This is a genomic window from Enterobacter cloacae complex sp. P12RS (genome assembly GCF_014895875.1).
GTDB classification, from domain to species: domain Bacteria; phylum Pseudomonadota; class Gammaproteobacteria; order Enterobacterales; family Enterobacteriaceae; genus Enterobacter; species Enterobacter bugandensis.
Genome location: NZ_JADBQO010000028.1, coordinates 1 through 55195, shown reverse-complemented (window position 1 = coordinate 55195; position 55195 = coordinate 1). Strand labels below are relative to the sequence as shown.

Genomic DNA, 55195 nt, shown 5'->3' with positions numbered 1-55195 from the left:
AGTCAGCATCGTGGCCATCAACACCACGCACAACGTGCCAGCCGTAGGCTTCGAAACGTGCGGCGGTGTCGTCGGTGAACCAGCCTTCAACGTGACCGTCGATGGAGATACCGTTGTCGTCGTAGAACGCCACCAGTTTACCCAGTTTCAGGGTACCTGCCAGGGAGCACACTTCGTGAGAAATGCCTTCCATCATGCAGCCGTCGCCCAGGAAAGCGTAGGTGAAGTGGTCAACGATGTCATGGCCAGGACGGTTGAACTGCGCCGCCAGGGTCTTCTCGGCAATCGCCATACCCACAGCGTTAGCAATGCCCTGACCCAGCGGGCCGGTGGTGGTTTCTACGCCAGCGGTGTAGCCCACTTCCGGGTGACCTGGAGTTTTGGAGTGCAGTTGACGGAAGTTTTTCAGCTCTTCGATTGGCAGATCGTAGCCGGTGAGGTGCAGCAGGCTGTAGATCAGCATAGAGCCGTGGCCGTTAGACAGCACGAAACGGTCGCGGTCAGCCCATGCCGGGTTCTGCGGGTTGTGGTTAAGGAAATCACGCCACAGGACTTCGGCGATATCAGCCATACCCATAGGGGCACCCGGGTGGCCGGATTTGGCTTTCTGTACTGCGTCCATGCTCAGCGCACGAATAGCATTAGCAAGCTCTTTACGTGAGGACATTTTAACTCCAGATCGGACTGTTAAAGGCCATGCCCTTGACGACAGCGCGTTTTGGGCTACGCCGGAAAAAAGTGCCAACAATGTAACCCAAGCCGCAGGGCATGTACATGGACCATTCTTTTGCAGCTTAAGAAATCTCTGGATCATGCTCGCATGTTGCGCAATCTGCTCGCCCGCGCCTGTAGATATTCCTTATACTTATCCCGCCCCGGCTTCGTTGCGGGGGCACTTTTCGGATTTTATTCAGTTTAACGAGTACGGAAGCAACCTCATGAAAATGCGTGCAATAGTGCTGGCCCTGGGTACAACGCTCGTGCTGAGCGGCTGTCAGAATATGGACTCTAACGGTCTGATGACCTCAGGTGCAGAAGCCTTTCAGGCCTACTCCCTGAGCGACGCGCAGGTTAAAGCGCTGAGCGATCAGGCCTGTAAAGATATGGACGGAAAAGCCACGCTTGCGCCGGCTGACAGTACCTACACACAGCGTCTGAATAAGATTGCTTCCGCGCTCGGCGATAACATCAACGGCCAGCCGGTGAACTACAAGGTTTACATGGCGAAAGACGTCAACGCCTTCGCGATGGCTAACGGCTGTATCCGCGTCTACAGCGGGCTGATGGATATGATGACCGACAACGAAGTGGAAGCGGTTATCGGCCATGAAATGGGTCACGTTGCGCTCGGCCACGTGAAGAAAGGGATGCAGGTTGCCTTAGGCACCAACGCCATTCGCGCGGCGGCGGCCTCTGCAGGCGGCATCGTTGGCAGCCTGTCCCAGTCGCAGCTTGGAGACGTAGGTGAAAAACTGGTTAACTCCCAGTTCTCGCAGCGTCAGGAGTCCGAAGCGGACGACTACTCCTACGATCTGTTGCGCAAACGCGGTATTAATCCATCCGGTTTAGCCACCAGCTTCGAAAAGCTGGCAAAACTGGAAGCGGGTCGCCAGAGCTCCATGTTTGACGATCACCCGGCCTCAGAAGCGCGCGCACAGCATATTCGCGACCGAATGGCCGCTGACGGAATTAAATAATTTTGGAAGGAGGCAATTTTGCCTCCTTTTTATTTCGCATGAATTGCTAACTAAATCGCACGTATCGGTAACACCTCTGAAAGCCCCGTCAAATCTACCCTTTCCGGCTGAAACGTCTGGTCACATATTTATTGCAATCGTTAATCTTTCCGGTAATTATCAAACGCGCAGTAATTCAATTTAATATATTAAGACAGAGACGTTCCCTCCGTGAAAAAAGAATTATCGTTAATTGCTTTAAGTTTATTCGCCGCATTACCCGCCGCTGCAAGCCAGCAATCTGACAGCAAGGGTTTTATCAACGACAGCCATTTAGACCTGTTTTTACGCAATGCGTATATCAGCCGTGACTACCATCAGGGCCAGCAGGATAAAGCCGAATGGGGTCAGGGGATCATCGCCACCTTTGAATCCGGCTATACCGAAGGGCTGGTGGGCTTTGGCGTGGACGGCATCGCGCAGTACGGCGTGCGCCTGGACGGCGGTCGCGGCAAGAGCGGTGCGGGAGGTATCGACTTCTTTAAACAGGAAGACGATGGCCGGGCCAAATCCGATTTAGCGAAATTTGGCGCTACCGCCAAAATGCGGATCTCGAATACCGTGCTGAGCTACGGTAACCAGCGTCCTGAACTGCCTATCGTTAACGCCGACAGCTCCCGCCTGCTGTTTGAAAGCTACACCGGTGCCATGCTGACCTCGAAAGAGATCGACGGGCTGGAAGTGAACGCCGGTTATTTCACCGACGAGCAGCGTAAAAGCGACGACCGCCACGACAGCGGCCTGAAAAGCCTGACTTTCGGTGGCGCAAGCTACCAGTTCAACGACCAGTTCAGCGGCGCGGTATACGCCTCTCATAACGAAGAGGTGATGAACAAACAGTACCTGGGGCTGAATTACAAACAGCCGTTCAGCACCGGGCAGCAGCTGGTGCTCGACTTTAACGGCTATAACTCGCGTCTGGATCAGGGCTACGCTGACAGCCTCGACACGGGCCGCAGCAACACCATCTGGAGCCTGGCGGCGAGCTACATCTGGGATATTCACACGTTCAAAGTGGCGTACCAGCAGAGCAGCGGCAGCACCGGCTATAACTACGGCGGCTATCGCGACAAGGGCGGCGTGGGTGACGGCGGCAACACCATCTGGCTGGCGAACTCCTACTGGTCTGACTTTAACGGCGAAGATGAACGTTCCTGGCAGGCATCCTACGGTCTGGACTTCGCGGGTCTCGGCCTGCCGGGCCTGAGCTGGACCACCGCCTACGTGCGCGGCGACAACATTAAGACCTCTGAAACCAGCAACGGCAAAGAGCACGAGTGGTTTAACCAGATCCAGTACCAGGTGCAGGACGGCCCGGCGAAAGATCTGAAGCTGAAACTGCGCTACTCCGTGCTGCGCGTCTCCAGCAACGCAAGCGACTATAACGTGGGCGGGGACGAGATCCGCGCTTACGTGGAATACCCGTTTAACGTGTTCTGATAAAACAAGCCGGGTGGCGGCTTCGCCTTACCCGGACTACTGTTTTCTCCCTCTCCCCGTGGGAGAGGGAAAACAGCTAGTAAAGCGTTTTCTGCGGCGGCCCGGCAAACTTCAGCGCGCCAATCTGACCCATCCGCACTTCCACTACCGACGGTCCCGGCATCGCCAGCGCCTCCGTCATCACGGCTTCAAAATCCTCTGCCCGCTCAACGCTCCACGCCTGCAGGCCAATTGCCTGTGCCAGCAGGGTAAAGTCCGGCGTATGCAGTTCGTTATAATACTGTCGCCCGCCGAAGTACTTATCCTGAATGCCGCGCATCACGCCGTAGCCCCCGTCGTTCATGATCAGCAGCGTCACGTTAGCTTTCTCCTGCGCAAGCGTCGCCAGCTCGCCTAAATTCAGGCTCAGGCCACCGTCGCCCACCAGCCCCACCACCTTACGCTGTGGGTTGGCAATCGCGGTACCAATCGCCATTGGCAGCCCCATGCCAATCGCCCCGGCAAGAGAGTGAATGTTCATCAGCGGGCCGTTAGCCCTGAACAGACGACTGCCCCACAGGCTGCCGGAAACGGTGATATCGCGCACCAGCAGGCCGTCCTGCGGCAGGGCTTTTTCAATGGCGTCGTTGAGCTTCGCATAGGCGCCGCACTGCTCGCGCAGGCCCTGTTCAGCCTGCAATACCGCCTGCTGCACCTGCGCGTCCCACTGGGCGTTGCCCCACTCGCGGCCCTGCGCTTTATCGGCCAGGGCGCCAAGCAGCGCTGAACAATCGGCTATCAGCGTGTTATCCATCAGGTAGTTACGGCTCGCCGCCGCCGGGTCGATATCTATCTGCACCCGCGGAGACGGCAACTCCAGCGTCCATGAGCGGGTTTCGTTGCTGCGCAGGCGAGAACCGGCCACCAGCGTAAAATCACACTGCGCAATCAGCGCCTCAACCGAAGGCGAGTTGTGGAACGCCCGCAGGCTGGCACGATGGCCGTCCGGCAGCACGCCGCGCGCGTGGGTGCTGGAGATCACCGTCATGCCCGCATCCGCCAGCTTTTTCACCGCGTCAGCGCTTCCCAGCGCCCCGCCGCCCAGCCACAGCAGCGGCTGTTTAGCCTGCCTGAGCTGCGCCCACAAAGCATCCAGCATCGCGGGATCCACGGCTGCAACCGAAGCCGGTTTCACCGGTGCGGTCACCAGAGACAGCGGAATTTTAGCCCCCTGAATATCAATCGGGATCTCCACAGAGACCGGCCCGCACGGCGGCGTCTGCGCCTCCTGAATCGCTTTATGCAGAATCGCTATCGCCTGGCTGGCATTGCTGATGCGGTACGCCCGTTTTGAACTGGCCTTCAGGAAGGTCAGCTGGTCGCGGGTTTCATGGATAAACCCGGTGTCGGCGTCCAGCCAGGCCTTCTCAACCTGTCCGGTTAAATGCAGCAGCGGCGTGGAGGCGTTCATCGCCTCCACCAGCGCGCCTACCGCGTTCCCCGCCCCCGCGCCGGTGCTGGTCAGCGCCACGCCGAGGCCGGAAAACCGCCCGTGGGCGTCGGCCATGGTGACGGAACCCGCCTCGCCGCGCGCGGGCACGAAGCGGATTTTGCCCCGCTGCCCTATCGCGTCCGCGATCGGCAGGTTGTGAATGGAGATGACGCCGTAGATGGCCTCAACCTGATACTGCTCCAGCGTTCTGGCGATGGCGTCGCCGACGGTTATCATTTCGCTCATTGCTCACCCTTTCTCAGTCGCACCAGTGGTTGACGCTGTTACCCGTCGCCAGATAAATGCTCTTTTGCTGCATCCAGGCTTTCAGCCCCTGAATGCCCTTTTCGCGGCCCAGACCGCTCTCTTTAAAGCCCCCGAACGGGGTCGAAATCGCAAAAACTTTGTAGGTGTTGATCCACACCGTACCGGCTTCCAGCTGCTCGCTCAGGCGCAGCGCCCGCCCGGTGTCGCGGGTCCAGATCCCTGCCGCCAGGCCGTAAACCGAGTCGTTCGCCTCACGGATCAACGCCGCTTCATCGCGAAACGGCATCGCTACCAGCACCGGGCCGAAGATCTCCTCCTGGCAGGCGCGGGCGCCGTTCGTCAGCCCTTCGATAATGGTCGGCTGGAAGAAGCTGCCGTTTGCGAGGTCAGGATCCGCCGGGATCTCCCCGCCGCACAGCACCCGGCCCCCCTCGCGCTTCGCCAGCTCGACGTATTCCTGCACGCTCTGGCGATGTTTCTCATTGATCAGCGGCCCAACGTGAACGCCGTCGGTGAAGGGGTGCCCTACGCGCAGCCCGCGAGTTAATTCCAGCAGCCGCGCCATCAGCGGCGCGTACAGGCTTTCGTGGATAAACAGCCGGGACCCGGCGATGCACGCCTGCCCTGCTGAGCTGAAAATGCCGTAGCAGATCCCGCGCGCGGCCTGCTCAACGTCGGCATCCTCCAGCACGATGGTCGGGGATTTACCGCCCAGCTCCAGCGACGCTGGGATCAGCTTTTCCGCGGCCACGTGCGCCAGATGGCGGCCCGTGGCGGTGCCGCCGGTAAAGGAAATTTTTCGCACGCGGGGATGGCGCGCCAGCGCGTCGCCAATCACCGAGCCTTTGCCCGGCAGCACGCTCAGCAGCCCGGCGGGCAGCCCGGCCTGTTCAAAAATGCGCGCCAGCTCCAGCGCCATCAGCGGCGTGGCTTCGGCAGGTTTTAAAATAACCGCGTTTCCGGCGGCGATAGCCGGGGCGACCTTCTGCATCTCGCTGGCAATGGGCGAGTTCCACGGCGTGATGGCCGCCACCACGCCGAGCGGCTCATAGCGGCTTAGCATCAGCAGATCCGGCTGGCGCGGCGTGGGCAGCTCCCCTTCCAGCAGCTCGCAGGCGGCGGCGAAGTAGCGCGCCGTTCCCGCCGCGCTCATCACCAGCCCGCGCGCCTCCGCCAGCGGCTTGCCGTTATCCCGGCTCTGCATCTGCGCCAGCTCGTCAGCGCGGGACTCAATCAGATCCGCCACCTTGTGCAGGATCTTCGCCCGCACGTGCGGCAGGCTGTTGCGCCAGACGGGATCGCGCCACGCGCACTCGCCGGCCTCGATCGCGTCGTGCAGATCGTCAAGGTTTGCCGCGTTCAGCGTCGCATTGAGCGACCCGTCAGCCGGGAAGTGGCTCTGCATCGGGTTGCCACCGCCGCGTCGCCACTGGCCGCCGATAAAAATCTTCAGATCGTCCATCGTCACTCCTCAGCTCAGGGCCAGTTCGCGGCAGGCGCGCACCGCGCTGAGTGCCGCCAGGGTGGAGGTTTTAGGGTTAGACGCCAGCGGCAGCCCGCTCAGCTCCAGATGGAATTCGCCAAACAGCCCTTCTACGTGCAGCGTGTGGGTGTTACGTTTCGTTGCCGGGTCAACCATCAGCTGCACGCGGGTTTCATCCATCCCGACGCCGCCGAGCGCCACGGTCGCCGCCACGTTGGCGTTCGCCGGGAACAGGCGCGCCGCCTCGCGGGCGCTGCCTTCGAAGAAGACTTTCGCTTCTGACACTGCGTTAAGGTCGATAAGCTGCTCGGCGTAGCTGCCGCGCCAGCTGGCCGGGCTTTTACGCGACTGATAGGTGACGCGCTCAAGCCCGCCCTCCTTCGCCGCCGCCAGCCCGTCAATGCCAGCCACCGCCCCGGAAAGCAGCGTCAGTTTTCCGCCCGCCGCGAGCAGGCGCTGCTCCAGCGCGCTGTCCGCCAGCGCGCCGGTGGAAATGACCGCCAGATGCCAGCCGCGGCGCAGAATCGCTTCGCCGTACTGCGCAACCGCCTGCTGGCTGGCGCACTCCAGCACCAGATCGGGCGTTTGTGCGCACGCCATCGGCGAGGTCAGCGCCTCGACCGCATCGCCAAACTGGTCGCGAATGGCGGCATGGTGAGACGCGCGCGCCACGATCCAGCCGATAGCCACGCCAGCGGGCAGACGCTCAATCACCGCCTGCGCCATGGCGCCATAACCAATTAACATTACCTTTTTCATGATGCGTCCTTACAGATGGCGGCAAAAGCCGCCGGAAACGTCCAGCGCCGCGCCGGTGGTAAACGAGGCCAGCGGTGAGGCGAGGAACAGCAGCGCCTGCGCGGGCTCCTGCGGCTTGCCGAGGCGCGCCATCGGAATGCCACGCTTGCGCGCGATCTCCGCCGTCCACTCCGGCCAGCTCTGGCTTTTATCCGCCCGGCTTTCAAAGCGGCGCTGCCACTGGCCGGACTCGACCATACCGAGCAGTATGGAATTGACGCGAATGCCTTTGCCTACCAGCTCTTTCGAGAGCGTCAGCGTCATGTTCAACAGCGCGGCGCGGGCTGCCGACGTGGCGATCATGTGCTCTTCCGGCTGAAGCGCCAGCAGGGAGTTAACGCAGGTGATGGAGGCGATATCGGAGCGTTCCAGCAGCGGCTGAAACGCCTGCACCGGATTAATGACGCCAAACAGTTTAAGTTCGGCTTCGTGCAGCCACGCCTCGCGAGGCGTGTCGCTGAAGTGCGCCACGTAGCCCTGACCGGCGTTGTTGATCAGCATATCCGCCGCGCCAAAGCGCGCCTGCACCGCATCTGCGAAGGCCTGCACCTCGTCGGCGTTCAGCACGTCGCAGCGGTATGAGAAAATTTCCCCGTCAGGATAGTCGTTTTGCAGCGTCGCATGGGCGCTGGCGAGCCGGTCCGGGTCGCGGCCACAGAAGGCGACTCTCGCCCCTTCGCCCAGCAGCAGGCGCAGCGTTTCAAAGCCAATGCCGGACGAACCGCCGGTAACGACCGCTACGCGGCCGTCAATGTGTGCATTCATCGCGCACCTCTTCGCTAATGCGTAAAAGCTGTTGATTAAAAAACGCGTCGTTATCGAGATAGCTCGCGTGTCCGGCCTGCGGAATCGCGGTAAACGGCATGCCGTAGCGCAGCGCCAGCCCCTGTACCAGCTCGGGCTGCGTGATCGCGTCCTGCTCGCCGCACCAGACTTCAAATTGACCTGCGTAACGCTTAAGCCAGCCGTGAATGTCATCATGCGCCAGCATCCACGCGGCAGCGAGGTAGCCTTCGGGGCGCAGCCTGCGCATGCCCGCCGCGACGGTGGCGATATCGTCCGGGCGCGCGCCGGGGCGCAGCAGCTTCGCGGCGCGGGTCTGCGCGAGAATGTCGCCGCCGAGCGCCATCTGCTGCTCGCGATTACGCCAGACCTGCTCTCGCTGCGCCGGCGCGGCATTACCGTAGCCCTGCGCGGCGTCCGCCAGCACCAGATGAATGACGCGTTCAGGGAACTTCGCCGCAAACGCGCTGGCCACCAGCGCCCCCAGGGAATGGCCCACCAGTACCGCCTGCCAGACGCCTGCGCGGTCGAGCATCGCCGCCAGCGCGTCGGCGTAATCTCCGGCGTTCGCCCGCTCAACCGCCAGCATCGGGCTTTCGCCGTAACCGGGCATGTCCCACGCCAGCACGCGAAAGCCCTCCAGCGCCATCTGCTTATGCCAGGACGCAGCGCCAGAGCTGATCCCGTGCAGCAGCATCAGCGGGATGCCGCTTCCCTGTTCACGAAAAGCCGTCATGTCGCCCCCTTAGTTCCGCTTCACTTTTGAGAGCGGATGATCGGAGGGATAGGTCGGGATTTCCGGCTTGTTGGTTCCCAGCATGACGCACATCAGCGCCTCTTCTTCCCCGTGGTTAAACAGGCCGCGATAGATGCCCGGCGGGACGGAGATCAGGTCACGCTCGCGCAGCACGGTTTCGGTGTAGTTGTCGCCGTCCTGGATCATCAGCGTGATCTGCCCTTTGAGCATGAAGAACACCTCCTCCACGTCGTCGTGCAGGTGCAGCGGCCCTTCGCACTTCGACGGCAGCACCATGGTGGAGAAGGTAAAATGGTCCGCCTGCACGGTATTGGTGTCGTTCGCCACGCCGGTTGCCCCGGTGCCGATGTAGCGCATCTGCGCGCGGCGGTATTTCGGGTCAAAATCGGCCTGGAACTTCAGCGCGTTCCAGTCGTATTTACGGCCTTCGAAGCGCGCGATGCGCGACTCGACCCACTCTTCCATCGTCAGGTGGTCAGGTTTGATGCCTGTTTTGTTGGTTACGGTTGAATCAGTCATGACACTCTCCTCAGTAACGTCTCAGCAGCGGCAGTAACAGGACGCAGCCCACCGCCGCCATCACCGCCAGAAAAATCAGCCCGGAATCCATGCTGTGGGTGAAGGCGATCAGCGCGCCCATCACCGCCGGCGACAGCGCGCCCGCAAAGTTTCCCAGCCCGTTGAAGATGCCGCCCGCCGTGGCGCTCACCCGGGGATGGGTGGCCTTCGCCAGCAGGGCGAAAATGTTGGGGGCGCCGGTGCCCCACATAAAGGTGCTGAAGCTCATCGCCGCGATGATGGCAAGCGGGGTATCAAGGTGCATCACCGCCGCCAGCCCGACGGCTGCCCCTGCCATCGAGATAAAGCAGGCCGCCGCGCGCTTATCGACCCGGTCAGAGAGCCACGCGCCAATCACCTCTCCCGCCAGCATGGCGATGAACGGCATCGACGACAGCCAGCCCGCGTGCTCCAGGTGGATGCCTTTGCCCTTAATTAAGTAGCCAGGCAGCCAGCCGTTGATGCCCCACAGGTAGGTCAGAAACGCGATGTTGAAGATGCAGATGATCCAGAAGTGCGGGCTGACAAACAGCTCGCGCCGCGCCGCGCGCCGCTCGTCCTGAGACGCCTGCGAGGTACCGGGTTTTGCTTCCAGACGGATCCCGCGCAGGCCAACGCGCACAAAGATAAGCACCGGCACGGTCAGCATTGCCATGACAAAGAAGGTGCTCTGCCAGCCGAAGGTGTTCAGCAGCCACAGGGAGAGCGGGAAGCCAATCGCCGCGCCGACCGGCGTGCCCAGCAGCCAGAGCATGGTGGCGCGCGCCTGTAAATGCTGCGGGAAGTTGTGGCGCACGATGGCGAAAGCCAGCGGGAACAGCGGTCCTTCCGCCACGCCCAGCAGGATGCGCAGGACGATCATTAGCGTGTAGTTATGGGTAAAGCCCATCGCCACCATCAGCGCGCACCACACCACCATCATCCCGGTGAGCAGGCGCAGCGGCGCGATTTTGTCGCCTAAACCGCTCAAAAATACCGACGAAAAGCCATAGCTCAGCAGGAAGGCGCTCATCAGAATGCCGAGGCGCGTGGTGTCAAAATCGATGCCCATGGCCTGCTGGAAATGGGTGTCGGAAAAGAGCGCCGCGATGCTGATTTTGTCGAAAAAGGCCAGCAGCACGCAGGCCAGCAGCGACAGCGGGATGGCCCAGCGCACCGCTTTTTCAGGCGTGCGGGTTCCCTCACCGCTCGCCTCGACGGGCGCGGTGTTGGTCTCTAATGTGGTCATGTCTCCCCCTACGGGTGCGGGTTAGCTATCGCAGTGACATCAGTGAAAAAGCCGGATCGGCGAGCGGTACGTCCGACAGGTCCCGCCCCGCCGCCATCCAGCGCTTCGCCAGCTTGACGGTGCGCGCATCGTTGAACGCCACCAGCTGCGTTAGCCGACCGTTGTCGTCCAGCGAGAAGTACAGCGCCTCTTCACGCACTATCGTTCGGCTGCCCGGCTGCGGAATGCCGAGGATCTGGATGTTGTGCTGATATTGATCCGACCACAGCCACGGCGCGTCGTCGTAGCCTGGCGCATCGGGGTTAAGCATCGCTTTCGCCGTCGCCACCGCCTGATTCTGGGCGAAGGCCCAGGACTGAATGCACAGGCCGTAGTGATGGTGCTGCGCCACGTCGCCTGCGGCAAAGATGAACGGATCGGACGTCCGTCCCTGGGCGTCCGCCACGATCCCCCGCTCGGTGCGAAGTCCCGCATCGCGCGCCAGCTCCAGATTGAGATCGACGCCGATCCCCACCACCACCGCGTCAAAGGTTTCGCGCTGGCCGTCGCAGTGGATGACCGGCAGGCCGTTATTGTCCTCCAGCTCCAGCGCGCCGCAGCCGGTACGGATATCCACCCCCTGCTCGCGATGGATAGCCTCTAAGCGCTGCGACACCTCGCCGCTCACCGAGCGCATGCACAGCGCGGGCTGCTGCTCGAACAGCGTGACCGCTACGCCGCTTTTGCGTGCGGAAGCGGCAATCTCAAGGCCGATCCAGCCGCCGCCGACAATCGCCAGTCTTTTACTTTCCGCCAGACGCGCCTTCAGGCGCTGCGCATCCTGCCAGTGGCGCAGAGTGTAGACCTGCGGATGCGCCGCCCACGCCTGCGAAGGCAGGCGCGCCCGCCCGCCGGTGGCCATTAAAAGGATGTTGTAACTAAGACGTTCGCCGTTGCTCAAACGCACGGTTTTCGCTTCACGATCGACTGATTCAGCCCGCAGCGGGCGGTACCATGCCAGGTTCAGCGCCTGCTGTGCTTCTTCGCTAAACAGCCGCGGGAGCGCCGCGTCCGGCTCCAGCAGAGACGCTTTCGACAGCGGCGGACGTTCGTAGAAATCCCACTCCTCTTCCGCCACCACGCAGATCTCGCCGTCGAAGCCCTCGTCGCGCAGGGTTTTCGCCGCCCAGCCGCCCGCCTGACCGCCGCCGATAATGACAATGCGCGACGTCATACTGCCTCCGGCTTTTTCTGCTGACGGCGGGTGTCGTGGTCAATCCCACCCTCCACCGCCCATTCGGTAAAGGAGACCAGGGAGTGCTCCAGCTCGCGCGGCTGCCAGTTTTCCGTCAGATAGTCGTCGTTGGTGTAATACTCAAACGCGCCGCCGGTCGGGCTATTGACGTACCAAAAATAGGCCGACGACACCGGATGGCGGCCCGGCCCGATAAAGGTGCTCCATTCATTTTTATTCATCGCGATACCGCCGCCGATCACCTCGTGGATGTCGCGCACGGTGAAGGCCACGTGGTTGAGGCCGCGCTTGCGGTTCGGCAGTTGCAGCAGGAACAGGTTGTGATGTCCGCCGCGCACCCCGCAGCGCAGGAACACGGCGCGATTGATGTAGCGGTCCGAAACCTGGAAGCCGAGCACCTCGCGGTAGAATTTTTCCACCGCCGCCAGCTCTTCTACAAAGAACACCACGTGCCCGACGTTGATCGGCTGCGCACGATCGTAAACCGGGCTGGGCGTGTCGATACGGCGGGCATCGCCCCACTGGTTGATCGGCTCAACGTTCAGCTCCACGTCGGTCTGCTGGCTGACCTGCACGCGCAGGGTCATGCCGTTCGGATCGAGGCATTCCAGCGCGTCGCCCACTTCGCGAAAGCCGGGCTGTCTCGCCAGCTTCGGGCGCAGCGCGTCGAGATCTGACTGTGCGGCCACCGCCCAGGTCATGCGGCGCAGGGTGTTGCCCGCTTCAAACGCCGGCGGCAGGTCGGGGCTGTCGATGGGGTTCAGCTCCACGCGCGCGCCGCTCAGGGTGGTAAAACGCTGGCCGCTGGCATCGCCCGTCAGGCCAAAATCACGCATAAATTTGGCGCAGTGCGTCAGGTCTTCCACGCCAAATTCCAGCTTTTCAATTCCGGTTACACTCATCGTTCGTTGCCTCATCTGGCCCAAATTGGGCGTAAAACATGCCCGACGCAGTCAAGCGCCTGACGTTAACTCACTGATTTAGCTGGCCTGTGACAAATAGCCTAAGAAGCCAGAAATTTTATCCGCCGCGAGGCGAACCTCGTTTTGCAGCCGCTCGCGGTCGGTCTGCGGGATCTCTTCCGACGGCACCAGAATGCTGACCACCGCCGCCACGCGTCCGCTTCGGTCATACACCGGGTAGACGATGGAGGAGATGCCGTGGCGGAAGAAGGATTCGCCGATGACAAACCCGCGGGCTTTGTCCTGTTGCACCATCTGCCACAGGGCCTCGCGGTCGTGAAGCTGCCCCGGCGTGTTGCCCGGCAGGCGCTCGTGCGGGAACAACTGTTCGAAATCGGCGCGGGAAATATCGGTCAGCAACATGCGGCCCAGCGAGGTGCAGTGCACCGGCAGGCGGGTGCCAATGCTGACCTGATTGATGCGCGACCCGGCGGCGCTGACGCGGGCGATGTAGATAATGTCGCGCCCGTCGCGGATCGCCAGATGGCTGCTGCACTGGCTCACGTCGCGCAGCTGCTCGATCACCGGCTGGCCGACCTGCGCCACGTCCAGCGAGGCGATGTACTCAAAGCCGAGACGCAGCACGTTCATGCCCAGCGAAAAGGTATTGGTGCGCGCGTTGCGCTCCAGAAAGCCCATGTACTCCAGCGTCTGCACCACGCGATAGGCGGTCGCCTTCGGCATATCCACCAGCCGGTGCAGCTCGGCAAAGGTCAGATCGCGATGCTGCTCGCCAAAGGCCAACAGCAGCTGTAAACCGCGCTCCAGCCCCGGCACCAGATACTTCACTTCCTGATCGTTTGCCATAATCGCTACACCTTAGTTAAAGACAAAACCGCCGTTGACCGGGATCAGCTGCCCGGTGATAAACCGCGACAGATCGCTTAACAGCCAGACCACGCTGCCGGTGACGTCTTCCGGCTGCTGCGCGCCGGTTAACGCGCGGCCATTCTCGTAGAGCTGATGGCGCTCGGCCGGAACATATTCGGTCGCCTCGACGCGGGTTAACCCCGGCGCGATGGCATTAATGCGTATACGCTTTTCGCCCAGTTCGCGCGCCATTGAGCGGGTCATGGCAATCACGGCGCCCTTACTGGCGACGTAGGCCATCAGGCGCGGCGCACCCCACAGCGCGGTGTCGGACGCAACGTTCACGATACCCGCGCCCTCGCGCAGCAGCGGCACCGCAGCGCGCGTCACCAGCCAGGTGCCTTTGACGTTGACGCTCATCACCCGATCCCAGAGATCCGGATCATAATGGAGCATATTTTTGCCGCCGACGCCCGTCGCCATCGCCGCGTTGTTCACCAGGCCATCGATCTGACCCTGCTCGTCAATCGCGCTGAACACCTGCTCAATGGACTGTGGATCGGCCAGATCGATAACGTGCGGTTCGATCGCATAGCCCCGCTCGCTCAGGGCGTGGGCGCTTTCGGCCAGCTCGCCCTTGAGGATGTCGCACATCACCACCGCCGCGCCCTGCTCCGCGCAGGCTTTGGCAAAGTGAAAGCCCAGCCCGCGCGCGGCGCCGGTTATGACGATGCGCTTGCCGCTCAGCAGCCCGTTCATCAGGCGGCTCCCTGCTGTTCTTCGCGCATCGCCAGTTGCTCTTTGGCGGCCTTTTGCATCATGCGGCGCAGGCGCGAGAGGCCGACGTCGTGCTGATACAGGTATTCATGGTCGCGGGCGTTTGGCGCCAGGCTTTCCAGCACCACGCGGTCCTGCTCCAGCACTTCCCAGTGCAGTTTTTCCAGACGGTTGCGGTACATGAAGCGCCACATGTCGCGCTGCCAGCCCTGCACCCGGCGAATGCGCCAGAAGAAGACGCGGCAGTTGTCGTTATCTTCCGGCACCACCATGCCGACGATAAAGAAGTGGCCGCCCGGCCCGAAACGCTTCTTGTACGGAATGGAGAGGCGCATCCAGCAGGTGCCGCTGTTGCCCAGCTCCACCCAGTCAAAGTTGACGCCGCTCTGCCCCTTTTTCTCGAAGATAAAGCCGGTTTTGGTCGGCTGGAGCACCATGTCGGCCTTGCGATCCCCTTCCGCCATTGAGTGCGACGAGGAGTGCAGATAGGTGCCGTGCATCGGATCCATCACGTTTTCCAGCGCGTACTGGTAATTGCATTTCCACGCGGCGGTACAGAGGAAGTTGCTGAAGCTGTCCGTATCGGCGAGCTCGTCCGGGAAGGTCAGCTCGTCCGGCTGCTGGTCTGCGGTGACGCCAAACCACAGAAAGATTGCGCCGTGCGCCTCCTGCACGTTGTAGCTGCGCACGCACTGCTGGCCGACCAGCGGACATTTGTCCACGGCGGGCACGTCTTTCACCTCGCCGTTGCCCGCGACCTCCACGCCGTGATACCAGCAGGCAATGCGGTCCCCCAGGTTCCAGCCCATCGACAGGCGTGCGCCGCGGTGCGGACAGCGGTCCTCCAGCGCCTGCACCTGGCCGTCTTTGTTGCGCCAGACCACAATCTGTTCGCCCAGGCGGGTAATGCCCACCGGTGCAGACTGCACCTCCCAGCTCGCCAGCACCGGATACCAGAGGCCGCGCAGACCTTTATCGAGATAGTGTTGTACGGTAGTCGTCATCGCGTTGCCCTCAGTAGCCGTTAACCTGTAAGAATGCCTGGAAGCTGGCCTCGCTCCACGGCTCGCCCTGCTGATCGTGCATGCGCACCGCGTTCAGCCCGTTCACCAGCTCCGGTAAGGTTTCAACTCCCTGCTCGAAGAGATCTTCCAGCGTGGCGATGAGGTTCACTTCCCAGCTTTCCGGCTCGCGGCTGCGGGTCTGCCAGATCAGGTTCTGGTAATCACCCGGCTTATGGATCGCACCGTTACCGCCCTCAGCCGGTGGGGCAAACTGACGGCTTTCCGGCAGCGCCGGGTTGTAGTTCAGGGTGTCGCTCATGCCACGGTCTCCTCGACGAAGGTAATCTGAATCTGGTTTTCAAAAACCCGAACCGGGTAGCGGTTGAGGTTGCGCCCGCCGGGGCCGTGCAGGCACTGGCCGGTTTTGACGTCGAATACCGCCTCGTGCAGCGGGCATTCCACCTTGCCGTCCTCCACGAAGCCCTGGCTCAGCAGGGCATAGGCGTGGGGGCATACGTCTTCCAGCGCGTAATATTCACCGTCAATCAAATACACGCCGATCTCTTTACCGTCGACGTTGCCGCTAAAAGGGAAATCTTCCTGTACTTGTTCTGCGTCACATACGCCTATCCAGCTCATCACGATCCTCCAGGCTTTTGTTTCATATATGAAACTCTGTTTCTTATTTAATACGGTCAATATAAAAGCGATGAATGTTTCGTCAAGCCGCAATGTGACGAATTTGTTAATCAAACGGCAATTAATTAACTAAGTGTGCAAAGGATCACGAAAAAATGCAGCGATATGAAATTTTCATTATTTCGGTGTGAAAGAATACGATTTATCGATGGCCTTAAATTTTAATAAACAGTGATTGACTTCTTTTCTTTTTGTTCCTTAAAAATAAAAGAAGTGAAAACCATGGTGTTTCACCTGTGAAACTTAACTTTATTTTTACCTTAATAAACAATGAGTTTCACAGGTGAACCATTTTACCCACGTGACAATCACGCGCATAAAAATAGAAATAAGCGAAAACATAAGGCAGGCGTTATGACGGCAAGATGGCAAGGCACAGTGGCATTGTTATTACTGATTATTATTTCCTACGTTGACCGGGTGAATATTTCTGTAATGATTTTAAACCCGGAATTTGCTCAGCATTTTCAGCTAAATGAAAACAGAATGTTACAGGGAATGCTTATGACCTGTTTTCTGCTGGGTTATGGATTTTCAGCTTTATTATTAACTCCGGTTATTGAAAGCAAACTCCATTATCGACAGGGATTATTGAGCAGCATAGCGATGTGGGCAGCGGTATGCGCCATTTCACCGCTGCTCGGATCGCTGATGGGCATGCTCGTCGCGCGCACGATCCTGGGGATCGCTGAGGGGCCGCTCTTTTCGCTGAAAACGCGCTTCATCAGCGATCACTTTAGCGCGCAGGAGATCGGCAAACCCAACGCCGTGACCGCGCTGGGCGTCTCGCTCGGGCTGGCCGTGGGCTTTCCGCTGGTAACGTGGCTGATGGCGCATCTCGGCTGGGCCGGGTCGTTTTATGCCCTGGCGGTATTAAATCTTGTGCTGGGTGGCGGCCTTGTCTGGCGCTTCCTGCCCGCGCCGCGGGGTGCGGAGAAAATCAAAAAACCGGGCTTCGCAGAGACGTTTTCGCTGGCCTGGCAAACGCCGCTGCTCGGGTGGATCCTGCTGGTTGAGATTGCCACCCTGAGCTATCTCTGGGGGAGCAGCGCCTGGCTGCCCGCGTGGCTGCGCGACGAGCATCATTTCTCGCTGCACGCCACGGGCATGCTTGCGGCCATTCCCTTCCTGCTGAGTCTGGGCTCGAAGTTCCTCGGCGGGGTGCTGCTCGACAAAATGCGTCCGGAACAGGCGCCAATGCTGTTTGTGGTGGGCGGCGCGCTGACGGCGCTGTCCGTGGTCGCGCTGATGCTCAGCCATCAGCCTGCCTGGCTGGCGCTGTTTATGCTCTCGGCGAATATCTTCTGGGGGCTTCAGGGGGCGGCTATTCCGGCGGTGATCCAGCATCACGCCGCGCGGGAAGCGGTGGGCAGCGCTTACGGCATTATCAACGGGATCGGCAATATCTGCGCGGCGTTTATTCCGCTGCTGATGGGGATGGTGATGAGGTCGGTAGGGTCAGTCAGCTCAGGCTTTTCGGTGCTGGTCGTCTCGCAGGTAATCACCCTGCTTGCCGGGGGAATGTTGCTGCTGCGCATGCGTCGCGCAGCAGCAATCAGCGCGTAAGGCTTATTCGCCTTTTTTCGCGGCCTGGATGTAGAGCATTTCCAGCGCCAGGGTCGCCGCGGCAAGCGCGGTGATCTCGGACTGGTCATAGGCTGGCGCCACTTCTACCACGTCCATCCCAACGATGTTCAGATCCTTCAGGCCACGCACCAGCTTGATGGCGCGGTCTGACGTCAGGCCGCCAATAACCGGCGTACCGGTACCCGGTGCAAACGCCGGATCCAGGCAGTCGATATCAAAGGTCAGATACACAGGCATATCGCCGACGATCTGCTTAACCTGAGCCAGAATATCGTCCACGCCGCGATCGTTCACCTGGCCGGCGTCCAGCACGGTGAAACCGTTGTCTTTGTCGAACTCGGTACGGATGCCGATCTGCACAGAGTGGTTCGGATCGATCAGGCCTTCTTTCGGCGCGGTGTAGAACATGGTGCCGTGGTCGAACTCGCAGCCGTTCGCGTAGGTGTCGGTATGCGCATCGAAGTGCACCAGCGCCATTTTACCGAAGTGCTTCGCGTGAGCGCGCAGCAGCGGCAGAGTGACGAAGTGGTCACCACCGAAGGAGAGCATGCGCTTGCCAGCAGCCAGCAGTTTCTCTGCGTGCGCCTGCAATTTTTCGCTCATTTCGCGCGCGTCGCCGAAGGCGTACACCAGGTCACCGCAGTCCACCACGTTAAGGCGCTCGCGCATGTCGAAGTTCCACGGGAAGCGGTTGTGCTCCCAGGCCAGGTTGGTGGAAACCTGACGGATTGCCGCCGGGCCGTGACGTCCACCCGCACGACCGGAGGTTGCCATGTCGAACGGCACGCCGGTGATCACCCAGTCCGCATCACTGTCGTACGGCTGGAAGTTCATTGGAAGGCGTAAAAAACCAAACGCGTTAGATACCAGAGAGTTATCGTACTGATGACCTAAAGTGCTCATGTCCTGACCTCTTTTAACGTCGATACATTAAAAACAGATGAAAAAAAATCCCCTCCGCGTCGTTAAACCCGACGAGGAAGGGATTGATTCGTAAATCGCATATTGGGGCGAATTATCGCCGGTAATTCATACGGGTTCAAGTGAGTATAGGGCATTGTGCGGTCTGATGCCCTCACCCCAACCCTCTCCCACCGGGAGAGGGAGGTTTTACTACTCGTCTTCCAGGTAGGTGTACCCGTACAGACCCGCTTCAAACTCTTCCAGGAACTGCTGCTGCAAGGCATCGTCCAGACCGGTGTTTTTCACCTGGTCGCGGAACTGGGTGAGCAGTTTTTTCGGATCCAGCTGCACGTATTCCAGCATATCCGCCACGGTGTCCCCTTCATCGGACAGCTCAACCTCGACGCTGCCGTCAGGGAAGACAAACACGTCAACCGCTTCGGTATCGCCGAACAGGTTGTGCATGTTGCCGAGGATCTCCTGATACGCACCCACCATAAAGAAGCCCAGCATTGGCGGGTTCTCCGGATCGTACTCCGGCATTGGCATCGTCGTTGCGATACCGTCACCGTCAACGTAGTGGTCAATCGCGCCGTCAGAGTCACAGGTGATGTCCAGCAGCACTGCGCGACGTTCCGGGGCGTGATTCAACCCTTCCAGCGGCAGAACCGGGAACAGCTGGTCGATACCCCAGGCATCCGGCATCGACTGGAACAGGGAGAAGTTGACGTACATTTTGTCCGCCATACGCTCCTGCAACTCGTCGATAATCGGACGATGCGCGCGGTTGCTTGGGTCGAGCTGTTTCTGCACTTCATGGCACATGTTCAGATAGAGCTGCTCCGCCCACGCGCGCTCCTGCAGGCTGAAGGTGCCTGACGAGTAGCCGACGTGGATATCGTGCAGGTCCATCTGGCTGTCGTGCAGCCATTCGCGCAGGGAACGGCGCGTGCCCGGCTCGTGCATCTCCTGCCAGGTTTCCCACATGCTTTGCAGGGAACGCGGGGCATCATCTTGCGGAGGCGTCGCTTCGGTGATTTCGCTGCGCTCAACGCCAATGATATTAGACACCAGCACCGTATGGTGCGCGGTAACCGCGCGGCCAGATTCGGTAATCACCGTCGGGTGCGGCAGGCCGTGCTCTTCACAGGCATCGCCAATCGCCCAGATGATGTTGTTGGCGTATTCGTTCAGGCCGTAGTTCACCGAGCAGTCGGACTGCGAGCGGGTCCCTTCGTAGTCCACGCCCAGGCCGCCGCCCACGTCGAAGCACTGAATATTCACGCCAAGCTTGTGCAGCTCAACGTAGAAACGCGCGGACTCACGCACGCCGGTGGCGATGTCGCGAATATTGGCCATCTGCGAGCCGAGGTGGAAGTGCAGCAGCTGAATGCTGTCCAGACGACCGCGCTCGCGCAGGATCTCCACCAACTGCAGCACCTGGTTCGCCGCGAGGCCGAACTTGGATTTTTCACCGCCGGAGGACTGCCATTTACCGGACCCCTGCGACGCCAGACGCGCACGTACGCCGAGGCGTGGGATCACATTCAGACGCTCGGCCTCTTCCAGCACGATGGCAATTTCGGTCATCTTCTCGATAACCAGATAGACCTTGTGGCCCATCTTCTCGCCAATCAGCGCCAGACGAATGTACTCGCGGTCTTTATAGCCGTTACAGACGATCACCGACCGGGTCATGCCTGCGTGCGCCAGAACCGCCATCAGCTCCGCTTTGGAGCCTGCTTCCAGTCCCAGCGGTTCGCCGGAGTGGATCAGGGATTCGATTACGCGGCGGTGCTGGTTCACCTTGATCGGGTAAACCAGGAAGTAGTCGCCGTTATAGCCGTAGGATTCACGCGCGCGCTTGAACGCGGCGTTAATGGAACGTAGGCGATGTTGCAGGATCTGCGGGAAGCAGAACAGTGCAGGCAAACGCTGGCCCTGCGCTTCACGGGCTTTCACCAGCTTAGCGAGATCCACGCGCGCTTCAGGGACGTCCGGGTCCGGGCAGACGCTGATGTGGCCCAGCTCGTTGACGTCGTAGTAGTTATTGCCCCACCAGGCAATATTGTAAGTGCGCAGCATCTTGCTGGCTTCCTGGGAGCTCATCGCAACCTCCTGCATAGAACGTAGTACACCCTGTTCGCCCGCTGACGAAGGCGAAAAAGAAGACATGTCGTCAGACATAGCGAACCTCAACTCTTTGTATTAAGTGTAAAACAGTTGACTACTATCGCAGCGTTATACGGCGATAACAACCCATAAACGGCTCCGTTTCCCAGCAGAGTATGCTGAAATCCAGACCGTGCGACCGGTTTCTTATTCATATCATTGTAAAACACGTATCCGAACTCTGTATGACAAGGTTCGGCGAAACCACGAGAAAACTCTTGTATTAACAAGAGCGCCCTTGTTCAGTTTTCACAGAGCGTAACCGGCCCTTGAATCCTGAGAAGCGCCGAGATGGGTATAACATCGGCAGGTTTGCAGACTAGAAATGCGGGTTGCGGGAATCAATGGCGCGCCAGAACGGCAGCGCTGAATTAGCGGAAAACGATGGTTCATTATCTCGTATCACCTCCACGGCCGCCTCTGATGAAACGGACCCCAAGCCAAAGCTAAAAGTTCACTGCTCAACCCGGCTGGAAGTGGCGACACGATGTATTCATCGAGCGCTGATTTTATATGAGCCGCGCGCCGCGTTTTATACCGAGAAGGGGGCTAAAAAGCAAAACAAAAATACGCGTGTTGCCAGCAGCGTCAGGAAAAATTTCCAGCAGCCATTTCAACGCAGTGAGAGATGAATCAAAAAAAACTGGAAATCGGGCGAAGAAGTGACCTAAAATAGCCATCCAGATGTTAATCCATCTATACTGATTAACACTCATACTGCCAGTGTCAAAAACCTGCAGGCCTTGGTAGAATTATCTCCTTTGGCTATTCCACACAGCAGCTTGAGCTAACCAAATTCCTCTTAGGTGAAATAAAACATGGCAAAACACCTGTTTACGTCCGAGTCCGTATCAGAAGGACATCCTGATAAAATTGCTGACCAAATCTCCGATGCGGTGCTGGATGCGATCCTGGCGCAGGATCCTAAAGCGCGCGTAGCGTGTGAAACCTATGTCAAAACCGGCATGGTTCTGGTTGGCGGTGAGATCACCACCAGCGCATGGGTTGATATCGAAGAGATCACCCGTAACACGGTGCGTGAGATCGGCTATGTACATTCTGATATGGGCTTTGATGCCAATTCCTGCGCGGTGCTGAGCGCGATTGGCAAACAGTCTCCGGACATCAACCAGGGCGTTGACCGTGCCGATCCGCTGGAACAGGGCGCGGGCGACCAGGGCCTGATGTTCGGTTATGCAACCAACGAAACCGACGTGCTGATGCCAGCACCTGTGACCTACGCACACCGTCTGGTGCAGCGTCAGGCTGAAGTGCGTAAAAACGGCACCCTGCCGTGGCTGCGCCCGGATGCGAAAAGCCAGGTCACCTTCCAGTACGACGACGGCAAAATCGTCGGTATTGACGCGGTGGTGCTGTCTACCCAGCATGCCGAAGAGATCGATCAGAAATCCCTGCAGGAAGCAGTGATGGAAGAGATCATCAAGCCGGTACTGCCGACCGAATGGCTGAGCTCAGCAACCAAATTCTTCATCAACCCAACCGGACGCTTTGTTATCGGCGGCCCAATGGGCGACTGCGGCCTGACCGGTCGTAAAATCATCGTTGATACCTACGGCGGCATGGCGCGTCACGGTGGCGGCGCGTTCTCCGGTAAAGATCCGTCTAAAGTTGACCGTTCTGCCGCGTACGCTGCACGTTATGTGGCGAAAAACATCGTTGCTGCCGGCCTGGCCGACCGCTGTGAGATTCAGGTTTCCTACGCAATCGGCGTGGCTGAGCCAACCTCCATCATGGTGGAAACCTTCGGTACGGAGAAAGTGCCTTCAGAACAGTTGACCCTGCTGGTGCGCGAGTTCTTCGACCTGCGTCCATACGGCCTGATTCAGATGCTGGATCTGCTGCACCCAATCTACCAGGAAACCGCTGCATACGGTCACTTTGGTCGTGAACATTTCCCATGGGAAAAAACCGACAAAGCCGCTCTGCTGCGTGAGGCTGCGGGTCTGAAGTAATCGACAGCCGAGAGTATTAAACAGGCCAGCCTTTGTGCTGGCTTTTTTTATGTCAAGGGGCGGCTAAAGCCGCACAACTGAAAGCGATTACACCGCACCGGCACCACTCCGCTTTCAGAATAATCTCTTTGCATGATCGCCTTTCTTCTGCTGTTACATTTCCTTTCAGTTAAGTCTGAAATTCAAACAAACGCGATGCGCATCACCTCGTTTACCTCTATATTTTCAAAGCTTTAATAATTTTTACGGTTGCACGTTAGTGTAACCGATTACACCATTGTGATTAATCTCACATATTTTTATGGGTCGCTCACCTACCCTTATCATCAATAAAACTGATAACCCAACTGGAGGGCATAATGCCTGACAATAAAAAACAGGGGCGTACGTCCAACAAGGCGATGACTTTCTTCGTCTGCTTCCTCGCCGCCCTGGCAGGATTACTCTTTGGCCTGGATATCGGCGTCATTGCCGGCGCTCTTCCCTTCATCGCAGACGAATTCCAGATTAACGCGCATACCCAGGAATGGGTGGTTAGCTCCATGATGTTCGGTGCGGCCGTTGGGGCCGTCGGCAGCGGCTGGCTCTCCTTCAAGCTCGGACGCAAAAAGAGCCTGATGATCGGTGCGATCCTCTTCGTCGCCGGTTCGCTCTTCTCCGCTGCTGCCCCTAACGTTGAAGTGCTTATTCTTTCCCGCGTGCTGCTGGGCCTAGCGGTGGGCGTGGCGTCATACACCGCCCCGCTTTACCTCTCCGAAATTGCGCCGGAGAAAATCCGCGGCAGTATGATTTCCATGTACCAGCTGATGATCACCATCGGTATTCTCGGCGCTTACCTGTCCGATACCGCGTTCAGCTACAGCGGCGCATGGCGCTGGATGCTCGGCGTGATCATCATCCCGGCCATTCTGCTGCTGATTGGCGTCTTCTTCCTGCCGGACAGCCCGCGCTGGTTTGCCGCCAAACGCCGCTTCGTTGATGCCGAACGCGTGCTGCTCCGCCTGCGCGATACCAGCGCGGAAGCGAAAAACGAGCTGGAAGAGATCCGCGAAAGCCTGAAGGTAAAACAGTCCGGCTGGGCGCTGTTTAAAGAGAACAGCAACTTCCGTCGGGCGGTGTTCCTCGGCGTGCTGCTGCAGGTGATGCAGCAGTTCACCGGGATGAACGTCATCATGTACTACGCGCCAAAAATCTTTGAACTGGCGGGTTACACCAACACCACCGAGCAGATGTGGGGCACCGTCATCGTGGGCCTGACCAACGTGCTGGCGACCTTTATCGCCATCGGCCTGGTGGACCGCTGGGGTCGTAAGCCAACCCTGACCCTGGGCTTCCTGGTGATGGCGACGGGTATGGGCGTTCTCGGTACGATGATGCATGTGGGCATCCACTCCCCAACCGCCCAGTACTTCGCGGTGGGCATGCTGCTGATGTTTATCGTCGGGTTTGCGATGAGCGCCGGTCCGCTGATTTGGGTACTGTGCTCTGAAATCCAGCCGCTGAAAGGGCGTGATTTTGGTATCACCTGCTCTACCGCAACCAACTGGATTGCCAACATGATCGTCGGCGCAACGTTCCTGACCATGCTCAACACCCTGGGCAATGCCAACACCTTCTGGGTCTACGCCGGTCTGAATATCTTCTTTATTGTGCTGACCGTCTGGCTGGTTCCAGAAACCAAACATGTTTCTCTGGAACATATTGAACGTAACCTGATGAAAGGTCGTCCGCTGCGCGAAATCGGCGCCCACGACTAATCCTCTTGCGGGAGGCGCCTCTTGCGCCTCCCCGCTTCCCGCTTTATGCTCTGCCCCTATGAAAGCTCCCCGTCTCCCCATCGCCATTCAGCAAGCCGTTATGCGCAGCCTGCGGGAAAAACTTGCCCAGGCGAATCTGAAACTCGGCCGCAATTACCCTGAACCGAAGCTGGTCTATCAGCAGCGCGGCACCGCAGCCGGCACCGCCTGGCTGGAATCGTACGAGATCCGCCTGAACCCGGTGCTGATGATGGAAAACCAGCAGGCGTTTATTGAAGAAGTGGTGCCGCACGAGCTGGCGCACCTTCTGGTATGGAAGCATTTTGGCCGCGTCGCACCGCACGGCAAAGAGTGGAAGTGGATGATGGAGGCGGTGCTCGGCGTTCCGGCGCGCCGTACCCATCAGTTCGAGCTGGAATCGGTGCGCCGCAATACCTTCCCCTACCGCTGCCAGTGCCAGCAGCACCAGCTTACCGTCCGCCGCCATAACCGCGTGGTGCGCGGCGAGGCGACCTACCGCTGCGTCAAATGCGGCGAACCGCTGATTGCGGAGTAATCACCTGAACTTTCAGGAACTTTCCTGATCTGACTGATTGCATACAGGAACAACATTCGTTACGTTGCGGGCTCGTTTTGACACGGAGTGTAAGATGTCCCGTAATGTTTCTCTCGCGGTCGCTTTTCTGGCGACGGCGCTTTCCGGTCAGGCCCTGGCCGACGGTATCAACAGTTTTTCCCAGGCCAAGGCAGCAGGCGTGAAGGTGAACGCCGATGTGCCGGGCGATTTCTACTGCGGCTGCAAAATTAACTGGCAGGGCAAAAAAGGGGTCGTTGACCTCGAATCCTGCGGCTATAAGGTGCGTAAAAACGAAAACCGCGCCAGCCGCATCGAGTGGGAGCATGTCGTTCCGGCCTGGCAGTTTGGTCACCAGCGCCAGTGCTGGCAGGACGGCGGACGTAAAAACTGCGCCAAAGATCCGGTTTATCGCCAGATGGAAAGCGACATGCATAACCTGCAGCCTGCGGTTGGTGAAGTGAACGGCGACCGCGGCAATTTCATGTATAGCCAGTGGAACGGTGGCGAAGGCCAGTACGGCCAGTGCGGCATGAAGGTGGATTTCAAAGAGAAAGTCGCCGAGCCCCCTGCCCGCGCGCGCGGCAGCATCGCCCGCACCTACTTCTACATGCGTGACCGTTATGACCTCAACCTTTCACGCCAGCAGACGCAGCTGTTCAATGCCTGGGATAAGCAGTATCCGGTGACGGAATGGGAATGCCAGCGCGACGAACGTATCGCCAGAGTCCAGGGGAATCATAACCCTTACGTCCAGCGGGCTTGCCAGGCGCAAAAGAGCTAACCTACACTACGGCAATTCGCTTATACCGCATGACATATGGAATTTTTGACTATGCGCATTCCCCGCATTTACCACCCTGAACTGATTACCGCAGGCCGCGAAATCGCCCTGTCTGACGACGCCGCTAACCACGTTGGCCGCGTGCTGCGCATGGGGGCTGGCCAGGCAATACAGTTGTTCGACGGCTCTAATCAGGTTTTCGACGCGGAAATCACGCGGGCGGATAAAAAAAGCGTGCATGTGAATGTCTTGCGCGGCGAAGTGGACGACCGTGAATCGCCGCTGCACATCCACCTTGGGCAGGTGATGTCGCGCGGAGAAAAGATGGAGTTCACCATTCAAAAATCCATTGAGCTGGGTGTAAGCCTCATTACGCCACTTTTTTCCGAGCGCTGTGGCGTTAAACTGGATGCGGAACGTCTGAACAAAAAGATCCAGCAGTGGCAGAAAATCGCCATTGCGGCCTGCGAACAGAGCGGCCGCAACCGTATTCCGGAGATCCGCCCGGCGATGGATCTGGAGGACTGGTGTGCAGAAGAGGATAGCGGGCTGAAGCTCAATCTTCATCCGCGCGCCAGCGCCAGCATCAATACGCTGCCGCTGCCCGTTGAGCGCGTACGCCTGCTGATTGGCCCGGAAGGCGGCCTGTCGGCGGACGAAATTGCGATGACGGCGCGCTACCAGTTTACTGATATTCTGTTGGGACCTCGCGTTCTGCGCACTGAGACAACGGCACTCACGGCCATAACCGCGCTACAGGTACGGTTTGGCGATCTGGGTTGAAGTATTAACGGAGAAGAACATGATAAAGCTCGGCATCGTGATGGATCCCATCGCAAACATTAACATCAAGAAAGATTCCAGCTTCGCTATGCTGCTGGAAGCGCAGCGTCGTGGCTATGAGCTCCACTATATGGAGATGAACGATCTTTATCTGATCAACGGTGAAGCCCGCGCACGCACCCGCATCGTTAACGTCGAGCAGAACTACGACAAATGGTACGAATTCGGCACCGAGCAGGACATTGCCCTGGCCGACCTCAACGTTATCCTGATGCGTAAAGATCCGCCGTTTGACACCGAATACATCTATAGCACCTACATCCTTGAGCGTGCCGAAGAGAAAGGGACGCTGATCGTCAACAAGCCTCAGAGCCTGCGCGACTGCAACGAGAAGCTTTACACCGCCTGGTTCTCTGACCTGACGCCGGAAACGCTGGTCACCCGCAGCAAAACGCAGCTGAAAGAATTCTGGCAGAAGCACGGCGACATCATCATGAAGCCGCTGGACGGCATGGGCGGCGCGTCTATTTTCCGCGTGAAGGAAAGCGACCCGAACATTGGCGTGATTGCCGAAACGCTGACCGAGCTGGGCACGCGTTACTGCATGGCGCAAAACTATATTCCAGCGATCAAAGATGGCGATAAGCGCGTGCTGGTCGTGGACGGTGAGCCGGTGCCTTACTGCCTGGCGCGTATCCCACAGGGTGGCGAAACCCGCGGTAACCTGGCGGCAGGTGGCCGCGGCGAGCCGCGCCCGCTAACCGAAAGCGACTGGGAAATTGCCCGCCGCGTTGGCCCAACGCTGAAAGCCAAAGGCCTGATCTTCGTTGGCCTGGATATCATCGGCGATCGCCTGACTGAAGTTAACGTCACCAGCCCAACCTGCATTCGCGAAATCGAAGCGGAGTTCCCGATCTCGATCACCGGAATGCTGATGGACGCTATCGAAAAACGTTTACAGAAATAAACTGTGACAGCGCCTGGGTTTATCCCCATACTGGGCGCTGTCGCTTTTTAAACCAGGAAACAGTACCTCTGACAATGAATTTACAGCATCACTTTCTTATTGCCATGCCTGCTCTCCAGGATCCGATTTTTCGCCGCGCCGTGGTTTATATTTGTGAATACAATGAAGACGGCGCGATGGGTATTATCATCAACAAACCGCTGGAAAACCTGCAGGTTGAAGGGATTCTGGACAAGCTGAAAATCTCGGCTGAAGCGCGCCTGCCGGAAATCCGGCTTGATAAACCGGTGATGCTGGGTGGACCTCTTGCCGAAGATCGCGGCTTTATCCTGCATACCCCGCCGGTATTCTCTTCCAGCATTCGCATCTCCGATAACACCGTGATCACCACCTCGCGCGACGTGCTTGAAACGCTGGGCACCGCTGAGCAGCCTTCCGAAGTGCTGGTGGCGCTGGGCTATTCGTCGTGGGAGAAAGGCCAGCTTGAGCAAGAGATCCTCGATAACGCCTGGCTTACCGCACCTGCGGACATGAATATTCTGTTTAAAACCCCTATTGCCGATCGCTGGCGTGACGCGGCAAAGCTGATTGGCATTGATATTCTGACCATGCCTGGCGTAGCGGGGCACGCGTAATGAGCGGCACCCTTCTCGCCTTCGACTTCGGCACCAAAAGCATCGGCGTCGCCGTGGGTCAACGGATCACCGGCACCGCTCGCCCGCTCACGGCGCTGAAAGCTAACGACGGCACGCCGGACTGGAACCTGATTGAGCGCCTGCTCAAAGAGTGGCAGCCGGACGACGTGATTGTCGGCCTGCCGCTGAACATGGACGGCACCGAGCAACCGCTTACCGCCCGCGCGCGTAAATTCGCCAATAAAATCCATGGCCGCTTTGGCGTCTCCGTGAAGCTTCACGACGAGCGTCTCAGCACCGTCGAAGCGCGTGCAGGCCTGTTTGAACACGGTGGCTTCCGGGCGCTCAACAAAGGCAGCGTAGACTCCGCTTCAGCCGTTATCATCCTCGAAAGCTACTTCGAACAGGGCTTTTAACGCAGGGGCCTACAGCCGCCCCTGTGCCCGTCTCTCCGCCAGGCTCTGGTCAAAGTTCTGCATTCCCGCCTGCTGGCCGGTTTGAATGATGCCGGGCAGCTGCCACGTCTTCCCCTCACGAATCAGATTCGCCGCCGCCGCGGTGTTTACCAGCAGCTCGTACAGCGCGACGCGCCCGCCCTGAAGATCGGGAAGCAGCTTTTGCGCCAGCACTGCCCGCAGGCTGCCGGCCAGCTGGTTACGCACCGGATCTTTCTCCTGCGCCGGGAACGTATCGACCAGCCGTTCAATCGCCTGTGCTGCCCCGCGCGTGTGCAGCGTCGCCAGCACCAGATGCCCGGTCTCTGCCGCCGTTAGCGCCAGGCGGATCGTTTCGCTGTCGCGCAGCTCCCCCAGCAAAATAACGTCCGGGTCCTCGCGTAACGCACTGCGCAGCGCCTCTGCAAATGACGGGCTGTGCTGGCCTATCTCCCGCTGCTGAATCAGGCAACGTTCACTCTGGTACATAAACTCCACCGGATCTTCAAGCGTGAGGATATGGCCGTCAGTATGGCGGTTGAGGAAGTCGACCATTGCGGCCAGCGTGGTGGATTTACCGCTGCCGGTCGCTCCCGTTACCAGAATCAACCCGTTGTCGCTGGACAACAGTTCGGGAATAGCGCGCGGCACCCCAAGCGAAGGGAGCTGCGGACAGGAACGCGGTAACAGCCGCAGGGTAACGGAGATGCCCTTCATCTGCTTAAACGCACTGCCGCGCAGACGCTGGTCTCCTGCGACCGTCACGGCAAAATCGACCTGCCCGTTTGCCCACCATGCGCCCTGCTGTTCGTCGTTGAGCCACGCCTTTAGCAACGCCCCGACATCCGGCGGCGGAAACGGGGCCGGCTCAAGGCGGCCCAATCTGCGCCAGCGCGGTGGTGAATCACTGCACAGGTGTAGATCGGAGACGTTATGCTTTACACTAAGGGCCACAATTTCTTCCACATCCATAGACTACTCCTCGGAAAATGAACGACATTGCGCATAACCTGGCACAGGTCCGGGACAAAATCTCAGCCGCTGCAACGCGTTGCGGCCGTGCTTCAGAAGAAATTACGTTGCTTGCAGTCAGCAAAACCAAGCCTGCGAGCGCCATCGCAGAAGCGATTGCTGCAGGTCACCGGGCGTTTGGCGAAAACTACGTGCAGGAAGGAGTGGATAAAATTCGCTACTTCCAGGAGCAGGAGACGTCCGATCTGCAATGGCACTTTATTGGTCCCCTGCAGTCGAACAAAAGCCGTCTGGTAGCAGAGCACTTTGACTGGTGCCATACCATCGACCGTCTGCGTATTGCTTCCCGTCTGAACGACCAGCGCCCGGCGGAGATGCCTGCGCTTAACGTGCTGATTCAAATCAACATCAGTGATGAAAACAGCAAGTCCGGCATTGCGCTGAGCGAGCTGGATGCGCTGGCCGCAGAGGTGGCCGCCCTGCCGCGCTTAACCCTGCGCGGGCTGATGGCCATTCCGGCACCTGAGTCAAGTTATGAAAGGCAGTTTGCCGTGGCACAGCAAATGGCTGTAGCATTTGAGGCGCTTAAAGCGCGCTATGAAACGGTAGACACGCTTTCACTGGGCATGTCGGATGATATGGAAGCCGCCATCGCGGCAGGCAGCACTATGGTGCGCATCGGCACAGCCATTTTCGGTGCGCGCGACTACACCAAATAATAAGGAAACCTGAGGAACGCCATGAAGACGTTGACTTTCCTGCTCTCAACGGTCATTGAGCTGTACACGATGGCGCTTTTGCTGCGCGTCTGGATGCAGTGGGCCCGCTGTGACTTTTACAATCCGTTCTCCCAGTTTGTCGTGAAAATCACGCAACCTGTTGTCGGACCGCTGCGCCGTATTATCCCGGCCATGGGCCCCATCGACAGCGCTTCGCTGCTGGTGGCGTTTATTCTGAGCGTGCTCAAAGCCATCGTGCTGTTTATGGTTATCACCTTCCAGCCGATTATCTGGATTGCCGCCGTCCTGATTCTGATCAAAACCGTCGGTTTGCTGATCTTCTGGGTACTGCTGGTGATGGCGATCATGAGCTGGGTAAGCCAGGGACGTAGCCCGGTAGAGTATGCCTTGATTCAGCTGGCCGAGCCGCTGCTGCGTCCGATCCGTAACCTGCTTCCGTCCATGGGCGGCATCGACTTCTCCCCGATGATCCTGGTGCTGCTGCTCTATGTGATCAACATGGGGATCGCCGAACTGCTCCAGTCTACGGGCGATATGCTGCTGCCGGGGCTGTGGATGGCGCTATGAGTGCAGTAAGCACCTGCGCCGACGGGCTGGTTTTACGGCTGTATATTCAGCCGAAAGCCAGCCGCGACAGTATTGTTGGGCTGCATGGCGACGAGCTAAAGGTCGCCATCACCGCCCCACCGGTCGATGGCCAGGCGAACGCGCATCTGACCAAATATCTGGCAAAACAGTTTCGCGTCGCCAAAAGCCAGGTCATCATTGAAAAAGGTGAACTTGGGCGGCATAAACAGGTAAAAATCCTTAATCCGCAATCTATCCCGACGGAAGTCGCGGCTCTGACAGAACAGGACTAAACCATGCAGAAAGTTGTTCTCGCGACCGGTAACGCCGGTAAAGTGCGCGAGCTGGCCTCGCTATTAAATGATTTTGGGCTGGACGTGGTGGCTCAGACCGAGCTGGGCGTGGAGTCCGCCGAAGAGACGGGCCTGACGTTTATCGAAAACGCCATTCTGAAAGCGCGCCATGCGGCGCAGGTAACCGGCCTGCCCGCGATTGCCGACGACTCCGGTCTGGCCGTGGATTTTCTCGGCGGTGCGCCGGGGATTTACTCCGCGCGCTATTCCGGGGTGGACGCCACCGACCAGCAGAATCTGGAAAAGCTGCTCGTGGCCCTGAAGGACGTTCCCGACGAACAGCGTACCGCGCAGTTCCACTGCGTGCTGGTCTACATGCGTCATGCGGAAGACCCGACGCCGATTGTCTGTCACGGCAGCTGGCCGGGCGTGATTACCCGTGAAGCGGCGGGCAACGGCGGCTTTGGCTACGACCCGATTTTCTTTGTCCCGACCGAGGGCAAAACCGCTGCGGAACTGACCCGCGAAGAGAAAAGCGCGATTTCCCACCGTGGACGCGCGCTGAAACTGTTACTGGAAGCACTGCGTAATGGCTAATTTGCCGCCTCTGAGTCTTTATATTCATATCCCGTGGTGCGTGCAGAAATGCCCGTACTGCGATTTCAATTCGCACGCACTGAAGGGCGAAGTGCCGCACGATGACTACGTCGCGCATCTGCTGGCCGACCTGGACGCCGATGTGCCGTACGCACAGGGACGTGAAGTTAAGACCATTTTCATTGGTGGCGGTACGCCGAGCCTGCTGTCAGGCTCGGCAATGCAGACGCTGCTGGACGGCGTGCGTGCGCGCCTGAACCTGGCGGCGGATGCGGAAATTACGATGGAAGCCAACCCCGGCACCGTTGAGGCCGACCGTTTTGTCGAGTATCAGCGCGCGGGCGTGAACCGCATCTCCATCGGCGTGCAGAGCTTTAGCGAGCCGAAGCTGAAGCGTCTGGGGCGCATTCACGGCCCGGAAGAGGCGAAGCGCGCGGCGAACCTGGCAACGGGGCTTGGGCTGCGCAGCTTTAACCTCGATTTGATGCATGGCCTGCCGGATCAGTCGCTGGAAGAGGCGCTGGACGATCTGCGCCAGGCAATTGAACTGAACCCGCCGCATTTGTCGTGGTATCAGCTCACCATCGAGCCAAACACGCTGTTCGGCTCGCGCCCGCCGGTGCTGCCGGATGACGACGCGCTGTGGGATATCTTCGAGCAGGGCCACAAGCTTTTGACCGCTGCCGGGTATCAGCAGTATGAAACGTCCGCCTACGCGAAGCCGGGCTTCCAGTGTCAGCACAACCTGAACTACTGGCGTTTTGGTGATTATCTGGGCATTGGCTGCGGCGCCCACGGCAAGGTGACCTTCCCGGATGGTCGCATCCTTCGCACCGCCAAAACGCGTCATCCGCGCGGATTTATGGAAGGACGCTACCTTGAGCGTCAGCACGACGTTGAGGCGGCGGATAAGCCGTTTGAGTTCTTTATGAACCGTTTCCGCCTGCTGGAAGCCGCGCCGCGCGCGGAGTTTTCGCTGTACACCGGCCTGGCGGAATCGGTGATTCGTCCGCAGATTGACGAAGCGCTGGCAAAGGGGTATCTCACCGAGAGTGAGGAATGCTGGCAGATCACCGAGCACGGCAAGCTGTTCTTAAACTCCCTTCTTGAGCTGTTCCTCGCCGAAGATTCCTGAAGGCTGATTCAGGATTTCGCATCCCGTTCTGCCGGCTAAGGGAAAGGCTGGCAGAGTATGGGGATGGAAAAATCAAAACAACTCCGTAAACAAATGACGCCCGAAGAGTTACGCCTCTGGTATTTACTCAGGGGACGCCGCTTCTTTGGTTATAAGTTTCGCCGCCAGATGCCGATTGGTGCATATATCGTGGATTTTGCCTGTTTTAAGGCAAAGCTGATTATCGAGCTGGACGGTGGCCAACATCAGAATAACGAAACCTATGATTCACGTCGTACTGAATTTTTTAATGCGAACGGCTGGGAAATACTACGGTTCTGGAATAACGAATTCAGGACAAACGAGGAGGAGGTGTTAATGGCTATCAGGCAACGACTGCGCTGCCTGATGCCCTCACCCTAACCCTCTCCCACAGGGAGAGGGAACAATTACACCCTCTCCCCAGGGGAGAGGGCTGGGGTGAGGGGCCCAGCGCGCAGAGAACTTACTTCAGCGTCCCCACCAGCGCCTTCCGGCTGTCTTCCAGCGACACCACGCGTTTACACACGTCTTTGCCGAACTGCTGGAAATCATCTTCCTGGTTCTTCCACTCGTTCTGAATGGAAGTCTGCAAGCCGCCCAGGCTGCCCAGCACGCCCTGCAGCGGGTTACCGCCGCCTTTCAGCACGGCTTTGGCGCCCATCTCGTTGATGCTGTCCTGCAGGATGCCGCCCATCGCCTGGTTCACCAGCTGCTGGCCGTCAGCGCGGACCTGATCGATCGCCTTATAGTGGAACGTCAGGCCATCAGAGCGCGTCTCGATAATGCGGTTCATCTGCTCTTTGAGCTGCTTGTCGAGCTTCGTAAGGCGGGAGCGCATATTACTGCTCTCCCCCACCTCTTTGGTGATGATTTTGTCCAGCGCGACGCGGCTCTTTTCGACGCGCGTCAGGGCGCCTTCATTAATCCATGGCAGCGCGGTACGCAAATCGGCCTGATAATCTTTCGCCTGCTCACGCTGTGCGGCAGTCAGGTTGTACTGTTTGCCGTTAAAGGTGACGTTTCCTTCCGGCGTAATCACCAGATTGCCGTTCTCGCCTTTGACCTGCACGGTTTGCGGGCTTAACACCACGTCATCACGCGGGGTGACGCTACATTGATAATCCGCATGGGCTGTGAATCCGGTTGCCATCAAAGCAACAGCCAGCAACGTTTTGCGCATCTTAAACACTCCCTCAGACAAAATGGGCCAGCTAATGCTGGCCCGCTTACTGCTTTATTAGTCCCACCAAACGTCGAAAAGTTCGCTCACGCGGACATCTTCCAGCTTGTGCTCTTCAAGCCATTTGCGAACCAGGGCCTGATGTTCTTCGGTGCATTTGCCAACTTCCTGGGTGCAGATCAGACCTTCCCATGCCAGGTAGCCGCTACCGTCGAAGGCCAGCTTGTTAGGCTCGATCACCTCGTTGATGAACGCATCAACGTCCTGGTCGATCTGCTCAACGCTGGTGCCTTCCGGGAAACGCCAGGCAACGGAGAAGCCCACTTCCTGGAATTCTTCGATGTGCATCTTTTTACGCAGACGACGGCTACGATTCTTTGCCATTATTTCACCCTCTCGAACATTAAGTCCCATACGCCGTGACCAAGACGATGGCCACGCTGTTCAAATTTTGTCACCGGACGCGATTCCGGACGCGGTACGTAGTCGTTGCTCTCGGACTGATTTTTGTACCCGTCCAGCGACGACATCACTTCCAGCATGTGTTCCGCATAAGGTTCCCAGTCGGTCGCCATGTGGAAAACGCCGCCCAGCTTGAGCTTGCTTTTCACCAGCTCGGCAAACGGTGCCTGAACGATACGGCGTTTATTATGACGCGCTTTGTGCCATGGGTCAGGGAAAAAGAGCTGAACCATGTTCAAAGAATTGTCAGGAATCATTTTGTGCAGCACTTCCACCGCGTCGTGACACATCACGCGCAGGTTCTCAACGCCCTCTTCGTGGGCCGTTGCCAGGCACGCGCCGACGCCCGGCGAGTGTACTTCAATGCCGAGGAAGTTCTGCTCCGGGCGCGCTTTCGCCATGGTGACCAGCGAGGTGCCCATACCAAACCCGATCTCCAGCGTGACGGGCGCGTCGCGGCCAAACAGCTCGGTAAAGTCGAGCGGCTGCTCGCTGAACTCAACGCCCATCACCGGCCAGTAGTTGTCCAGCGCGTGTTGCTGCCCTTTGGTCAGGCGGCCCTGACGGCGGACAAAGCTGCGAATACGGCGCAGCGGGCGACCGTTTTCATCAAATTCCGGTGAAATGACGTCGTTTTTCATAAAAGAGTTGTCTGCTTGTGAGAATGTTCGGGAAACGGGCATTATCCAAAGTTAAGGCTTCTATGCAAGCATGGGAAAGATCCGGTTTACAGCAGATGGACGCTGTGCTGCAATCTGCGTCCCTGATTATGCGAATCGATGACCATGCAAGCCTCTCAATTTTCAGCCCAGGTGCTGGACTGGTACGACAAATACGGGCGTAAAACCCTGCCCTGGCAAATTGAAAAAACGCCCTACAAAGTATGGCTCTCCGAGGTGATGTTGCAACAAACGCAGGTCGCCACCGTGATCCCTTACTTTGAGCGTTTTATGGCACGCTTCCCGACGGTCACCGACCTGGCAAACGCGCCGTTGGACGAAGTGCTGCACCTGTGGACCGGGCTGGGCTATTACGCCCGCGCGCGCAACCTGCACAAGGCCGCGCAGCAGGTCGCCACCCGCCACAACGGTAAATTCCCGGAAACCTTCGACGAGGTGGCCGATTTACCCGGTGTCGGACGTTCAACCGCAGGCGCGATCCTCTCCCTTTCATTAGGCAAGCATTTCCCGATCCTCGACGGCAACGTGAAGCGCGTGCTCGCACGCTGCTACGCCGTTGACGGCTGGCCGGGTAAGAAAGACGTTGAAAAACGCCTGTGGGAGATCGCTGAAGCGGTGACCCCGGCGAAGGGCGTAGAGCGTTTTAACCAGGCGATGATGGATCTCGGCGCGATGGTCTGCACGCGCTCAAAACCAAAGTGCGAGCTCTGCCCGGTGAACAACCTCTGCGTGGCGTATGCCAACCAGTCATGGGCGCAGTATCCGGGTAAGAAACCTAAACAGACGCTGCCGGAGCGCACCGGCTATATGCTGCTGATGCAGCACGGTGACGAGGTCTTCCTCGCCCAGCGTCCGCCGAGCGGTCTGTGGGGTGGTCTATACTGCTTCCCACAGTTTGAAGATGAAGACTTGCTGCGTGAATGGCTTAAACAGCGCGGCATTGCGGCAGATACCCTGACGCAGCTGACCGCGTTTCGCCACACCTTCAGCCATTTCCATCTGGATATAGTACCGATGTGGCTTCCCGTGTCCTCATTCACCTCCTGCATGGATGAAGGCACCGCTCTCTGGTATAACTTAGCGCAACCGCCATCAGTCGGGCTGGCGGCTCCCGTGGAGCGCCTGTTACAGCAATTACGTGCCGGTGCAATGGTTTAGCATCGGCAACACAAAGAGGAATACGTATGGCCAGAACCATTTTTTGTACTTTCCTGCAGCGCGACGCTGAAGGCCAGGATTTCCAGCTCTACCCGGGCGACCTGGGCAAGCGCATCTATAACGAGATCTCCAAAGAAGCCTGGGGACAGTGGCAGAAAAAACAGACCATGCTGATCAACGAGAAAAAGCTCAGCATGATGAACCCGGAGCACCGCAAGCTGCTGGAGCAGGAGATGGTGAGCTTCCTGTTCGAGGGCAAAGACGTCCACATCGAAGGCTATACGCCGCCGGAAAAATAACAGCGTGCGGGTGAAACCCCGCCGTTAAAGCAAACACAACACGCACTCCCGGAATGATGAAAAAACTTTTAGCGCTAGCCCTTGTTGCGCCGTTGCTGGTCTCGTGCTCGTCCAAAAAAGGCGATGATTACAACGAAGCCTGGGTCAAGGACACCAACGGTTTTGACATTTTGATGGGGCAGTTTGCCCATAACATCGAGAACATATGGGGATTTAACGAAGTTCTTATTGCCGGACCGAAGGACTACGTTAAGTACACCGACGCCTATCTGACCCGTAGCCACATCAACTTTGATGAGGGTACGATCACCATTGAGACCATCGCAGGCACCGACCCTGCGGCACGGCTGCGTCAGGCGATCGTCAAAACCCTGCTGATGGGTGACGATCCGGGATCTATCGATCTCTACTCCGATGCGGACGACATCACCATTTCGAAAGAGCCGTTCCTGTACGGTCAGGTTGTCGACCAGACCGGACAGCCGATCCGCTGGGAAGGTCGCGCCACGAAATTTGCCGACTACCTGTTGCAGACGCGCCTGAAGAGCCGCTCTAACGGCCTGAAGATTATCTACAGCGTTACCATTAACCTTGTCCCGAACCACCTCGACAAGCGTGCGCATAAGTATCTGGGCATGGTGCGTCAGGCATCGCGTAAGTATGGCGTGGACGAGTCGCTGATCCTGGCGATTATGCAGACCGAATCCTCATTCAACCCGTACGCGGTGAGCCGTTCCGACGCGCTGGGGCTGATGCAGGTTGTCCAGCACAGCGCCGGTAAAGACGTCTTCCGCTCGCAGGGGAAATCCGGCACGCCGAGCCGCAGCTATCTGTTCGATCCGCAAAGCAATATTGATACCGGCACGGCCTATCTGGCGATGCTGAACAATGTCTATCTCGGCGGAATTGATAATCCGACGTCGCGTCGCTATGCGGTGATCACCGCCTATAACGGCGGCGCGGGCAGCGTGCTGCGCGTCTTCTCGAATGACAAAGTGCAGGCTGCGAACATCATCAACAGCATGGCGCCGGGGGATGTTTACTCCACCCTCACCACCCGCCACCCGTCTGCGGAATCCCGCCGGTACCTGTATAAGGTGAATACGGCGCAGAAAAACTATCGTCGTCGATAATCAACACACCTTCTCCTGTAAGGAGAAGGTGTTCTGCTTCCCCTCTCCCCGTGGGAGAGGGTCAGGGTGAGGGCATCAGGCCGCACCTATCCTCCACCCATACGAAAATGTTATTTGCATCACAATCCAAACTGCAAATTAATGTGGATTGCATTTTTTTGCGGGAGGTAACAAAACATATCGTTGCCAACTGATAGAATTGCATCAAATAACAACCCTGAATGTTCCTATAACAACATATCTCCCGCTCACTTGTGAGGAAAGTAACATGAACCTTAAGCTGCAGCTTAAAATCTTGTCGTTTCTGCAGTTCTGCCTGTGGGGTAGCTGGCTGACTACACTCGGCTCCTATATGTTTGTGACGCTCAAGTTTGATGGTGCGTCAATCGGTGCCGTCTACAGCTCGCTGGGTATTGCGGCTGTTTTCATGCCAACGCTGCTCGGTATCGTGGCGGATAAATGGTTAAGTGCGAAATGGCTGTATATGCTTTGCCATCTGGTGGGTGCGGGGACGCTGTTTATGGCGGCCGAAGTGACCACGCCGGGGGCGATGTTTATGGTGATCCTGCTTAACTCGCTGGCGTATATGCCAACGCTTGGGCTGATCAACTCCATCTCCTACTACCGCCTGAAATCTGCCGGCCTGGATATCGTCACCGACTTCCCGCCAATCCGTATCTGGGGCACCATCGGCTTTATCATGGCGATGTGGGGCGTGAGCTTCGCGGGCTTCGAGCTGAGCCACATGCAGCTGTATATTGGTGCTGCGCTCTCCGTACTGCTGGCGCTGTTCACCCTGACGCTGCCAACCATTCCGGTATCTAACCAGCAGAAAAACCAGAGCTGGAGCACCATGCTTGGCCTGGATGCCTTCGCGCTGTTCAAAAACAAGCGCATGGCGATCTTCTTTATCTTCTCCATGCTGCTGGGCGCGGAGCTGCAAATCACCAACATGTTCGGCAACACCTTCCTGCACAGCTTCGATAACGATCCGCTGTTTGCCGGGAGCTTTATCGTTGAGCACGCGTCGGTGATGATGTCCATCTCGCAGATCTCCGAGACGCTGTTCATCCTGACCATCCCGTTCTTCCTGAGCCGCTACGGCATCAAAAACGTCATGCTGATCAGTATCGCCGCGTGGATGCTGCGCTTCGGCCTGTTCGCCTACGGCGACCCGAGCGCGTTCGGCACCGTGCTGCTGGTGCTGTCGATGATTGTTTACGGCTGCGCCTTCGACTTCTTCAACATTTCCGGTTCGGTGTTTGTGGAAAAAGAGGTGAAGCCTGAAATCCGCGCCAGCGCGCAGGGCATGTTCCTGATGATGACTAACGGCTTCGGCTGTATTCTGGGCGGCGTGGTGAGCGGTAAAGTGGTTGAGATGTACACCACCAACGGTATCACCGACTGGCAGCCCGTGTGGCTGATCTTCGCGGCGTATTCGCTGGTGCTGTTCTTCGCGTTCCTCGCGCTGTTCAAGTACAAGCACGTTCGCACAGCGCACGGTACACAGCCGATTGCGCATTAATTGTTGTGCCCGGTGGCGCTTCGCTTACCGGGCCTACAAAACCAGACCGTAGGCCGGGTAAGGCGTAGCCGCCACCCGGCTATTTTATTGCAGAGAGCACCCACCCCACCGACAGCAAATCCGCGCTGCCGCCCGGACTCAGGTTTCGTTCAATCAGTGCCTTATCCATCTTAAGCAACGCCTCGCGATCCCAGCCGTTAGCCAGCAGTTTCCGCGCATAGCCCTGAACGTAGCGCAGCCCCTGAATGCCGCCGCGCGACACGAGATTACTGTCCTGATTGACCGCCATCAGGCGCAACAGCAGGCCGTGAAGCGACTGTCCGTTCCACTGCCCCAGCGCCTTACGCACCGTCGCAAAGCCGCTCTCCGCCTCGCCTCGCGCCCCGGTTAAGCCGTACTGCTGAAACTGCCGCTCGCCCGCCGTCGCCTGCCCGCTGCGCGCTGCCAGCTCCCGCGACACCAGCCCGCTGCAGATGTTACTCACCTCACAACAGAGGCTGTCCGCAGAGATATTTTTCACACGCCCGGCAGCGAAGCACAGCAGGCCGAGAGCAAAAATCCCGCCCTTATGCGTGTTCACGCCGTTCGTCGCGGCATACATCGCCTGCTCGCAGGCCATCCCCATCGGGCGGATAATCCGCAGCTGTGCGTCAGCGGGTTTATCCGCATGCGCGCTGCCCAGCTCGGCAAAGCGCGAAAACCACGGCGTAATTGCCGCGATGCTACGGACAAACAGCGCGTGGTCCATATCGCGATGGGAACCGTTGTTGAGCTTGTCCACCAGCCCCGGCTTGGGCGTCAGCTCCAGCTCCTGCCACAGCGCCGCTTCGGCAAGCGCGGGCACGTCAACCGAGCGCGGTTTAGTCGCGAGCAAACCAGTCATCGATCGTCTTCTCCACGCGGGAAACTACCTGCTCAACGGGATGGCGCCGCGAACGGGAGCAGGCATGCGCGGGCTCGTCGCAGATCAGGCAGCGCCTGAGGTTTGCCCCCAGCGACTGGCGCCCGACGTGGCCGTGCTGAGGGCAGATCACGTCCAGATCCCACAGCCTGCCGAGCGGGTGCGTCTGCTCCAGTTCCGCGCAGTGCGCTTTGATTTCAGCCGCCGCATGGGCGACGCACCACAAGGCTTCCGGTCCGGTGGGCAGCCACAGCACCTGGCGGTCCAGCACCTGCCAGCGGTTCTCCCACAGCAGCTGGTCGCACATCTGGAGCGCCACGCCCATGGTGTTGCGATAGCGCAGGCTGTCCTTGATTTCCCCTGGCGTGACCAGCGTGAGGGAGATCACCGGCTGTTTATAGTGCTCAAGCATGTCAGCCTGACGGGCTGCGCGACGCTCTTTCGCCGCCAGCAGTTCCTCCAGGCTGACACCCGCCCGCACGGGTGTCGCTAAAATCATACTGACTCCTTCACCTGTCGTACGGTGTCGATCACGCTGCCGTCGCGGTAGCGGATCACACCGACGATTTTGTCTGTAAATTCAATCGGTTTCGGTACGCCGGTCAGGGAAATCGCCCGCTCATAGAGCGCGCTAATGTCCACTACCTTCAGCCCGGCCTCCAGCAGCCGCTCGTGGATCTCCGGGCGCGCCGGGTTGACTGCGATGCCGTGGTCGGTGACCAGCACGTCGATGCTCTCCCCCGGCGTGAGGCGCGTGGTGACGCGCTTGACCACCGTCGGAATGCGGCTGCGCAGCAGCGGCGCGACGACGATGGTCAGGTTGGCTGCCGCCGCCACGTCGCAGTGCCCGCCGGACGCGCCGCGCATCACGCCGTCGGAGCCGGTGATGACGTTGACGTTGAAATCAACGTCAATTTCCAGGGCGCTGAGGATCACCACGTCGAGCTGATCGCAGCTTGCCGCCTTGCTGCCGGGGTTGGCGTAGACGTTGGTGGAGATCTCTACGTGGTTCGGGTTGCGCGCCAGCGAAGCCGCCGCCTGGCCGTCAAAGCACTGGGTGTCGAGCAGCTTTTCGATAAGCCCCTTCTCGTGCAGATCCACCAGGCTGCCGGTGATGCCGCCGAGCGCAAAGCGCGCCTTCACGCCGCTGCGCTCCATCTTCTCTTCCATAAAGCGGGTGCAGGCGGTGGCCGCCGCGCCGGAGCCGGTCTGCATCGAGAAGCCCGGTTTGAAATAGCCGGAATGCTCGATCACGTCCGCCGCATAGCGGGCGATCATCAGCTCGCGCGGGTTGCTGGTGACGCGCGCCGCGCCGACGCTGATTTTCGCCGGGTCGCCCACGCTCTCGACCTGTACGATGTAGTCCACCTGGTCCTGTACCAGGCTGGCGGGCATATTCGGGAACGGCACCAGCTCTTCGGTCAGCAGCACCACCTTGCGGGCAAAGTGCGCGTCCACCATCGCGTAGCCGAGCGAGCCGCAGCACGATTTACCGTGCGTGCCGTTAGCGTTGCCAAACGCATCGCTGCACGGCACGCCGAGAAACGCCACGTCGATATTCAGCTCGCCGTCCTGGAGCAGCTTCACGCGCCCACCGTGGGAGTGAATCTGTACCGGCTCGTCCATCAGCCCGTGGGAGATGGCGTCCGCCAGCCTGCCGCGCATGCCCGAGGTGTAAATCCGGGTGATGACGCCGCTTTCAATATGCTCGATCAGCGCGTCGTTGCAGGTCATCAGCGAACTGGAGGCCAGGGTCAAATTTTTAAATCCCATCCGCGCCAGCAGCGCCACAACGGTGTTGATCACCCGGTCACCTTCGCGAAAGGCATGGTGGAAGGAGATGGTCATCCCGTCCTGCAGGCCGCTGCGCGCTACGGCTTCTTCAAGGGAGGCACATAGCTTGCGGTTGTGCTTCGCGTCGCTGTCCGCCAGCCAGGGCGTCGCGCTGTGGGCAGTATCAAAGGGTTTCAGGTCCCGCAGATGGGGGAGGTTTACGTGGAGAAGTTCTGTTTGATTCATTTTGTCATCCTTACCGACGCACGCCGGAGGCCGCCGCGCGCTCCAGCACCACCTGCGCGTGGTTAATAATTGGTGCATCCACCATTTTGCCGTTGAGCGACACCACGCCCAGGCCGTTACGCTCGCCCTCTTCTGCCGCCTCAATCACCCTTTTGGCGTGATCCACCTCTTCCTGCGTCGGTGCATAAGCGTTATGCAGCAGGTCAATCTGGCGCGGGTTAATCAGCGATTTGCCGTTAAAGCCCATCTTGCGGATCAGATCGACCTCGCGAAGGAACCCGGCCTCGTCGTTAACGTCTGACCACACCACATCGAAGGCGTCGATGCCCGCGGCGCGAGCGGCGTGCAGCACGGCGCAGCGGGCATAGAACAGCTCGGTGCCGTCGCCGCGCTCGGTCTGCATGTCCATCACGTAGTCAAAGGCGGCCAGCGCGATGCCGATGAGGCGCGGGGAGCTGCGGGCAATCGCCACGGCATTGATGACGCCAATGGCCGACTCAATCGCCGCCATCACGCGGGTGGAGCCGACCTCGCGGCCGCACTCGCGTTCAATGCGCTCAAGATGGCCCTCCAGCTCGTAGATATCATCCGGCGTGTCGGTTTTTGGCAGGCGGATCACGTCCACACCCGCGCGCACGGCGGCTTCCAGATCCAGCAGGCCAAACGGCGTGCTGAGCGGGTTAATGCGCACCACGGTTTCGATATCCTGATACATAGGGTGCTGTAGCGCGTGGAAAACCAGCATGCGCGCGGTGTCCTTCTCACGCAGGGCGACGGCGTCCTCAAGGTCAAACATGATGGAGTCGGGGCGGTAGATAAACGCGGTGGAAAGCATGGCGGCGTTAGCGCCCGGCAGGAACAGCATACTGCGGCGGAGTTTGCTCATTTCAGCGCCTCCCAGTTGATGGCCTGTTCATCGGCGGCACGCATCAGCGCGCTTTGCAGGCGGGCGCGAATAACACAGTCCAGCGCCCCTTTGTCTTCAATAATGATGAGCCCCTGGCGCACGTTCATGGCGCGCAGCGTGTCGTTGACCACCTGACGAATTTGCTCGCCAAACTGCTTAATCACTTCACTGTGGATGACAATCTCCAGCTCGCCGTGAGCGGGGGCGATTTTCACCATCAGGTCGCTGGACTCCTGCGTTCCGGCCAGCGCCTCCCTTACAATATTCATGATAAATTCCTGATAGTTATGCGACTTCCGCACTCGCACGATAGTGTGTTTCGAGATGCGCGAAGGTGGAGTCCGGGACGATCTCCCGGATCCGGGAAAACTGCTGTGTCTTGAGTAAACGGCGCACTTCGGACGCCGAAATGGCGTTGCCGGTGGCCTTGATGCGCGGCATCTCCACCACCTCGATATGCGAGGCCAGCAGGTCATGCAGCGTCTGGTTGTACTGGCGGGTGATGTCGCAAAAAGGCTCCGAGCCGATGAAGCGGTGCGTGATGCCGAGCGCCGGGGCGATGAAGTCCCGGAAGATCAGCACGTCGATCTCGCTCCACGCCTGCTGCACTTTGCCGGTCTCCTTCAGGAAGTAGGCCGGAAAGGTGGCGCGAGAGATGATGTACTGCGAGCCCTCATGCACCACCACGTTCGGCAGGTGCGCCACGCCCGCGCGCACCATCTCGAGACGCGCGCTGAACGGGAAGAACGACGCGTCTTCACGCACCACGAACAGATGCAGGGCGTCACACTGCCCTGCCGCCTGCTCCACCAGATGGCGGTGGCCGAGGGTGAACGGATTGGCGTTCATCACTATCGCGCCAGTTTTCTCCCCGTCCTTTCGCATCCGGCTTAAGGTACGGCAGTAGCGCGCGATCCCCTGCGGGGTGTTCTCCATCAGCACCGCATTGTTCCCGCTCTGGGCAATTGGCCAGAAGCCGCTGCGGGCAAAGCGCTCCCGGTTGCACGGACGGGTGCAGAGGAAGAGGTGAAAATGGCCGCGCTCCAGCGCCGCATTTTCCACCTCTGCCAACAGCCGCGCGCTGAGGTTTTCCCCACGAAGCTGCTCGTTGACCGCCACGCATTTGATGACGTTGCCTGCAAGTCCTGCGCAACCCACCAGCTGCGCGCCGGACCAGGCTTCGACAAACAGCGTGATGTCGTTGTCCAGGCCAAGGCCGCTGTCTGCCAGCAGGTAGCGGATCTGGCTTAAGCGTTCCGGGTGTTTCGCCACCAGCGTCTGGCGAAAATCGATGGGTTGACTGTTCATGCCGCCTTTCTCAGTGTGCCGCCGCAAGCCCGACGGCTGGCGCTTCAACAATCACGTTGCTTAGATGACCGATATGCTCGATCTCCACCTCAATGCGATCCCCCTCTTTCATAAACAGCGGCGGGTTACGCTTTTTACCCACACCGCCCGGGGAGCCGGTGATGATCACGTCGCCCGGGCTTAAGCGGGTAAAGGTGCTGATGTACTCGATGAGCTCCGCGACCTTGTGGATCATGCTGCTGGTGTTGTCCTCCTGCACCATGCGGCCGTTAAGCCAGGTGCGGATCGCCAGGCTGTGCGGGTCCGGGATCTCATCCGCCGTCGCCATCCAGGGGCCAAACGCCCCGGTCTGACGCCAGTTTTTACCGGCGGTGAACCAGGTGTGCTGCCAGTCGCGGGCGGAGCCGTCCATGTAGCAGCTGTAGCCCGCCACGTGGCGCAGGGCGTCATCGCGGCTGATGTTCTCCCCACCCTTACCGATGATCACCGCCAGCTCGCCTTCGTAGTCGAATTCGCTGGAGTGGCGCGGCTTCAGCACCGGCTCGTTGTGGCCGGTCTGTGAATCCGGGAAGCGGACAAACAGCGTCGGAGCCGGGTTGTGCTGGTCAAACTCCTTGCGCTTGTCGGCGTAGTTCATGCCCACGCAGAGGATTTTTTCCGGCTGCACGATCACCGGTAAGAAGGTGATGGCGCTCAGCGGTACATCCACCGCGTCGTTCAGGTAACGGGTGGCCAACGCCAGCCCGTTGCCCTGCAGCAGCGCTTTAAGGTCGCCGTAGCGGTCGCCGAGACGGCGGCCTAAATCAATCACGCCCTCGGCCTGAACGATGCCGTAGCTGCGTTTTCCCTGGTATAAAAAGCTTGCGAGTTTCATTGTTTTTTCCTGAATACTTAGACGAGGAAGTTGCCCAGAATCAGCAGTGAGACAGAGACGTTAATCGCCCCGCCGATACGGGTAGCAATCTGGGCGAACGGCATCAGGCTCATGCGGTTGCCTGCGGTCAGTATCGCCACGTCGCCGGTACCGCCCTGTCCGCTCTGACAGCAGGAGACGATGGCGACATCAATCGGGTGCATACCAATCTTTTTACCGACGAAGAACCCGGTCGCCACCAGCGCGGAGACGGTGCTGATAATCACCAGCAGGTTGCTGACGGTGAACGCCGCGACCAGCTCGTGCCACGGGGTAATGGCCACGCCAACGGCGAACAGGATTGGGTAGGTCACGGAGGTCTGGAAGAATTTGTACACCACCTGCGAGCCCTCCAGCAGGCGCGGAGAAGCGCCGTTGCAGAGCTTCACCAGCACCGCCATAAACAGCATGCCAACGGGCGCAGGCAGGCCAATCAGCTTGTGGCCGAGCATGCCCAGCATGTACAGCAGCACCGCCAGCAGCGCGCCGGAGGCGATAGTCGTCACGTCCGCTTTACCGGAAAACGCAGGCTGAGGGACGGTGGCATCGGCATTGGCGCGGTTAGGCATCAGCTGGCCTTCACCGGTCAGGTGCGGGTAGCGTTTACCGAGCTGGTTCAGGCAGCCGGAGATGATGATTGCCGTCAGGCCGCCGAGCATGACCATCGGCAGCACGCGGCCGAGCGCTACGCCCTGGTCCATATGCAGCAAGGTGGCATAGCCAATGGAAAGCGGAATCGCCCCTTCCCCGACGCCGCCCGCCATGATCGGCAGAATGATAAAGAAGAAGATCTGGAACGGCTCCAGGCCCAGCGCCAGCCCCACGCCCATGCCAACAATCATGCCGACGATTTCACCGCACAGCATCGGGAAGAAGATGCGCAGGAAGCCCTGAATCAGCACCGTGCGGTTCATGCTCATGATGCTGCCGACGATAATGCAGCAGATGTAGAGGTAGAGAATGTTGGTGGATTTGTAGAACTTAGTGGTGGACTCGACCACCACGTCCGGCAGCAGACCGTAATAGACCAGCGCGGAAGGGATAAAGGTGGCGCAAATCGCCGCCGCACCAAGCTTGCCGACAATCGGCAGGCGTTTGCCGAACTCACCGCAGGCAAAGCCGAAGAAGGCCAGCGTCGCCACCATCACCACGATATCGCTCGGCAGCTTTCCGCCCAGGCAATCAATCGCGATCAGCGCGCCCGCCAGAACGAACAGCGGCAGAGGAATAATCCCGATTTTCCAGGTATCCATAATATGCCACCACCGCTCCTTGAGGGATGGCCGCTGAATTTCAATCGGGTCGTGGGTAACAGAGAAAGAATCATCAGTTGTGCTCATAATAAGCCCCTTAGTTATTTTGTGCGTTCAGCTTAGAGTCACAAAGGCCTACTTTATGTGAGGAATGGCATATTAAAAGCGAAGTTTTAATGGCAGCTATGGTTTTTATGGTTTCTTTTATTTAATGTGATTTATGCCTTATTTATTATCGTGGTTTTTATGGTTTCTTTTCTGAATTGAACGACCAAATAACATTTAACTTAGCAGCATGAAGATCTTAAGCCTTCTGGATAAATCATTTACAGCCCTTGCTGTGCAAGGGATCACAAGTTTCCCGCAAAGCGGACATCCGCATGAAAAAAGATGATATATTGACGATCTTTGCCGCTACTTTGCGTGATAGTTATGAAAGTCTCTTTCCAGATTAAGCTGTTTATTTCGCTGGTTGCCTTTTTCTCAGTGCTTTTTGTGCTACTGGGCGGATATTATTATGCCGATGTCGGAAAACAGCTTTATCAGGAAATGAGTGCGCGCGCTAAAATACAGGCGGAAGAGATTGCGCTTATTCCGTCATTGCGTACTGAAGTTGAACAAAAAGATATCAACGCCATTCATGATTTCATGCAGAAAATGGCCGCGCACAGCGACGCCAGCTTTATTGTCATTGGCGATAATACGGGACGGCATCTTTTTCACTCCGTCTTTGCCGACAGGGTGGGCACGACGCTGGTCGGCGGCGACAATGAAGCCGTGTTGCAGGGGAAAAGCACGACAACCATACGTAAAGGCGGGTTGGGCATTTCACTGCGCAGTAAAGCGCCCATTTTCAACGACGCCGGGCAGGTGGTCGGCATTGTTTCAGTTGGCTATCTCACCAGCTACCTGGACACCATTACCGTCAGTAAAGTGGTCAATATCCTGATTGCCGCCGTGCTGCTGCTGATCGCCCTCTTTGTCTTCTCCTGGTTTTTTACCCGTAGTATTAAGAAGCAGATCTTCTCCCTGGAGCCACGAGAGATCGGCCTGCTGGTGCGCCAGCAAAAGGCGATGATGGAGTCCATCTACGAAGGCGTGATCGCCATTGATAACGAACGGCGCATAGAGGTGATCAACCAGGCGGCGCGCAAGCTGCTGGGCCTGAGCCAGCCGGCCCGGGAACTGCGCGGGCAGCTGATAAGCCAGGTGATCGATCCGGTCCCGTTCTTCGACACGCAGACGATGCTGGCGAAAGACACCCATGACGAGATTTGCCGCTTTAACGATCTCACGGTGATTGCCAGCCGGGTACACATCATGCTTGAGGGGTCGCTGCAGGGCTGGGTGATCACCTTCCGCGATCGCAACGAGATCGACTCTCTCAGCAGCCAGCTCAGCCAGGTAAAACGCTACGTCGATAACCTGCGCATTATGCGTCATGAGCAGCTGAACCGGATGACCACCCTCTCCGGCCTGCTGCATATGGGCCGCTATGAAGAGGCCATTCGCTACATTCAGGCGCAGTCGGAGCATGCTCAGGAGCTGCTGGACTTTATCTCCTCCCGCTTTAGTTCCCCGACACTTTGCGGGCTGCTGCTGGGAAAAGCCGCCCGCGCGCGTGAGAAAGGCGTCGAGCTGAGTTTCGACCCGGCCTGTCGGCTGGACAAACCGTTCCTGCCGCTGGGAGAGCAAGAGCTGATTTCGATTATTGGCAACCTGCTGGATAACGCCATCGAAGCGACGCAGCGATCGCCGCTCCCGCATGCGCCAGTGGAAGTGCTGATAAAGCTCAGCGAGCAGGAGCTGATTATTGAAGTAGCCGACCAGGGCGTTGGCATTACCCCGGCGATCCGTGACCGGATATTTGAACGCGGCATCACCACCAAAACGCGGGGCGATCACGGGATTGGCCTGTATCTGATCGAAAGCTACGTCACGCAGGCTGGCGGCACAATAGAAGTTGCCGATAACATGCCGCACGGGACCATTTTCTCACTGTTTATCCCGGCCTCGGGAACCGTCCGGCAACTGGAAGATACCGACTATGCAACATGAACTTATCGACGTACTGATTGTTGAAGACGAGAACGAACTGGCACAGCTGCACGCGGAGCTTATCGGTAAACATCCGCGCCTGAGGCTGGTGGGGATTGCCGCGTCATTGGCCGACGCGCAGCGACAGCTGGAGAGCAAACAGCCGAAGCTGATGCTGCTGGATAACTACCTGCCGGACGGCAAAGGCATCACCCTTATCAGCAACCCGATGCTGGCCCGCGCCAACTGCTCGGTGATTTTCATCACCGCCGCCAGCGATATGGACACCTGTAGCCAGGCCATCCGAAACGGCGCGTTTGACTATATCCTTAAGCCGGTCTCCTGGAAGCGGCTCAGCCAGTCGCTGGAGCGTTTTGTGCAGTTTGCCGAACAGCAGCGGGTCTGGAAGATTGTCGACCAGCAGAACGTGGATTCACTCTATCAGTTACAGGCGAAAAACTATCGTCTGGACAACGGCAGCAAGGGAATAGAGGAGAACACGCTGGCGCGGGTGCAAACGCTGTTTAACAGCAAGGCGGCGCACTGCTTTACGGTGGATGAGGTGGTGAGCGAGACGGGGCTGAGTAAAACCACCACCCGACGCTATCTGGAACACTGCGTGGAGGTGGGTTTTCTGACGGTGGAGATGCTGTACGGGAAGATTGGGCATCCGAGGAGGATGTACCGCCGCGCAGAAGCCTGAGGAAGTATTATAGGCCCGGTAAGCTTACGCCACCGGGCCTACGTTCAGACATTCAATACGTACCCATACAGCCGCTTAATCCCGTCCGCATCCTTCTCGCTGTAAACACCCTGCAACTCCGGCGAGAAGCCCGGCAGCATATTAATGCCCTCTTCCAGCGCCAGGAAATAACGCTGTACCGCCCCGCCCCAGACTTCTCCCGGCACCACGCACAGCACGCCTGGTGGGTACGGCAGCGCACCTTCGGCGGCAATGCGCCCTTCAGCGTCACGAATACGCACCAGCTCCACGTTCCCGCGAATGTACTCCTGGTTGGCATCCTGCGGATTCATCACTACGGCGGGCAAGCTCTCCTGGCGGAACATCGCCTTCTGTAGATCCTTCACGTTAAAGCTGACGTAGAGATCGTGCATCTCCTGGCACAGTTGACGGATCGTGTAGTCGCGGTAACGCACCGGGTATTTTTGGTAGATGGTCGGCAGCACGTCGGCGAGCGGCGTGTCGTCTTCAATATGCTGCTCAAACTGCCCCAGCATCGCCACCAGCTGCGCCAGCTTCTCGCTGCTTTCGGCAGGCGTCAGCAGGAACAGGATCGAGTTGAGGTCGCACTTCTCCGGCACGATGCCGTTTTCGCGCAGGTAGTGGGCGAGAATGGTCGCCGGAATGCCGAAATCGGTATAGTGACCTGTTTCTGCATCAATGCCCGGCGTGGTCAGCAGCAGCTTGCACGGGTCGACGAAATACTGCTCGCTCGCATAACCCTCAAATCCGTGCCATTTGGCCCCCGGCTCGAAGCTAAAGAAGCGACGCTCGCTCGCGATGACCTGCGTGGGGTGATCCTGCCATGGCCGCCCCGCCACCACCGGCGGGATAAATGGTTTGATCATATGGCAGTTGGCGATGATGGCCTTGCGCGCCTCAATGCCCAGCTCGACGCACTCCGCCCACAGCCTGCGCCCGCTCTCGCCCTCGTGAATTTTGGCGTTCACGTCCAGCGCCGCAAACAGCGGATAAAACGGGCTGGTGGAGGCGTGCAGCATAAACGCGTTGTTCAGCCGCTTGTGCGGACAGAAGCGCGCCTGACCGCGGATGTGGTTATCCTTTTTATGGATCTGCGACGTTTGCGAGAACCCGGCCTGCTGCTTGTGCACCGACTGGGTCACGAAAATACCCGGATCGTTCTCGTTAAGCTCCAGCAAGAGCGGAGACGTTTCCGCCATCATCGGAATAAACTGCTCGTAGCCCACCCACGCGGAGTCAAAAAGGATGTAGTCACACAGATGGCCGATCTTGTCGATCACCTGGCGGGCGTTGTAGATCGTCCCGTCGTAGGTGCCAAGCTGAATGATCGCCAGGCGGAACGGGCGGACCTCGTCGGCCTTTTCCGGCGCCGCCTCGCGGATCAGATCCCGCAGATACGCGTCATCAAAGCAGTGCTCGTCAATCCCGCCGATAAAGCCAAACGGATTGCGCGCCGCCTCAAGATACACCGGCGTGGCGCCCGCCTGGATCAGTGCGCCGTGGTGATTAGATTTATGGTTGTTGCGGTCGAACAGCACCAGGTCGCCGCGGGTCAGCAGCGCGTTGGTCACCACCTTGTTGGCCGCCGACGTGCCGTTCAGCACAAAGTAGGTTTTGTCCGCGTTGAATACTTTCGCCGCGAACTTTTGCGCGTGCTTGGCGGAGCCTTCATGGATCAGCAGATCGCCCAGCTTAACGTCGGCGTTGCACATGTCGGCGCGGAACACGTTCTCACCGAAGAAATCATAGAACTGTCGCCCTGCCGGGTGTTTTTTGAAAAAAGCCCCGTGCTGGTGGCCCGGACAGGCGAAGGTACTGTTGCCCATCTCTACATACTGGCTCAGGGTATCGAAAAAAGGCGGCAGCAATTCCTCTTCGTAACGGCAGGCGGCGCTCTCAAGTTCCAGAAACTCCTGAGCTTTACCCGAGATAATCGCCGTGACACCATCAGGCACCTCTCCAGGCTCTTGCGAGAACATAAACACCGGTAGCTGAAAGCCCGTACGCTTCAGCAACGCGAGAATGCCGCTGTAGCTTTCAACAACGGTAATGACGACTGCCGCCACATCGGTGAAATCGGTGTTATCCAGCGTCACCTTTTCACGGTGCGTAGAAACTTTGGATACCAGCTCATGGCTGACGGCAATTTTCATGGTTTTCATAAGCGCAAATACCCTCACCGAGCGGTGAGACAGGGAGGAGAAAATTCGCGCAATCATGTCACTTTTTATTTTCACGCGCAAGAAGGAATCAGTATGCACGAAACCACCCAAAGCTAAGGCTCGCGCAGCCCTGACGTGCCATAATAATGCAATATCAATGAGTAAATAACAGGAGTTAACTGTGGTTATCGGGCCATTTATTAACGCCGGAGCCGTATTGCTGGGCGGCGTACTGGGCGCAGTGTTGAGTCAGCGGCTGCCGGAGCGTATCCGTTCATCCATGCCCTCTATATTCGGCCTGGCATCCTTAGGCATCGGCATCCTTCTAGTGATCAAATGCGCCAACCTGCCCGTCATGGTGCTGGCTACACTGCTCGGCGCACTGATTGGCGAGTTTTGCTATCTGGAAAAAGGCATCAATAGCGCGGTGGGCAAAGCCAAAAACCTGATTGCCCGACCGGGCAAAGCGAAACACGGCACGCACGAGTCGTTTATTCAGAACTACGTCGCCATCATTATTCTGTTTTGCGCAAGCGGCACCGGGATTTTCGGCTCGATGCAGGAAGGGATGACGGGCGACCCAAGCATATTGATTGCAAAAGCGTTTCTCGATTTCTTCACCGCCACCATTTTCGCCACCACGCTCGGCGTTGCCGTTGCGGCGATTTGCGTGCCGATGCTGCTAATCCAGCTGGCGCTTGCCACCTGCGCCTCCTTGATTCTCCCGCTGACCACGCCAGCGATGATGGCTGACTTCACCGCCGTCGGCGGCCTGCTGCTGCTGGCGACGGGCCTACGTATTTGCGGGATCAAAATGTTTGCCGTGGTGAATATGCTGCCCGCATTACTGCTCGCCATGCCGCTCTCTGCGCTCTGGACGCACTTTTTCGCTTAAGATTGCGGCGAAATGGCGAGAGATTGCGCAGTCTGTAACGAAAACAACATTTTTCGTTGACGGCAACGGGCAGATCGGGTTTAATGCGCCCCGTTGCCCGGATAGCTCAGTCGGTAGAGCAGGGGATTGAAAATCCCCGTGTCCTTGGTTCGATTCCGAGTCCGGGCACCACTATTCAGAAAACCCGCCCTTGAGGCGGGTTTTTGCTTTTGGGCTAATCTAACAGCTCAATACTTCCTTCTTTTGTTCTTAGCCAACGCGGTGCTTTTAACGTTTCGGCGTAATATCCCACCAGTTCATACAGTAAATCACTGATGACTCTTTCTGTTTCCACCGTCAGAGACCCACTCACTATCAACTGTGTCAGTACCTGGCAGTAGCGCCCCACCTGCTCCACTTCCACTTTAAAAGCAGGTACATACAGTGGTAATTCATCCACCGTTAGGCTCTCTTTCAAACACTCCGGCATAGGTTCCGTCAATGTCGGTTGTAATAAGGCCATGAATCGCCACGGATAATATAGACACTTCTGAGCCGTTGATAATATAGGTTTTCATATTCAGCCGGTGGCATCTGCTCGCTCGAACCATGCCGACGCTTACTGTTATAAAACATTTCGATATAATCAAAAATAACGCTTCTGGCTTCGTCTCTCGTTCCGTAGATCCTTTTCTTAATCCGCTCGCGTTTCAGTAGCTGGAAAAAGCTTTCCGCAACCGCGTTGTCGTGGCAGTTACCGCGACGACTCATGCTGCCTTCCAGATCGTGTGATTTCAGGAACGACTGCCACTCATGGCTCGTGTACTGACTGCCCTGATCAGAGTGAACCAGTACCTGCTTTTGAGGATTACGCCTCCACACCGCCATAAGTAATGCGTTCAGGACAATCTCTTTTATCATGCGGGGTTGCATTGACCTGCCGATAACTTTTCGCGAGAACAGGTCAACCACCACGGCCAGATACAGCCAGCCGTCGTGGGTTCGGATGTAGGTTATGTCCGTCACCCAACGCTCATCCGGTGAGTCCGGATTGAACTGCCGCTGGAGCCTGTTGGGTGTCACGATGCTGGCTTCGCCTTTACGTGCCCGTGGGCTATGGTACCCAACCTGAGCTTTTATTCCGGCACGCTTCATCAGCCGCCAGACCCGGTTCACTCCGCACTGCTACTGCTGTCCGGTATCACGCAGATCGAGATGGATCTTGCGATAACCATAGACGCAGCCAGACTCAAGCCAGGACTGTTTGATCTGCCCGGTCAGCAACTGGTCTGTCTGGTGACTCTGTGAATGTGGCTGCTGAAGCCAGAAATAAAATCCACTCGGATGGACATCCAGAACCCGACAGAGCAAACGAACAGGCCAGCAACGGCTGTTGTCGCGGATAAAGGCGTACCTCAGTCGGACAGCTTTGCGAAGTACGCCGCGGCTTTTTTTAATATGTCCCGTTAGTCCGTAACCCGATTCAACTCTTTCTGAAGACGGCGGATTTCGGCCTGAGCATCTGACTGTTCATTATGGGTGGAAGAATCCGGACCGTACTTCTTTATCCAGGCGTAAAGACTGTGAGTGGTGATATCGAGACGTGTTGTAACACTGGAAACAGAATGACCACAATCAACAACCTGTTTGACTGCTTCAATTTAAAACTCTTCAGGATAACGCTTACCGCTCATGGGCACCTCTCTTTAAGTCATCTTAAATGACTCTGAGCTGTCTGTTAAACCCGTGGCGATTCATGTTCTCTATGTATCAGCCTGTTCATTAAACCAAGTCTCTCTCCTCTTCCACGACACACAAAACATAACTATGCTTGCGGTAAAAAACACAGATATTGATTTGATAAGGCTGGTCAAGCCCATTTTTCTGGTATAAAGAATAGAGTCAAAACCTACAGGCATGACCCTGCCTTTATTGGAGGTATGATAATGAAGGATAATATTGTTCAAGATATTGCTTATAAGCTTTTTTTGTCAAACTCAGATGAATTGGAGTATGAACTCACTGAACAGGAGCTTTCATTTCTAAACGTAGAGAAATCTGAAGGCTACTGTCTAATGGGCGGTAAATTAATCTTTTCATCTTATGAAGACAGAGATCATTATGTTGCCCATCATTATTTCTCAGAAATAGACAGTGATTGCTTCGATGCGGAGAAAATCATACTACAGACTGCTTTTTGCATATGGGGTAAGACTTTTCGCGGCGATCGTTCAACCGCTGGTATATTTCTCAGTTTATATGAAAATAAAATCAATATTTTGCAGATGCTGCTCTCATCTGAACGTAACCAATATGAAGTTACGTCTCTGTCTGATCAATTTATAAAACACTCTAAAAAACTAGATGTAAATACTTTGTTTAAATTTTTCTCCGCCATTCACAATAAATACAACCAATATTCTGGAATATTTACCTTGTTAGAAGAACGACTGGCAAAGAATCCACAAAAATGTCACAAGATTATTAATATATTTCATTCAGACATAAAAAAAGAAACTCTTCACCTCTATAACATCGCCTTATTTTCACTAAGAAAAGAAAACTATACATCAGCTATTGATATTTTGATCGATGACATAGAAAAAAATGACGTTATCTTGTCACCACAAGCATTGTGGATAATCGGCAGATTTGTAGAAATAAATAATATAGAATATCGTAACAATGAAATAAAATTAATCATCAAAGAAAAAATCACCTCTCCGTTTACAGAGATTTCCAATGCTGCTATACAAGCA

Annotated in this window: 57 protein-coding genes, 1 tRNA gene and 2 pseudogenes (1 of these 60 cut by a window edge); 27 read left to right on the top strand and 33 right to left on the bottom strand. The window is 58.0% G+C overall.

Annotated features, from left to right (window positions below; all coding sequences use genetic code 11):
* On the bottom strand, positions 1-667 hold the 5' end (the start) of the coding sequence (gene tkt, locus IM284_RS16210; protein ID WP_047367433.1) for a transketolase. The gene continues 1325 nt to the left of window position 1, outside the view; 667 of the gene's 1992 nt are visible here — the first part of the coding sequence; it begins with the start codon at positions 665-667; its stop codon lies beyond the left edge, outside the window.
* Positions 668-938: 271 nt separating this feature from the next.
* On the opposite strand from tkt, the gene IM284_RS16205 reads away from it, so the two are divergent.
* Together IM284_RS16205 and IM284_RS16200 are read left to right on the top strand one after the other, a co-directional pair.
* The gene (locus tag IM284_RS16205; RefSeq protein WP_028014340.1) at positions 939-1697 is read left to right on the top strand and encodes a M48 family metallopeptidase; all 759 of its coding nucleotides are present in this window, start codon (positions 939-941) and stop codon (positions 1695-1697) included.
* Between the two features lie 210 nt (positions 1698-1907).
* On the top strand, positions 1908-3176 hold the full coding sequence (locus tag IM284_RS16200) for an OprD family outer membrane porin (RefSeq protein ID WP_047367432.1): 1269 nt from the start codon (positions 1908-1910) through the stop codon (positions 3174-3176).
* 76 nt (positions 3177-3252) lie between these two features.
* On the opposite strand, the gene IM284_RS16195 is transcribed toward IM284_RS16200, so the two are convergent.
* The 14 genes from IM284_RS16195 to IM284_RS16130 all read right to left on the bottom strand — a co-directional run bounded on the left by IM284_RS16195 (position 3253) and on the right by IM284_RS16130 (position 15947).
* Positions 3253-4893 (bottom strand): thiamine pyrophosphate-binding protein, encoded by a 1641-nt coding sequence (locus IM284_RS16195; RefSeq protein ID WP_047367431.1) that lies wholly within the window; start codon positions 4891-4893, stop codon positions 3253-3255.
* A 13-nt stretch (positions 4894-4906) separates the two neighbouring features.
* Positions 4907-6376 (bottom strand): aldehyde dehydrogenase, encoded by a 1470-nt coding sequence (locus IM284_RS16190; protein WP_047367430.1) that lies wholly within the window; start codon positions 6374-6376, stop codon positions 4907-4909.
* A 9-nt stretch (positions 6377-6385) separates the two neighbouring features.
* Entirely contained in the window at positions 6386-7156 is a 771-nt protein-coding gene (locus IM284_RS16185) for an aspartate dehydrogenase (RefSeq protein WP_041908340.1), read from the bottom strand.
* Positions 7157-7165: 9 nt separating this feature from the next.
* The gene (locus tag IM284_RS16180; RefSeq protein ID WP_047367429.1) at positions 7166-7960 is read right to left on the bottom strand and encodes an SDR family oxidoreductase; all 795 of its coding nucleotides are present in this window, start codon (positions 7958-7960) and stop codon (positions 7166-7168) included.
* Positions 7944-8714, bottom strand: coding sequence for an alpha/beta fold hydrolase (locus IM284_RS16175; RefSeq protein ID WP_047367428.1), 771 nt, complete (start codon positions 8712-8714; stop codon positions 7944-7946). The genes IM284_RS16180 and IM284_RS16175 overlap by 17 nt, the downstream gene beginning before the upstream one ends.
* A 9-nt stretch (positions 8715-8723) precedes the next feature.
* Positions 8724-9254 (bottom strand): cupin domain-containing protein, encoded by a 531-nt coding sequence (locus IM284_RS16170; protein ID WP_017382915.1) that lies wholly within the window; start codon positions 9252-9254, stop codon positions 8724-8726.
* Between the two features lie 10 nt (positions 9255-9264).
* Entirely contained in the window at positions 9265-10521 is a 1257-nt protein-coding gene (locus IM284_RS16165; RefSeq protein WP_028014347.1) for an MFS transporter, read from the bottom strand.
* Between the two features lie 25 nt (positions 10522-10546).
* Positions 10547-11734: an NAD(P)/FAD-dependent oxidoreductase gene (locus IM284_RS16160; RefSeq protein WP_047367427.1), complete on the bottom strand. Its 1188-nt coding sequence runs from the start codon at positions 11732-11734 to the stop codon at positions 10547-10549.
* Entirely contained in the window at positions 11731-12657 is a 927-nt protein-coding gene (locus tag IM284_RS16155; RefSeq protein ID WP_047367426.1) for a VOC family protein, read from the bottom strand. Before IM284_RS16155 ends, IM284_RS16160 begins: the two co-directional genes overlap by 4 nt.
* A gap of 78 nt (positions 12658-12735) precedes the next feature.
* Positions 12736-13524 (bottom strand): IclR family transcriptional regulator, encoded by a 789-nt coding sequence (locus IM284_RS16150; RefSeq protein ID WP_028014350.1) that lies wholly within the window; start codon positions 13522-13524, stop codon positions 12736-12738.
* Between the two features lie 12 nt (positions 13525-13536).
* On the bottom strand, positions 13537-14286 hold the full coding sequence (locus IM284_RS16145) for an SDR family oxidoreductase (protein ID WP_047367425.1): 750 nt from the start codon (positions 14284-14286) through the stop codon (positions 13537-13539).
* Positions 14286-15308: an aromatic ring-hydroxylating dioxygenase subunit alpha gene (locus tag IM284_RS16140; protein ID WP_028014352.1), complete on the bottom strand. Its 1023-nt coding sequence runs from the start codon at positions 15306-15308 to the stop codon at positions 14286-14288. Before IM284_RS16140 ends, IM284_RS16145 begins: the two co-directional genes overlap by 1 nt.
* Before the next feature lie 10 nt (positions 15309-15318).
* A complete protein-coding gene (locus IM284_RS16135; protein ID WP_028014353.1) occupies positions 15319-15627 on the bottom strand; it encodes a recombinase-like helix-turn-helix domain-containing protein in 309 nt (102 codons plus the stop codon).
* Positions 15624-15947 carry a non-heme iron oxygenase ferredoxin subunit gene (locus IM284_RS16130; protein WP_003860044.1) on the bottom strand — a complete coding sequence of 108 codons (324 nt, stop codon included), beginning with the start codon at positions 15945-15947 and terminating at the stop codon, positions 15624-15626. Before IM284_RS16130 ends, IM284_RS16135 begins: the two co-directional genes overlap by 4 nt.
* Before the next feature lie 414 nt (positions 15948-16361).
* Here IM284_RS16130 and IM284_RS16125 point away from each other — a divergent pair, with 414 nt between their 5' ends.
* Complete coding sequence (locus IM284_RS16125) at positions 16362-17573, top strand: MFS transporter (RefSeq protein WP_047367424.1); 1212 nt, start codon at positions 16362-16364, stop codon at positions 17571-17573.
* 3 nt (positions 17574-17576) lie between these two features.
* Here the strand turns inward: IM284_RS16125 and speB are convergent, their stop codons facing one another.
* From speB to yqgB, 3 genes are all read right to left on the bottom strand, one after another.
* Entirely contained in the window at positions 17577-18497 is a 921-nt protein-coding gene (speB, locus tag IM284_RS16120; protein ID WP_017382921.1) for an agmatinase, read from the bottom strand.
* A gap of 210 nt (positions 18498-18707) precedes the next feature.
* Complete coding sequence (speA, locus tag IM284_RS16115) at positions 18708-20684, bottom strand: biosynthetic arginine decarboxylase (protein WP_028014361.1); 1977 nt, start codon at positions 20682-20684, stop codon at positions 18708-18710.
* 8 nt (positions 20685-20692) lie between these two features.
* The gene (gene yqgB / locus IM284_RS16110; RefSeq protein ID WP_127312443.1) at positions 20693-20824 is read right to left on the bottom strand and encodes an acid stress response protein YqgB; all 132 of its coding nucleotides are present in this window, start codon (positions 20822-20824) and stop codon (positions 20693-20695) included.
* Between the two features lie 189 nt (positions 20825-21013).
* Between yqgB and IM284_RS23635 the strand changes: the two genes are divergently transcribed.
* The 9 genes from IM284_RS23635 (at position 21014) to ruvX (ending at position 28558) form a co-directional block, all read left to right on the top strand.
* A complete protein-coding gene (locus IM284_RS23635) occupies positions 21014-21301 on the top strand; it encodes a hypothetical protein (RefSeq protein WP_041908330.1) in 288 nt (95 codons plus the stop codon).
* A gap of 186 nt (positions 21302-21487) precedes the next feature.
* Positions 21488-22642, top strand: a complete 1155-nt coding sequence (metK, locus tag IM284_RS16095) for a methionine adenosyltransferase (protein ID WP_041908329.1) — start codon at positions 21488-21490, stop codon at positions 22640-22642.
* A gap of 359 nt (positions 22643-23001) precedes the next feature.
* A complete protein-coding gene (galP, locus tag IM284_RS16090; RefSeq protein WP_041908328.1) occupies positions 23002-24399 on the top strand; it encodes a galactose/proton symporter in 1398 nt (465 codons plus the stop codon).
* Positions 24400-24457: 58 nt separating this feature from the next.
* Positions 24458-24955, top strand: coding sequence for a SprT family zinc-dependent metalloprotease (locus IM284_RS16085; RefSeq protein ID WP_028014364.1), 498 nt, complete (start codon positions 24458-24460; stop codon positions 24953-24955).
* A gap of 94 nt (positions 24956-25049) precedes the next feature.
* Positions 25050-25757, top strand: coding sequence for a deoxyribonuclease I (gene endA / locus IM284_RS16080; protein WP_028014365.1), 708 nt, complete (start codon positions 25050-25052; stop codon positions 25755-25757).
* A gap of 51 nt (positions 25758-25808) precedes the next feature.
* Positions 25809-26540, top strand: a complete 732-nt coding sequence (gene rsmE / locus IM284_RS16075; protein ID WP_041908327.1) for a 16S rRNA (uracil(1498)-N(3))-methyltransferase — start codon at positions 25809-25811, stop codon at positions 26538-26540.
* 19 nt (positions 26541-26559) lie between these two features.
* Positions 26560-27507, top strand: coding sequence for a glutathione synthase (gshB, locus tag IM284_RS16070; RefSeq protein ID WP_047367422.1), 948 nt, complete (start codon positions 26560-26562; stop codon positions 27505-27507).
* A gap of 74 nt (positions 27508-27581) precedes the next feature.
* Positions 27582-28142, top strand: coding sequence for a YqgE/AlgH family protein (locus IM284_RS16065; protein WP_028014368.1), 561 nt, complete (start codon positions 27582-27584; stop codon positions 28140-28142).
* Positions 28142-28558, top strand: a complete 417-nt coding sequence (gene ruvX, locus IM284_RS16060) for a Holliday junction resolvase RuvX (protein ID WP_021242076.1) — start codon at positions 28142-28144, stop codon at positions 28556-28558. The genes IM284_RS16065 and ruvX overlap by 1 nt, the downstream gene beginning before the upstream one ends.
* Before the next feature lie 9 nt (positions 28559-28567).
* Here the strand turns inward: ruvX and IM284_RS16055 are convergent, their stop codons facing one another.
* Positions 28568-29548 (bottom strand): type IV pilus twitching motility protein PilT, encoded by a 981-nt coding sequence (locus tag IM284_RS16055; protein WP_041908325.1) that lies wholly within the window; start codon positions 29546-29548, stop codon positions 28568-28570.
* 17 nt (positions 29549-29565) lie between these two features.
* Here IM284_RS16055 and IM284_RS16050 point away from each other — a divergent pair, with 17 nt between their 5' ends.
* The 6 genes from IM284_RS16050 (at position 29566) to IM284_RS16025 (ending at position 33282) form a co-directional block, all read left to right on the top strand.
* Positions 29566-30267, top strand: coding sequence for a YggS family pyridoxal phosphate-dependent enzyme (locus tag IM284_RS16050; protein ID WP_047367421.1), 702 nt, complete (start codon positions 29566-29568; stop codon positions 30265-30267).
* Between the two features lie 21 nt (positions 30268-30288).
* Positions 30289-30855, top strand: a complete 567-nt coding sequence (locus IM284_RS16045) for a YggT family protein (RefSeq protein WP_045260768.1) — start codon at positions 30289-30291, stop codon at positions 30853-30855.
* Positions 30852-31148: a DUF167 family protein YggU gene (gene yggU / locus IM284_RS16040; protein WP_014885193.1), complete on the top strand. Its 297-nt coding sequence runs from the start codon at positions 30852-30854 to the stop codon at positions 31146-31148. Before IM284_RS16045 ends, yggU begins: the two co-directional genes overlap by 4 nt.
* Before the next feature lie 3 nt (positions 31149-31151).
* Positions 31152-31745, top strand: a complete 594-nt coding sequence (locus IM284_RS16035; RefSeq protein ID WP_010435473.1) for an XTP/dITP diphosphatase — start codon at positions 31152-31154, stop codon at positions 31743-31745.
* On the top strand, positions 31738-32880 hold the full coding sequence (gene hemW / locus IM284_RS16030) for a radical SAM family heme chaperone HemW (RefSeq protein ID WP_047367420.1): 1143 nt from the start codon (positions 31738-31740) through the stop codon (positions 32878-32880). The genes IM284_RS16035 and hemW overlap by 8 nt, the downstream gene beginning before the upstream one ends.
* Positions 32881-32943: 63 nt before the next feature.
* Positions 32944-33282, top strand: coding sequence for an endonuclease domain-containing protein (locus tag IM284_RS16025; RefSeq protein ID WP_047367545.1), 339 nt, complete (start codon positions 32944-32946; stop codon positions 33280-33282).
* Positions 33283-33364: 82 nt separating this feature from the next.
* On the opposite strand, the gene IM284_RS16020 is transcribed toward IM284_RS16025, so the two are convergent.
* From IM284_RS16020 to trmB, 3 genes are read right to left on the bottom strand one after another with little or no spacing between them, the layout of a single operon-like run.
* Positions 33365-34081, bottom strand: a complete 717-nt coding sequence (locus IM284_RS16020) for a DUF2884 domain-containing protein (RefSeq protein WP_041908321.1) — start codon at positions 34079-34081, stop codon at positions 33365-33367.
* Positions 34082-34138: 57 nt separating this feature from the next.
* Positions 34139-34465, bottom strand: coding sequence for a YggL family protein (locus IM284_RS16015; RefSeq protein WP_028014375.1), 327 nt, complete (start codon positions 34463-34465; stop codon positions 34139-34141).
* Positions 34465-35184, bottom strand: coding sequence for a tRNA (guanosine(46)-N7)-methyltransferase TrmB (gene trmB / locus IM284_RS16010; RefSeq protein WP_028014376.1), 720 nt, complete (start codon positions 35182-35184; stop codon positions 34465-34467). Before trmB ends, IM284_RS16015 begins: the two co-directional genes overlap by 1 nt.
* Before the next feature lie 144 nt (positions 35185-35328).
* Between trmB and mutY the strand changes: the two genes are divergently transcribed.
* The 4 genes from mutY (at position 35329) to IM284_RS15990 (ending at position 39338) form a co-directional block, all read left to right on the top strand.
* Positions 35329-36381: an A/G-specific adenine glycosylase gene (gene mutY, locus IM284_RS16005; protein ID WP_169804859.1), complete on the top strand. Its 1053-nt coding sequence runs from the start codon at positions 35329-35331 to the stop codon at positions 36379-36381.
* Between the two features lie 26 nt (positions 36382-36407).
* The gene (locus IM284_RS16000; RefSeq protein WP_023309138.1) at positions 36408-36680 is read left to right on the top strand and encodes an oxidative damage protection protein; all 273 of its coding nucleotides are present in this window, start codon (positions 36408-36410) and stop codon (positions 36678-36680) included.
* Between the two features lie 56 nt (positions 36681-36736).
* Positions 36737-37813: a membrane-bound lytic murein transglycosylase MltC gene (gene mltC, locus IM284_RS15995; protein WP_045260773.1), complete on the top strand. Its 1077-nt coding sequence runs from the start codon at positions 36737-36739 to the stop codon at positions 37811-37813.
* 268 nt (positions 37814-38081) lie between these two features.
* A complete protein-coding gene (locus tag IM284_RS15990) occupies positions 38082-39338 on the top strand; it encodes a nucleoside permease (RefSeq protein WP_041908317.1) in 1257 nt (418 codons plus the stop codon).
* 79 nt (positions 39339-39417) lie between these two features.
* Here the strand turns inward: IM284_RS15990 and citG are convergent, their stop codons facing one another.
* Genes citG through IM284_RS15950 form a run of 8 tightly spaced genes read right to left on the bottom strand, consistent with a single transcriptional unit; the run spans position 39418 to position 46726 of the window.
* Entirely contained in the window at positions 39418-40221 is an 804-nt protein-coding gene (gene citG / locus IM284_RS15985) for a triphosphoribosyl-dephospho-CoA synthase CitG (protein ID WP_047367418.1), read from the bottom strand.
* Positions 40199-40738 (bottom strand): citrate lyase holo-[acyl-carrier protein] synthase, encoded by a 540-nt coding sequence (citX, locus tag IM284_RS15980; protein ID WP_041908315.1) that lies wholly within the window; start codon positions 40736-40738, stop codon positions 40199-40201. The genes citG and citX overlap by 23 nt, the downstream gene beginning before the upstream one ends.
* Entirely contained in the window at positions 40735-42258 is a 1524-nt protein-coding gene (gene citF, locus IM284_RS15975; RefSeq protein ID WP_193055844.1) for a citrate lyase subunit alpha, read from the bottom strand. Before citF ends, citX begins: the two co-directional genes overlap by 4 nt.
* Before the next feature lie 10 nt (positions 42259-42268).
* A complete protein-coding gene (citE, locus tag IM284_RS15970; RefSeq protein WP_032660024.1) occupies positions 42269-43144 on the bottom strand; it encodes a citrate (pro-3S)-lyase subunit beta in 876 nt (291 codons plus the stop codon).
* The gene (gene citD, locus IM284_RS15965; RefSeq protein WP_028014384.1) at positions 43141-43434 is read right to left on the bottom strand and encodes a citrate lyase acyl carrier protein; all 294 of its coding nucleotides are present in this window, start codon (positions 43432-43434) and stop codon (positions 43141-43143) included. Before citD ends, citE begins: the two co-directional genes overlap by 4 nt.
* Positions 43435-43450: 16 nt before the next feature.
* Positions 43451-44473: a [citrate (pro-3S)-lyase] ligase gene (gene citC / locus IM284_RS15960; protein WP_193055843.1), complete on the bottom strand. Its 1023-nt coding sequence runs from the start codon at positions 44471-44473 to the stop codon at positions 43451-43453.
* Positions 44474-44483: 10 nt separating this feature from the next.
* The gene (locus IM284_RS15955; protein WP_045630636.1) at positions 44484-45347 is read right to left on the bottom strand and encodes a fumarylacetoacetate hydrolase family protein; all 864 of its coding nucleotides are present in this window, start codon (positions 45345-45347) and stop codon (positions 44484-44486) included.
* A 17-nt stretch (positions 45348-45364) separates the two neighbouring features.
* Positions 45365-46726 carry a 2-hydroxycarboxylate transporter family protein gene (locus IM284_RS15950; protein WP_047367415.1) on the bottom strand — a complete coding sequence of 454 codons (1362 nt, stop codon included), beginning with the start codon at positions 46724-46726 and terminating at the stop codon, positions 45365-45367.
* Positions 46727-47071: 345 nt separating this feature from the next.
* Between IM284_RS15950 and IM284_RS15945 the strand changes: the two genes are divergently transcribed.
* Both IM284_RS15945 and IM284_RS15940 read left to right on the top strand, forming a co-directional pair.
* Positions 47072-48697 carry a sensor histidine kinase gene (locus IM284_RS15945; protein ID WP_041908310.1) on the top strand — a complete coding sequence of 542 codons (1626 nt, stop codon included), beginning with the start codon at positions 47072-47074 and terminating at the stop codon, positions 48695-48697.
* Positions 48687-49379, top strand: coding sequence for a response regulator (locus IM284_RS15940; protein WP_047367414.1), 693 nt, complete (start codon positions 48687-48689; stop codon positions 49377-49379). The genes IM284_RS15945 and IM284_RS15940 overlap by 11 nt, the downstream gene beginning before the upstream one ends.
* Before the next feature lie 44 nt (positions 49380-49423).
* Here the strand turns inward: IM284_RS15940 and IM284_RS15935 are convergent, their stop codons facing one another.
* The gene (locus tag IM284_RS15935; RefSeq protein WP_047367413.1) at positions 49424-51562 is read right to left on the bottom strand and encodes an ornithine decarboxylase; all 2139 of its coding nucleotides are present in this window, start codon (positions 51560-51562) and stop codon (positions 49424-49426) included.
* 181 nt (positions 51563-51743) lie between these two features.
* On the opposite strand from IM284_RS15935, the gene IM284_RS15930 reads away from it, so the two are divergent.
* Both IM284_RS15930 and IM284_RS15925 read left to right on the top strand, forming a co-directional pair.
* Entirely contained in the window at positions 51744-52457 is a 714-nt protein-coding gene (locus IM284_RS15930) for a DUF554 domain-containing protein (RefSeq protein ID WP_047367412.1), read from the top strand.
* A gap of 95 nt (positions 52458-52552) precedes the next feature.
* Positions 52553-52628 (top strand) — tRNA-Phe (locus tag IM284_RS15925).
* A gap of 43 nt (positions 52629-52671) precedes the next feature.
* Here the strand turns inward: IM284_RS15925 and IM284_RS15920 are convergent.
* Together IM284_RS15920 and IM284_RS15915 are read right to left on the bottom strand one after the other, a co-directional pair.
* Positions 52672-52959 (bottom strand): hypothetical protein, encoded by a 288-nt coding sequence (locus IM284_RS15920; protein WP_047367411.1) that lies wholly within the window; start codon positions 52957-52959, stop codon positions 52672-52674.
* A pseudogene (locus IM284_RS15915) lies at positions 52935-54097 on the bottom strand (IS3 family transposase). Before IM284_RS15915 ends, IM284_RS15920 begins: the two are co-directional and overlap by 25 nt.
* 285 nt (positions 54098-54382) lie before the next feature.
* On the opposite strand from IM284_RS15915, the pseudogene IM284_RS15910 reads away from it, so the two are divergent.
* Positions 54383-55195 (top strand): annotated as a pseudogene (locus tag IM284_RS15910) (hypothetical protein); the annotation flags it as partial.

Excerpts from the sequence above, each read along its gene's own strand:
- IM284_RS16085 (WP_028014364.1), top strand. The coding sequence starts at position 24,458 with ATGAAAGCTCCCCGTCTCCCCATCGCCATTCAGCAAGCCGTTATGCGC.
- IM284_RS16145 (WP_047367425.1), bottom strand. The coding sequence starts at position 14,286 with ATGAACGGGCTGCTGAGCGGCAAGCGCATCGTCATAACCGGCGCCGCG.
- IM284_RS15920 (WP_047367411.1), bottom strand. The coding sequence starts at position 52,959 with ATGGCCTTATTACAACCGACATTGACGGAACCTATGCCGGAGTGTTTG.
- citX (WP_041908315.1), bottom strand. The coding sequence starts at position 40,738 with ATGATTTTAGCGACACCCGTGCGGGCGGGTGTCAGCCTGGAGGAACTG.
- ruvX (WP_021242076.1), top strand. The coding sequence starts at position 28,142 with ATGAGCGGCACCCTTCTCGCCTTCGACTTCGGCACCAAAAGCATCGGC.
- IM284_RS16140 (WP_028014352.1), bottom strand. The coding sequence starts at position 15,308 with ATGACGACTACCGTACAACACTATCTCGATAAAGGTCTGCGCGGCCTC.
- IM284_RS16125 (WP_047367424.1), top strand. The coding sequence starts at position 16,362 with ATGACGGCAAGATGGCAAGGCACAGTGGCATTGTTATTACTGATTATT.
- IM284_RS16185 (WP_041908340.1), bottom strand. The coding sequence starts at position 7,156 with ATGAAAAAGGTAATGTTAATTGGTTATGGCGCCATGGCGCAGGCGGTG.
- galP (WP_041908328.1), top strand. The coding sequence starts at position 23,002 with ATGCCTGACAATAAAAAACAGGGGCGTACGTCCAACAAGGCGATGACT.
- trmB (WP_028014376.1), bottom strand. The coding sequence starts at position 35,184 with ATGAAAAACGACGTCATTTCACCGGAATTTGATGAAAACGGTCGCCCG.
- speA (WP_028014361.1), bottom strand. The coding sequence starts at position 20,684 with ATGTCTGACGACATGTCTTCTTTTTCGCCTTCGTCAGCGGGCGAACAG.
- IM284_RS16050 (WP_047367421.1), top strand. The coding sequence starts at position 29,566 with ATGAACGACATTGCGCATAACCTGGCACAGGTCCGGGACAAAATCTCA.
- IM284_RS16195 (WP_047367431.1), bottom strand. The coding sequence starts at position 4,893 with ATGAGCGAAATGATAACCGTCGGCGACGCCATCGCCAGAACGCTGGAG.
- metK (WP_041908329.1), top strand. The coding sequence starts at position 21,488 with ATGGCAAAACACCTGTTTACGTCCGAGTCCGTATCAGAAGGACATCCT.
- IM284_RS23635 (WP_041908330.1), top strand. The coding sequence starts at position 21,014 with ATGGCGCGCCAGAACGGCAGCGCTGAATTAGCGGAAAACGATGGTTCA.
- citF (WP_193055844.1), bottom strand. The coding sequence starts at position 42,258 with ATGAATCAAACAGAACTTCTCCACGTAAACCTCCCCCATCTGCGGGAC.
- yggU (WP_014885193.1), top strand. The coding sequence starts at position 30,852 with ATGAGTGCAGTAAGCACCTGCGCCGACGGGCTGGTTTTACGGCTGTAT.
- mutY (WP_169804859.1), top strand. The coding sequence starts at position 35,329 with ATGCAAGCCTCTCAATTTTCAGCCCAGGTGCTGGACTGGTACGACAAA.
- yqgB (WP_127312443.1), bottom strand. The coding sequence starts at position 20,824 with ATGAATAAGAAACCGGTCGCACGGTCTGGATTTCAGCATACTCTGCTG.
- IM284_RS16175 (WP_047367428.1), bottom strand. The coding sequence starts at position 8,714 with ATGACGGCTTTTCGTGAACAGGGAAGCGGCATCCCGCTGATGCTGCTG.
- IM284_RS15945 (WP_041908310.1), top strand. The coding sequence starts at position 47,072 with ATGAAAGTCTCTTTCCAGATTAAGCTGTTTATTTCGCTGGTTGCCTTT.
- IM284_RS16025 (WP_047367545.1), top strand. The coding sequence starts at position 32,944 with ATGGAAAAATCAAAACAACTCCGTAAACAAATGACGCCCGAAGAGTTA.
- IM284_RS16130 (WP_003860044.1), bottom strand. The coding sequence starts at position 15,947 with ATGAGCTGGATAGGCGTATGTGACGCAGAACAAGTACAGGAAGATTTC.
- IM284_RS15955 (WP_045630636.1), bottom strand. The coding sequence starts at position 45,347 with ATGAAACTCGCAAGCTTTTTATACCAGGGAAAACGCAGCTACGGCATC.
- speB (WP_017382921.1), bottom strand. The coding sequence starts at position 18,497 with ATGAGCACTTTAGGTCATCAGTACGATAACTCTCTGGTATCTAACGCG.
- citC (WP_193055843.1), bottom strand. The coding sequence starts at position 44,473 with ATGAACAGTCAACCCATCGATTTTCGCCAGACGCTGGTGGCGAAACAC.
- IM284_RS16190 (WP_047367430.1), bottom strand. The coding sequence starts at position 6,376 with ATGGACGATCTGAAGATTTTTATCGGCGGCCAGTGGCGACGCGGCGGT.
- IM284_RS16135 (WP_028014353.1), bottom strand. The coding sequence starts at position 15,627 with ATGAGCGACACCCTGAACTACAACCCGGCGCTGCCGGAAAGCCGTCAG.
- IM284_RS15990 (WP_041908317.1), top strand. The coding sequence starts at position 38,082 with ATGAACCTTAAGCTGCAGCTTAAAATCTTGTCGTTTCTGCAGTTCTGC.
- mltC (WP_045260773.1), top strand. The coding sequence starts at position 36,737 with ATGAAAAAACTTTTAGCGCTAGCCCTTGTTGCGCCGTTGCTGGTCTCG.
- IM284_RS16205 (WP_028014340.1), top strand. The coding sequence starts at position 939 with ATGAAAATGCGTGCAATAGTGCTGGCCCTGGGTACAACGCTCGTGCTG.
- IM284_RS16015 (WP_028014375.1), bottom strand. The coding sequence starts at position 34,465 with ATGGCAAAGAATCGTAGCCGTCGTCTGCGTAAAAAGATGCACATCGAA.
- IM284_RS16170 (WP_017382915.1), bottom strand. The coding sequence starts at position 9,254 with ATGACTGATTCAACCGTAACCAACAAAACAGGCATCAAACCTGACCAC.
- IM284_RS16180 (WP_047367429.1), bottom strand. The coding sequence starts at position 7,960 with ATGAATGCACACATTGACGGCCGCGTAGCGGTCGTTACCGGCGGTTCG.
- IM284_RS16150 (WP_028014350.1), bottom strand. The coding sequence starts at position 13,524 with ATGGCAAACGATCAGGAAGTGAAGTATCTGGTGCCGGGGCTGGAGCGC.
- gshB (WP_047367422.1), top strand. The coding sequence starts at position 26,560 with ATGATAAAGCTCGGCATCGTGATGGATCCCATCGCAAACATTAACATC.
- IM284_RS16160 (WP_047367427.1), bottom strand. The coding sequence starts at position 11,734 with ATGACGTCGCGCATTGTCATTATCGGCGGCGGTCAGGCGGGCGGCTGG.
- citD (WP_028014384.1), bottom strand. The coding sequence starts at position 43,434 with ATGAATATTGTAAGGGAGGCGCTGGCCGGAACGCAGGAGTCCAGCGAC.
- endA (WP_028014365.1), top strand. The coding sequence starts at position 25,050 with ATGTCCCGTAATGTTTCTCTCGCGGTCGCTTTTCTGGCGACGGCGCTT.
- IM284_RS16000 (WP_023309138.1), top strand. The coding sequence starts at position 36,408 with ATGGCCAGAACCATTTTTTGTACTTTCCTGCAGCGCGACGCTGAAGGC.
- rsmE (WP_041908327.1), top strand. The coding sequence starts at position 25,809 with ATGCGCATTCCCCGCATTTACCACCCTGAACTGATTACCGCAGGCCGC.
- IM284_RS16065 (WP_028014368.1), top strand. The coding sequence starts at position 27,582 with ATGAATTTACAGCATCACTTTCTTATTGCCATGCCTGCTCTCCAGGAT.
- IM284_RS16165 (WP_028014347.1), bottom strand. The coding sequence starts at position 10,521 with ATGACCACATTAGAGACCAACACCGCGCCCGTCGAGGCGAGCGGTGAG.
- IM284_RS16035 (WP_010435473.1), top strand. The coding sequence starts at position 31,152 with ATGCAGAAAGTTGTTCTCGCGACCGGTAACGCCGGTAAAGTGCGCGAG.
- citG (WP_047367418.1), bottom strand. The coding sequence starts at position 40,221 with ATGACTGGTTTGCTCGCGACTAAACCGCGCTCGGTTGACGTGCCCGCG.
- hemW (WP_047367420.1), top strand. The coding sequence starts at position 31,738 with ATGGCTAATTTGCCGCCTCTGAGTCTTTATATTCATATCCCGTGGTGC.
- IM284_RS16020 (WP_041908321.1), bottom strand. The coding sequence starts at position 34,081 with ATGCGCAAAACGTTGCTGGCTGTTGCTTTGATGGCAACCGGATTCACA.
- citE (WP_032660024.1), bottom strand. The coding sequence starts at position 43,144 with ATGAGCAAACTCCGCCGCAGTATGCTGTTCCTGCCGGGCGCTAACGCC.
- IM284_RS15950 (WP_047367415.1), bottom strand. The coding sequence starts at position 46,726 with ATGAGCACAACTGATGATTCTTTCTCTGTTACCCACGACCCGATTGAA.
- IM284_RS15940 (WP_047367414.1), top strand. The coding sequence starts at position 48,687 with ATGCAACATGAACTTATCGACGTACTGATTGTTGAAGACGAGAACGAA.
- IM284_RS16055 (WP_041908325.1), bottom strand. The coding sequence starts at position 29,548 with ATGGATGTGGAAGAAATTGTGGCCCTTAGTGTAAAGCATAACGTCTCC.
- IM284_RS16045 (WP_045260768.1), top strand. The coding sequence starts at position 30,289 with ATGAAGACGTTGACTTTCCTGCTCTCAACGGTCATTGAGCTGTACACG.
- IM284_RS16155 (WP_047367426.1), bottom strand. The coding sequence starts at position 12,657 with ATGAGTGTAACCGGAATTGAAAAGCTGGAATTTGGCGTGGAAGACCTG.
- IM284_RS15935 (WP_047367413.1), bottom strand. The coding sequence starts at position 51,562 with ATGAAAACCATGAAAATTGCCGTCAGCCATGAGCTGGTATCCAAAGTT.